The sequence below is a fragment of the Caulobacter sp. HMWF025 genome, from assembly GCF_003060965.1.
Taxonomy (GTDB): Bacteria; Pseudomonadota; Alphaproteobacteria; order Caulobacterales; family Caulobacteraceae; genus Caulobacter.
On sequence record NZ_QAII01000105.1, the window covers coordinates 1 to 49,588 of the forward strand.

37 protein-coding genes are annotated in these 49,588 nt (G+C 65.6%); 30 read left to right on the forward strand and 7 right to left on the reverse strand.

What is annotated here, in order from left to right; translation table 11 throughout:
• From DBR10_RS20405 to DBR10_RS11685, 3 genes are all read left to right on the forward strand, one after another.
• Nucleotides 1-2,095: S8 family peptidase (locus DBR10_RS20405; protein ID WP_108556357.1), on the forward strand; the 2,095-nt coding region annotated here is incomplete at its 5' end.
• Between the two features lie 70 nt (nt 2,096-2,165).
• A complete protein-coding gene (locus DBR10_RS11680; protein WP_108556358.1) occupies nt 2,166-3,314 on the forward strand; it encodes an acyl-CoA dehydrogenase family protein in 1,149 nt (382 codons plus the stop codon).
• A 155-nt stretch (nt 3,315-3,469) separates the two neighbouring features.
• Entirely contained in the window at nt 3,470-5,059 is a 1,590-nt protein-coding gene (locus tag DBR10_RS11685) for a globin-coupled sensor protein (RefSeq protein WP_108506108.1), read from the forward strand.
• A gap of 234 nt (nt 5,060-5,293) precedes the next feature.
• Here DBR10_RS11685 and DBR10_RS11690 read toward each other — a convergent pair whose 3' ends face one another.
• Complete coding sequence (locus DBR10_RS11690) at nt 5,294-5,605, reverse strand: hypothetical protein (protein ID WP_108490123.1); 312 nt, start codon at nt 5,603-5,605, stop codon at nt 5,294-5,296.
• Nucleotides 5,606-5,940: 335 nt separating this feature from the next.
• On the opposite strand from DBR10_RS11690, the gene DBR10_RS11695 reads away from it, so the two are divergent.
• The 12 genes from DBR10_RS11695 to DBR10_RS11750 are packed head-to-tail and all read left to right on the forward strand — an operon-like array spanning nt 5,941 to nt 15,694.
• On the forward strand, nt 5,941-7,905 hold the full coding sequence (locus DBR10_RS11695; RefSeq protein WP_442861115.1) for a methyl-accepting chemotaxis protein: 1,965 nt from the start codon (nt 5,941-5,943) through the stop codon (nt 7,903-7,905).
• On the forward strand, nt 7,905-8,189 hold the full coding sequence (locus DBR10_RS11700; protein WP_218278580.1) for an STAS domain-containing protein: 285 nt from the start codon (nt 7,905-7,907) through the stop codon (nt 8,187-8,189). The genes DBR10_RS11695 and DBR10_RS11700 overlap by 1 nt, the downstream gene beginning before the upstream one ends.
• Nucleotides 8,186-8,551, forward strand: a complete 366-nt coding sequence (locus DBR10_RS11705) for a response regulator (RefSeq protein WP_108490170.1) — start codon at nt 8,186-8,188, stop codon at nt 8,549-8,551. The genes DBR10_RS11700 and DBR10_RS11705 overlap by 4 nt, the downstream gene beginning before the upstream one ends.
• A gap of 44 nt (nt 8,552-8,595) precedes the next feature.
• Nucleotides 8,596-10,863 (forward strand): chemotaxis protein CheA, encoded by a 2,268-nt coding sequence (locus DBR10_RS11710; protein WP_108505112.1) that lies wholly within the window; start codon nt 8,596-8,598, stop codon nt 10,861-10,863.
• Between the two features lie 3 nt (nt 10,864-10,866).
• The gene (locus tag DBR10_RS11715) at nt 10,867-11,334 is read left to right on the forward strand and encodes a chemotaxis protein CheW (protein ID WP_108505113.1); all 468 of its coding nucleotides are present in this window, start codon (nt 10,867-10,869) and stop codon (nt 11,332-11,334) included.
• Nucleotides 11,334-12,212, forward strand: coding sequence for a CheR family methyltransferase (locus DBR10_RS11720; protein WP_108505114.1), 879 nt, complete (start codon nt 11,334-11,336; stop codon nt 12,210-12,212). The genes DBR10_RS11715 and DBR10_RS11720 overlap by 1 nt, the downstream gene beginning before the upstream one ends.
• Nucleotides 12,212-13,240 (forward strand): protein-glutamate methylesterase/protein-glutamine glutaminase, encoded by a 1,029-nt coding sequence (locus DBR10_RS11725; RefSeq protein WP_108505115.1) that lies wholly within the window; start codon nt 12,212-12,214, stop codon nt 13,238-13,240. The genes DBR10_RS11720 and DBR10_RS11725 overlap by 1 nt, the downstream gene beginning before the upstream one ends.
• Nucleotides 13,241-13,244: 4 nt before the next feature.
• Complete coding sequence (locus tag DBR10_RS11730) at nt 13,245-13,634, forward strand: response regulator (protein ID WP_108490194.1); 390 nt, start codon at nt 13,245-13,247, stop codon at nt 13,632-13,634.
• Entirely contained in the window at nt 13,631-14,197 is a 567-nt protein-coding gene (locus tag DBR10_RS11735; protein WP_108505116.1) for a chemotaxis protein CheD, read from the forward strand. The genes DBR10_RS11730 and DBR10_RS11735 overlap by 4 nt, the downstream gene beginning before the upstream one ends.
• Before the next feature lie 5 nt (nt 14,198-14,202).
• On the forward strand, nt 14,203-14,589 hold the full coding sequence (locus DBR10_RS11740; RefSeq protein ID WP_108505117.1) for a chemotaxis protein CheU: 387 nt from the start codon (nt 14,203-14,205) through the stop codon (nt 14,587-14,589).
• A 9-nt stretch (nt 14,590-14,598) separates the two neighbouring features.
• A complete protein-coding gene (locus tag DBR10_RS11745; protein ID WP_108556359.1) occupies nt 14,599-15,204 on the forward strand; it encodes a response regulator in 606 nt (201 codons plus the stop codon).
• A gap of 22 nt (nt 15,205-15,226) precedes the next feature.
• Nucleotides 15,227-15,694, forward strand: coding sequence for a chemotaxis protein CheE (locus DBR10_RS11750; RefSeq protein ID WP_108505118.1), 468 nt, complete (start codon nt 15,227-15,229; stop codon nt 15,692-15,694).
• Nucleotides 15,695-15,749: 55 nt separating this feature from the next.
• Here the strand turns inward: DBR10_RS11750 and nagA are convergent, their stop codons facing one another.
• Genes nagA through DBR10_RS11765 form a run of 3 tightly spaced genes read right to left on the reverse strand, consistent with a single transcriptional unit; the run spans nt 15,750 to nt 18,728 of the window.
• Nucleotides 15,750-16,892 carry an N-acetylglucosamine-6-phosphate deacetylase gene (nagA, locus tag DBR10_RS11755; protein WP_108505119.1) on the reverse strand — a complete coding sequence of 381 codons (1,143 nt, stop codon included), beginning with the start codon at nt 16,890-16,892 and terminating at the stop codon, nt 15,750-15,752.
• Nucleotides 16,892-17,971 (reverse strand): SIS domain-containing protein, encoded by a 1,080-nt coding sequence (locus DBR10_RS11760; RefSeq protein ID WP_108490227.1) that lies wholly within the window; start codon nt 17,969-17,971, stop codon nt 16,892-16,894. The genes nagA and DBR10_RS11760 overlap by 1 nt, the downstream gene beginning before the upstream one ends.
• Before the next feature lie 13 nt (nt 17,972-17,984).
• Nucleotides 17,985-18,728 (reverse strand): GntR family transcriptional regulator, encoded by a 744-nt coding sequence (locus DBR10_RS11765; protein WP_108505120.1) that lies wholly within the window; start codon nt 18,726-18,728, stop codon nt 17,985-17,987.
• Nucleotides 18,729-18,986: 258 nt separating this feature from the next.
• On the opposite strand from DBR10_RS11765, the gene DBR10_RS11770 reads away from it, so the two are divergent.
• From DBR10_RS11770 to DBR10_RS11790, 5 genes are all read left to right on the forward strand, one after another.
• Nucleotides 18,987-21,662 carry a TonB-dependent receptor gene (locus tag DBR10_RS11770; RefSeq protein WP_108556360.1) on the forward strand — a complete coding sequence of 892 codons (2,676 nt, stop codon included), beginning with the start codon at nt 18,987-18,989 and terminating at the stop codon, nt 21,660-21,662.
• Nucleotides 21,663-21,874: 212 nt separating this feature from the next.
• Complete coding sequence (locus DBR10_RS11775) at nt 21,875-24,163, forward strand: family 20 glycosylhydrolase (RefSeq protein ID WP_108505121.1); 2,289 nt, start codon at nt 21,875-21,877, stop codon at nt 24,161-24,163.
• Nucleotides 24,164-24,185: 22 nt separating this feature from the next.
• Nucleotides 24,186-26,714, forward strand: coding sequence for a phosphoenolpyruvate--protein phosphotransferase (ptsP, locus tag DBR10_RS11780; RefSeq protein WP_108505122.1), 2,529 nt, complete (start codon nt 24,186-24,188; stop codon nt 26,712-26,714).
• A gap of 3 nt (nt 26,715-26,717) precedes the next feature.
• A complete protein-coding gene (nagE, locus tag DBR10_RS11785; RefSeq protein ID WP_108505123.1) occupies nt 26,718-28,499 on the forward strand; it encodes an N-acetylglucosamine-specific PTS transporter subunit IIBC in 1,782 nt (593 codons plus the stop codon).
• Entirely contained in the window at nt 28,496-29,125 is a 630-nt protein-coding gene (locus DBR10_RS11790) for a DUF1349 domain-containing protein (RefSeq protein WP_108505124.1), read from the forward strand. The genes nagE and DBR10_RS11790 overlap by 4 nt, the downstream gene beginning before the upstream one ends.
• Here the strand turns inward: DBR10_RS11790 and DBR10_RS11795 are convergent.
• Complete coding sequence (locus DBR10_RS11795) at nt 29,113-30,780, reverse strand: tetratricopeptide repeat-containing sulfotransferase family protein (protein WP_158272213.1); 1,668 nt, start codon at nt 30,778-30,780, stop codon at nt 29,113-29,115. The genes DBR10_RS11790 and DBR10_RS11795 overlap by 13 nt on opposite strands.
• A gap of 212 nt (nt 30,781-30,992) precedes the next feature.
• Between DBR10_RS11795 and DBR10_RS11800 the strand changes: the two genes are divergently transcribed.
• The 3 genes from DBR10_RS11800 (at nt 30,993) to galA (ending at nt 37,776) form a co-directional block, all read left to right on the forward strand.
• Entirely contained in the window at nt 30,993-32,345 is a 1,353-nt protein-coding gene (locus DBR10_RS11800; protein ID WP_233243390.1) for a glycoside hydrolase family 53 protein, read from the forward strand.
• A 212-nt stretch (nt 32,346-32,557) separates the two neighbouring features.
• Nucleotides 32,558-35,188 (forward strand): TonB-dependent receptor, encoded by a 2,631-nt coding sequence (locus DBR10_RS11805; RefSeq protein ID WP_108505127.1) that lies wholly within the window; start codon nt 32,558-32,560, stop codon nt 35,186-35,188.
• A gap of 89 nt (nt 35,189-35,277) precedes the next feature.
• Nucleotides 35,278-37,776 (forward strand): beta-galactosidase GalA, encoded by a 2,499-nt coding sequence (gene galA / locus DBR10_RS11810; RefSeq protein ID WP_108505128.1) that lies wholly within the window; start codon nt 35,278-35,280, stop codon nt 37,774-37,776.
• Here galA and selD read toward each other — a convergent pair.
• A complete protein-coding gene (gene selD, locus DBR10_RS11815) occupies nt 37,773-38,819 on the reverse strand; it encodes a selenide, water dikinase SelD (RefSeq protein ID WP_108505130.1) in 1,047 nt (348 codons plus the stop codon). The genes galA and selD overlap by 4 nt on opposite strands.
• A gap of 132 nt (nt 38,820-38,951) precedes the next feature.
• Between selD and mnmH the strand changes: the two genes are divergently transcribed.
• Entirely contained in the window at nt 38,952-40,028 is a 1,077-nt protein-coding gene (gene mnmH, locus DBR10_RS11820; RefSeq protein ID WP_108490287.1) for a tRNA 2-selenouridine(34) synthase MnmH, read from the forward strand.
• A 108-nt stretch (nt 40,029-40,136) separates the two neighbouring features.
• On the forward strand, nt 40,137-41,138 hold the full coding sequence (locus tag DBR10_RS11825; RefSeq protein ID WP_108490288.1) for a LacI family DNA-binding transcriptional regulator: 1,002 nt from the start codon (nt 40,137-40,139) through the stop codon (nt 41,136-41,138).
• A 31-nt stretch (nt 41,139-41,169) separates the two neighbouring features.
• On the opposite strand, the gene DBR10_RS11830 is transcribed toward DBR10_RS11825, so the two are convergent.
• On the reverse strand, nt 41,170-42,153 hold the full coding sequence (locus tag DBR10_RS11830) for a YeiH family protein (RefSeq protein ID WP_108505129.1): 984 nt from the start codon (nt 42,151-42,153) through the stop codon (nt 41,170-41,172).
• A 474-nt stretch (nt 42,154-42,627) separates the two neighbouring features.
• On the opposite strand from DBR10_RS11830, the gene DBR10_RS11835 reads away from it, so the two are divergent.
• From DBR10_RS11835 to DBR10_RS11855, 5 genes are all read left to right on the forward strand, one after another.
• On the forward strand, nt 42,628-43,458 hold the full coding sequence (locus DBR10_RS11835; protein ID WP_108504591.1) for an aldo/keto reductase: 831 nt from the start codon (nt 42,628-42,630) through the stop codon (nt 43,456-43,458).
• The gene (locus DBR10_RS11840; protein WP_108504592.1) at nt 43,455-44,534 is read left to right on the forward strand and encodes an LLM class flavin-dependent oxidoreductase; all 1,080 of its coding nucleotides are present in this window, start codon (nt 43,455-43,457) and stop codon (nt 44,532-44,534) included. The genes DBR10_RS11835 and DBR10_RS11840 overlap by 4 nt, the downstream gene beginning before the upstream one ends.
• Before the next feature lie 10 nt (nt 44,535-44,544).
• On the forward strand, nt 44,545-45,141 hold the full coding sequence (locus DBR10_RS11845) for an NADPH-dependent FMN reductase (protein WP_108556361.1): 597 nt from the start codon (nt 44,545-44,547) through the stop codon (nt 45,139-45,141).
• 117 nt (nt 45,142-45,258) lie between these two features.
• Nucleotides 45,259-47,595, forward strand: a complete 2,337-nt coding sequence (locus tag DBR10_RS11850) for a TonB-dependent receptor (protein ID WP_108556362.1) — start codon at nt 45,259-45,261, stop codon at nt 47,593-47,595.
• Nucleotides 47,596-47,710: 115 nt separating this feature from the next.
• The coding region (locus DBR10_RS11855; protein ID WP_199225332.1) for an alpha-glucosidase at nt 47,711-49,588 on the forward strand (1,878 nt) is incomplete at its 3' end.

Consider the following 49,588-nt stretch of genomic DNA (forward strand, 5'->3'; position numbering starts at 1 on the left):
GCCCAGCGTCACCAGCAGCGAGTATCTGCGGAACTACGGGCTTGCCGCGATCCATGCCGACGTGGCCTACGCCCTGGGCGCGACCGGATCGGGGATCACCGTGGCGGTGATCGATACGGGCGTGAATCCTGCCCAGGCCGATCTCGTCGGCGCGGTCTCCTCAGCCTCCGTCGACATTCTCGGCAGCCGAAGCGCCCCTGCGGGGGTTGATCCGCACGGCGAGCGGGTGGCCGGTGTCATTGCGGCGCGCTTCAACGGCATGGGATCGATCGGGGTGGCATACCAGTCGACCATCCTGTCGATCCGGGCCGATGACACGGCCGGTGATGCCAAGTCCTGCGACGACAAGTGCAATTTCCGGTCTTCGGACCTGGCCCGGGCCGTCGACTATGCCGTCGCCAACGGGGCCCGCGTGATCAACCTGTCGCTCGGGGGTGACGGCCCCCTGAGCCCGACTTTCGAGGCAGCGCTCGGACGGGCGGCGGCGGCGGGCGTGGTGATCGCAGCCTCCTCGGGCAATGACGGGCTGGCGGACCCAGGCTGGCCCGGACGCTATGCGACGGACCCGCGCTTCCAGGGGGCGGTGCTGGCCGTCGGAGCGCTGTCCAAGGACGGTACCCTGGCCAGCTTCTCGAACCGGGCCGGGGTCAGCGCCAACGGCTACATTGCCGCGCCGGGCGAAGACGTGATCACCGGCTGCGAGCCCGGCAGTTGCTGGCGTGTGGCCGGCACCTCGTTTGCCGCGCCCCATGTGGCCGGGGCCCTGGCATTGCTGCTTCAGGCCTTCCCGAACATTTCGGGCCGCGATGCGGTCGATATCCTGCTGCGCACGGCCGAGGATCGCGGCGCCTCAGGAACCGACAGTCTGTACGGGCGCGGGGCGCTGGATTTAACCCGGGCCTTTGCGCCGGTCGGGACCAGCAGCCTGCCGCTCGCCAAGGGCGGCGCGACGCCGGTGTCCAGCGGTGGACCGGGCACCACGACCGGCGCAGCCTTCGGCAATGCCCTGGTGCGCACCGACGGTCTCCGCACAGTGATCCGCGATGACTACCAGCGGCTCTTCGCCATCAATCTGGCCGATACGCTTCCGGCCCGGATAGGCGGGGGTATGGCGAGGGTTCAGGCCCCGGTTCAGGACTCGACCCGGCTGGTGCTGGCCTCGCCCCAGGCTCCGGTGGCCATGGCCTTCCAGGTCGAGGCCCCGCTGTTCGAGGCTCCGCTGGGTGAGCGGCCGGTCGAGGCCCTGTCGGCACCCCGACCCATGCGCTCGGCCAGGGTGCGGGCAAACTTCGGCCGCTTCAGCCTGACCAGCTGGCGGGGTGAGGGCGATGCTCCGGCACCCGAGGGCCTGGCCGGGCGCGATGCGTTCCAGGCCCTGGCCCGACCCGACCGGATGGCCGAGGCGACCCTTGGCGTCGGACGATTGACCCTGGCGGCGGAGCAGGGGACAGCCACGGTGCGCGCCCCGCTGCAACTGACCGTTCTTGAGGCCTCACGCTATGCCTCGGCTTCGGCCGCCCTGATGCTGGGCCGGGCACGGCTGAGTGCCACAGGTGGGCTGCTGACCGAGCCACTCGGGCCGCTGGGCTCCTATGTCGCGCCCGGCTCCACTCTGGAAAGCTCGGCCCGGACCCGGTACGGCGCGGCGGCCCTGGACCTTCGGGTTTCGCCGCGGCTGGCCGTTCGGGCCGAGGCCGCCGTGGGGCGGACGCGCGCCGACGGAGCCGTCCTCGACCTGACGGAGGCCGTCAGCAGCAGCTGGAGTCTCGCCGCCACGCTGGACTGTGCGGGCCTGGGCTGGCTCTGTGACCAGGCCGGTCTGGAAATCGCCCAGCCCCTGCGCGTCGAGCGGGGCCGCTTCCAGGCCTATCTGGCCGACATTCCGGTGGCCTATGACGATCCCCAGACCTTCTCGCTCCGCCGGATCAGTGCGGCCCCCGACGGGCGGGAGATCGATCTGCATTTCAGTCTGCAAAGGACGGTCGGTCCCGGCGAATGGGTGGTCGTGCGCAGCGGTTTAGCCCTGCAGCCCGGCCATCGCGCCGATGCAGCCCCGGAACTTGGTGCCAGCGCGCTCTGGCGCAGGCGCTTCTAGGCCCTTCCATTCCTCGCCTTGATGGCTACAGTCCGCGTCAAAACAAGTGTTTGACGCTGGAAGGAAGTCCATGGCCCTCGACCTCGAAACCCGCGAGCAACTGCTCGACATGGTCGCCCGCTTCGTGGCTGGCCGGCTTCGTCCCATCGAAGCCAAGGTGTCGGAAGATGACGCCGTACCCCAGGACGTCATCGACGAGATGAAGAGCCTTGGCCTGTTCGGCCTGTCGATTCCGGAGGAGTTCGGCGGGCTCGGCCTGAACATGGAAGAGGAATGCCTGGTCGGGATCGAACTGGGCCGGACCTCGCCGGCCTTCCGCTCGGTGTTCGGCACCAATGTCGGGATCGGCAGCCAGGGGCTGGTGATGTTCGGCACCGACGAGCAGAAGGCCAAATGGCTCCCCGGAATCGCGTCGGGCGACATCATCACCAGCTTTGCCCTGACAGAACCAGAAGCCGGTTCCGACAGCGCCTCGGTGCAGACCCGGGCCATACGGGACGGCGACGACTACGTTCTGAACGGCTCCAAGCGCTACATTACCAATGCCGGCAAGGCCTCGCTGTTCACGGTCATGGCCCGCACCAATCCCGAGACCAAGGGCGGTTCCGGCGTGTCAGCCTTCCTGGTGCCGCGCGATCTGCCGGGCCTCTCGGTCAGCAAGCCCGAGAAGAAGATGGGCCAGCAGGGGGCTCACATCCACGATGTGACCTTCGAAAATGTCCGGGTTCCGGCCTGGAACCGGCTCGGTGAGGAAGGCGAAGGCTTCAAGGTCGCCATGCAGGTGCTGGACAGGGGCAGGCTGCACATCGCCGCCGTCTGTGTCGGCGTGGCCGAGCGCCTGATCCGCGACTGCGTGGCCTATGCCGGTGAGCGCAAGCAGTTCGGCCAGGCGATCGCCAACTTCCAGCTGATCCAGGCCATGCTGGCCGACAGCAAGACCGAGGCCCTGGCCGCCAAGGCCCTGGTCATGGAGACGGCCCGCAAGCGTGACGCCGGCCAGAACGTCACACTTGAGGCGGCCGCCAGCAAGCTCTTCGCGTCCGAGATGGTCGGGCGGGTGGCTGACCGGGCCGTGCAGATCTTCGGCGGCGCGGGCTATGTCGCCGACTATGGCATCGAGCGGCTCTATCGCGATGTCCGCATCTTCCGGATCTATGAGGGCACCAGCCAGATCCAGCAGGTGATCATCGCCCGGGAGACCATGAAGCAGGGCGGTTAGGCCTGCCACGGCAGGCCTTCCTGATTTGCAACCGATTTCCGCAATCGATTGGCGAGTGCGGCATCCTGACGCACCTCCAGCGGGAATATTTAAGCGGCCGTTAAGTATGAGGGCAGAGGTTCGTTCGCGCACCTCACCCCCGGAAAACCAGCGCCATGAGCCAAGATCACGCCGCCAGCGATAGAACCGCATTCATGGGGCTCGATGATCGGGCCAGGACCGCCCTGCGCGATCTTCGTCCGGTCATCCGCAAGGAGATCGGCCCGGCGCTGAAGGCCTTCTATGACCGGGTCAAGGCCACGCCCGAGACCCGCAAGTTCTTCAATGACGAGCGGCACATGGAAGCCGCCAGCAGCCGCCAGGCGGCGCACTGGGACGTCATTGCCCAGGGCGATTTCAGCAAGACCTATGTCGATGCCGTCCGCACCATCGGCCAGGTCCATGCCCGGATCGGACTGGAGCCGCGCTGGTACATCGGCGGTTATGCGATCGTCTCGGAGCACCTGATCCGCGCAACCCTCGAGTCGATGTGGCCGCGCGGCATGATGGCCAAGGGGGATTCCAGCAAGGCCGGGGAGGCGGTGACCGCGCTCGTCAAGGCCGTCATGCTGGACATGGACTTCGCCATCTCGATCTATCTGGAAACGATCGACGCCGAACGTCAGCGCCTCGACGAGATCCGGGTCGCCAATGAGCAGGCGCAGTCTGCCATGGTCTCGGTCCTCGGGGAGGCGCTGGACCGCCTGGCGCAAGGCGATCTGGTCGGTCGCCTGTCGGCCGAGGTGACACCGGAGTTCCAGAAGCTGAAGGACGATTTCAACAACGCCGTCGGGATCCTGGAGCAGACCATGGCCCGCGTGGCCGGCGTCACCGACGGCATCCGCGCCGGGACGGACGAGATCGGCGTCGCCGCCGATGATCTGTCGCGCCGGACCGAGCAGCAAGCCGCCAGTCTTGAGGAGACGGCAGCGGCGCTCGACGAAATCACCTCGACCGTGCGCCGTTCTGCCGCAGGGGCCAAACAGGCCTCCGAGGTGGTTGCCGGGGCCAAGGCCGAGGCTGAACGCTCCGGTGTGGTCGTCGACCAGGCCGTCGCTGCCATGGGCGAGATCGAAACCTCGTCGCGCGAGATCGGCAATATCATCGGTGTGATCGACGAGATCGCCTTCCAGACCAACCTTCTGGCCCTCAATGCCGGGGTCGAGGCCGCCCGGGCCGGTGAAGCCGGTCGCGGTTTCGCGGTCGTCGCCCAGGAGGTGCGGGCCCTGGCCCAGCGCTCGGCCGAAGCGGCCAAGGAGATCAAGACACTGATCAGTGCCTCGACCCGCCAGGTCGAGGCCGGGGTCGGACTGGTCGGCCAGACGGGGGAGGCCCTGCGCGGTATTGTCGCCAAGGTGGCCGATATCGACGGGCTGATCGTCCAGATCTCGTCGTCGTCACAGGAGCAGGCCACGGGGCTGAACGAGGTCAACACGGCCGTCAATCAGATGGACCAGGTCACCCAGCAGAACGCCGCCATGGTCGAGGAGACGACGGCGGCCACCCACTCGCTGAAGAATCAGACAGCCGAGCTGGTCAGCCTGATCTCGGCCTTCAGGGTCAGCGGCGCGCGCAGCGCTGGGGCCCAGCCGCCAGCCGCCGCCCGGCCGGCCCCCGCGGCCCGTCCAGGAAGCGCAGCCCGCCCCGGAGCGCGCGGCGGTACGGCATCAGCTGCCGCCGCCCGCCAGGAGTGGGAAGAGTTCTAGGGGGCAACGGCGAAAGCCCCGGTCGCACTTCAGGTGTCCTGGCCAGGGCTTTCGCAACCCCGTAGATCAATTCTGTTTCGGGATAGAAGTTCCTGGTGCCGAAGATGCACGGCCCCGAGTTCTGCCTTCAAACGCAAAACGCCTCTTCCGGCCCTGCCCCGGGTGAACCCTGCGGCACACCCGGCGACCAGCCAGAAGAGGCGTCTTGAGCGCTCTGGAGCGAGCGTGTCGGGCTTATGCGCCGCCCGGGAAGCGGAACGGGACCTTCACGGTGCCGGTTTTGGCACCCATGGGCAGCTTTTCAGCGATGCACATGGCGGCCTTGTCGAAGCCCTTTCCGGCCGCGCTGTTGTCGACGACCTTGCATTCGGAAAGCTTTCCGGCATCGGCCGTGCATTCCAGCATGACTTGGGCGGCGTCACGCGTATTGGCATATTGTTGCAGGCAACGGCTCATCTGGTCTTCAAAGCCACCGGCGGCCGAAGCGGCCTGAGCGACAAAAAAGCTGCCAGCGAGTCCCGCGGCAAAAGCGATCGGATATTTCATCCCGCTGCTCCTAGTAATGAATTCTCGTCACATGGACGACGCGCCAACCGGACGCAGACCCGTTTTCACATAATCGAGTTAAAATATTCTGATCGGGGCCGGAATACTAATCGTTTACTTCGCGATAACCTTACGGTGTCCTTAACCTTGTTCGTGTTTGTGCAAACCTGTCTCCAGGAGCCCCCTGCGACCAATTGTCTCGCCTTGCAGGGTGCCGAGCCATCAAATCCAGTTTCTCTTAACCAAGGTCAGAGTCTGTTAGGACTCTATGTTGATGATCAGTCCTGCACGTTGGCGGTCCATGGACTCGGACCGCCGGTAGGAGGGGCCTAGGAATGAAGCGGTTTCGACTCGTCGATCTGCCACTGATCATCAAGATCGGCTTTGCGCCGGCGATTGCACTGCTGATGCTGGCCCTGATGGCCGGTGGTGCTGTCGTGGTTCAGAACAGCCAGTCTGCGGCCCTTCGCCAGGTCGTCGAACAGGACATGCGCACCAACAGCGAGATCCAGTCCCTGTCACGCCGCATCACCGATGCGCACGGTACACTGTATATGATCCTGGCCTCCAAGGCTGACCCGATGGCTCCGGCCGCTGGTCCGCGCATCACCGAGCTGCTGACCGAGTTCGATACGCTGGGCAAGGACATGAAGGCGCTCTCAGCGCGCCTGCCCGCTTCGGAGCGCCCCAAGATCGATGCCCTGGTCAAGGCCCTGGCCGAGTGCCGCAGCGCCGTCGATACGGTCAGCGGTATGGTCGATGTCGACTCCGGCATGGCCATGAGCTTCGCCGGCAGCTTTGAAGATCAGTACGTGAAGATGGCCGCGCAGCTGCAGAAGGTCGTTGACGACGCCAAGGCCCGCGCGACCGAGAAGGCCGACAAGCACAAGGCCGAAGCCACGGCCGCCACCAGCCTCACCATCATCCTGTCGCTGATCACCCTCGGCGCTGTCGGGGCCATGGCCTTCCTGACGGTCATGAACGTCCGCAAGTCGATCGCCGACATCGCCGGGGCCACTGAGCGCCTGTCGAACGGCGACAACAGCATCGACCTGGAGCGCATGAACCGCCTGGACGAGCTGGGTGCCATCGTCCGCTCGCTGAAGGTGTTCCGCGACAACCAGCTGAACCTCGAACAGATGCGGGCCGAGCAGGAGCGCACGGCTGCGATGACGGCCGACGAGCGCCGCTCCAAGGAAGCCGCCGCCGCCGCGACCGCCCGTGAGGCCGCCCTGGTGGTCAGCAGCCTGGCCGAAGGCCTCGAAAAGCTGGCTTCCGGCGACCTGACGTTCCGCGTCACGGCCGACTTCCCGGGCGACTATCGCAAGCTTAAGGACGACTTCAACGGCGCGATCAACGCCCTGCAGGACACGATGAAGGTCATCGCCGCCTCGACGGACGGCCTGTCGACCGGTGCCGACGAAATCGCCCACGCCTCCGACGACCTGTCGCGCCGCACCGAACAGCAGGCCGCCAGCCTGGAAGAAACCGCCGCTGCGCTCGACGAGCTGACCGCCACGGTGCGACGCACCGCTTCGGGTGCCCGTCAGGCTTCGGACGTTGTCTCGACCACCCGTGGCGAAGCGACGCATTCCGGCCAGGTTGTGCATCAGGCAGTTTCGGCCATGGGCGAGATCGAGAATTCGTCCAAGCAGATCAGCCAGATCATCGGCGTGATCGACGAAATCGCCTTCCAGACCAACCTTCTGGCCCTGAACGCCGGCGTTGAAGCCGCCCGGGCCGGGGAAGCGGGACGCGGCTTCGCCGTCGTCGCCCAGGAAGTCCGGGCCCTGGCCCAACGCTCGGCCGAGGCCGCCAAGGAGATCAAGACCCTGATTTCCTCGTCGACCCAGCAGGTGAGCCAGGGTGTGAACCTTGTGGGCCAGACGGGCGAGGCGCTGCAGCGCATCGTCCAGAAGGTCGGCGAGATCGACGCCCTCGTGACCGAGATCGCGGCTTCGGCCGCCGAGCAGGCCACGGGTCTGAACGAAGTCAACACCGCCGTGAACCAGATGGACCAGGTCACCCAGCAGAACGCCGCCATGGTTGAGCAGTCGACCGCCGCGACGCACTCGCTGAAGGGTGAGACCGCCGAGCTGGTCCGGCTCATGGCCCGCTTCCGGGTGGGCAACAGCCAGGCCGGCTACAGCCGCCCGGCCGTGGCCGATCCGGCCCAGCACGCTCCGGCGCGCAATCCTGTGGCTGAGCAGCGTGCCAAGCTCGGCGCGTTTGCCAGGCCCTCACGCGGTGGCGCAGCCACGGCTTCGGCACCGGCTACCGACGGTTGGGAGGAATTCTGATGGCTGCGCTTCTGCTGCCTGAAACCCTGGACCTGAAGGCTGCCGGCCCTCTGAAGGCTTCCTTCCTGTCGCGTCGCGGTGAACCCGTCGACGTGGATGCCGGCCAGGTCCGCCGACTCGGCGGCCTGTGTCTCCAGATCCTGCTCGCGGCCCGCAAGGCCTGGGCGGAGGACGGAAAAGCCTTTTCGATCAACGGGCCTTCTGAGGCCTTCCTGGAAACAACCCGTCTCTTCGGCGCCGATGTGGCGCTTCTCTCGGCGGACATCAATGGAGTCAATTCGTGATGCGCACGATCCTCACGGTCGACGATTCGCGCACCATGAGAGACATGCTTCGCATGGCTCTCGCCGGTGCCGGATTTAACGTGGTCGAGGCGGTTGACGGCGAACATGGTCTCGAGGTGCTCTCGGCCCATCGCCCCGACGTGATTATCACGGACATCAACATGCCCAAGCTCGATGGCTTCGGCTTCATCGAGGCGGTTCGCGTCGATGATGACTATCGGGCCATCCCGATCCTCGTCCTGACGACGGAAAGCGACCCGAGCAAGAAGCAGCGGGCCCGCGAAGCCGGCGCGACAGGCTGGATCGTCAAGCCGTTCAATCCCGAGAAGCTCGTCGAGGCTATCCGCCGCGTTGCGGCCTGATCTCGAAGAACTGTCTTCGTCTGGAACTCTAAGGAACTACGGGAATGGACGAGCTAGAGGCCATTAAGGTCACCTTCTTTCAGGAATGCGAGGAACTGCTCGCCGACCTCGAAGGCGGGCTCCTGGCCATGCAGGAGGGCGTCGGTGACATCGAGACCGTCAATGCCGTCTTCCGGGCCGTGCATTCGATCAAGGGTGGCGCAGGTGCGTTCGGCCTCGAGCCGCTGGTCCGCTTCGCCCACGTCTTCGAGACCCTGCTGGATGCCGTCCGGTCGGGCGAGGTTCCCAATACCGTCGATCTGGCCGCGGTCATGCTGCGCGCCTCGGACGTTCTCGCCGACCATGTGAGCGCCGCGCGAGGCCTTGGTGACGTCGACATGGCTGCGTCTGCAGCGATGGCTGACGAGCTGAAGGCCTGGACCGATCCTTCGGCCGCGCCCCCGCCTGCGGCCGTGGCAGCAGAGACGGTCGACGCCCCGCCGCCGGCGCCTGTCGCTGCGGACCCCGACGCCCTGGATGATGATGACCTGGGCTTTGACTTCCAGCCCATGACGATCTCGATCGACGCCCAAGCGGCCGATGCCGAGCTGATCCCGACCAATGTCTGGACGGTTTCGATCCGTCCCAAGTCCGACCTCTATCGCAAGGCCAACGAAACGGCCCTGCTGCTGCGGGAGCTGAGCCGCCTGGGTCCGATCGTTGCGACGATGGACGACAGCGCCCTCCCGACCCTGGAGTTTCTCGACGCCGAAGCCGCCTATGTCACCTGGAGCGTCCGCGTCGAGACCGACGACGGCGAAGAGGCGATCCGTGAAGTCTTCGAATTTGTCGACGGTGACTGCGAGCTCGATATCGTTCGCGGTGAAGCGCCCGTAGAGGCTGCTCTCGCAAACCTGCTCAGCGCCATTGAACCGCCTGCCCCGCAAGCGGCCGTGCAGGCGGCGCCGGAACCGGTCGCCGAGCCGGCACCTGTCGCTTCTGCACCCGAGCCCGTCGCCGAGGCCCCGCCGCCGGTCGTAGCCGCGGCCCCGGCCGCCGTGGCGGCGGCACCGGCTGCGGCCGCGCCGGCCAAGGTCACCCAGGCCGATGTGCCCGGTCCCGGCCAGTCGGTGATCCGCGTCGATCCCGAACGTATTGACCGCCTGATCGATCTGGTCGGAGAGCTGGTCATCAACCAGGCCATGCTGGCGCAGCGCGTCGGTGAATACGGTATCGCCCCGTCCTCGAACCTGGCCATGGGTCTGGATGAGCTGGAACAGCTCACCCGCGAGATCCAGGACAGCGTGATGGCCATCCGCGCCCAGCCGGTGAAGTCGGTGTTCCAGCGGATGCCACGTCTGGTCCGCGAAGTCGCCAACATGACGGGCAAGCAGGCCCGCCTGGTGATGGACGGTGAAAACACCGAGGTCGACAAGACCGTCATCGAGCGTCTGTCCGACCCGATCACCCACATGCTGCGCAATGCAATCGACCACGGGCTGGAAAGCCCGGAGGAACGTCGCGCAGCGGGCAAGAATCCGGAAGGCGTCGTGCGCCTGGCCGCCCTGCACCGCAGCGGCCGGATCGTCATCGAGGTCCAGGACGACGGCAAGGGCATCAACCGCGAGCGCGTCTTCTCAATCGCAGTAAAGAAGGGCCTGATTTCTCCGGACGTTCAGCTGACCGACGAAGAAATCGACAACCTGATCTTCCTGCCGGGCTTCTCGACGGCCGACAAAATCTCGGACGTGTCGGGCCGTGGCGTCGGCATGGACGTGGTCAAGCGCAGCGTTCAGGCGCTCGGTGGCCGCATCTCGATCACCTCGCGTCCGGGCCTGGGCTCGACCTTCACGCTCAGCCTGCCCCTGACCCTGGCCGTCCTTGACGGCATGGTGGTCGACGTGGCCGGCGAGACCCTGGTCGTGCCGTTGGCCGCCATCGTCGAAAGCCTGCGCCCGAAGGCCGAAGAGGTTCGCCCCCTGGGGCCGGTGGGTTCGGTCCTGGCCGTACGCGACAGCTTCGTGCCGCTCATCGACGTGGGCCTGGCCCTGGGCTACCGCAACACCTCGCCGTCACCGACCGAGGGGGTCGTTCTCCTGGTCGAGGGCGAAGACGGCTCACGCGCCGCGCTGGTGGCCGATGCCATCCACGGCCAGCGTCAGGTCGTCATCAAGTCGCTGGAGCAGAACTATCAGCAGGTCGAGGGCGTTGCCGCGGCGACGATCCTGGGCGATGGCCGCGTGGCCCTCATCCTGGATGTCGATGCGGTCATCAACCTTCGCCGGCGCGAATCGCCCCGGCCGACCGAACCTTCGTTGATCGCGGCGGAGTAAGTCATGTCTGACCCAATCCACGTCGCCAGTACTGAACGCCGGGAGCTCATCTCGTTCCGTGTCGGCCAACAGGAGTACTGCGTGAACATCATGGCGGTTCGCGAAATCCGGGGCTGGAGCCCCGCGACCTCGCTGCCGCAATCGCCCGGCTACATGCGGGGCGTGATCAATCTGCGGGGCGCTGTGCTGCCGATCATGGACCTGGCCGCCCGGCTGGGCATGCCGATGGTCGAGCCCAATGTCCGTAGCGTCATTATCGTCGTTCAGGCCGGTGACCGCATGGTCGGCCTGCTCGTCGATGCCGTGTCCGACATCCTGTCGATCACCGATGATCTGGTTCAACCCACGCCCGACGTGGCCTGCGACTCCGTTCGCAGCTTCGTTCGGGGCATCATTTCAATTGAAGGCCGCATGATCAGCGAAGTTTCGCTCGACCGCATCCTCCCAGAACGAGAGGCCATGGCCGCCTGATGTCATCAGCAGCATTCTCAGAGCGCCGCGAGGCCCTGGTCGATGGCGAGTTCGCCTTCACGACCCAGGACTTCAAGAAGATTGCGCAACTCCTCTATGCCCAGGCGGGCATCAGCCTGCCTGACAGCAAGGCGACCCTGGTCTACTCGCGGCTGGCCAAACGTTTGCGCTCCCTCGGGATGAAGACGTTCACCGAGTACTGCAACTTTGTGGCCCTGGAGAGCAGCGTCGACGAGCAGCAGGAAATGTTGCGCGCCCTGACGACGAATGTGACGCGCTTCTTCCGCGAGCCCCACCATTTCGACGATCTACGCGCCAATATTCTGGAGCCGATGGCCGACAAGGTCCGCGCCGGCGGCCGCCTGCGCCTCTGGTCGGCCGCCAGTTCGTCCGGCCAGGAGCCCTATTCGATGGCCTTCACGGTCCTGTCGGTTTGGCCGAACGCCGCCGATCTGGACATTCGGATCCTGGGCACCGACATCGACACCAACGTGCTCGCGACCGGCCGCGCCGCCGTCTATGACGAAAGCCTTCTGGAAGGCATTCCGCCGGCGGCCCGCAACCAGTATTTCGAGCGTGACGCCAGTGACCGTCGGGCCTTCCGCGTCTGCGAAGCCGCCCGCAGCATGGTGGCCTTCCGCGAACTGAACCTGAACGGCCCCAGCTGGCCAATGAAGGGTCCGTTCGACGCGATCTTCTGCCGCAACGTCGTGATCTATTTCGACGAACCGACGCAGGAGCGGGTCTGGAACCGCTTTGCCCCGCTGATCGCGCCCGGCGGCCGCCTCTATGTCGGACACTCCGAGCGCGTAGGCAGCTCGATCACTGCGTTCGAAAGCGCCGGTCTTACAGCTTATCGCAAGGTGGGAGGACGCTAATGGCCAAGATTCGCGTTCTTGTCGTCGACGACTCGGCGACCATGCGTGGCCTGATCACGGCCGCGCTCAATCGTGACCCCGGTATCGAAGTCGTCGGTGCGGCGGGTGACCCGTTTGAAGCCCGGGGCATGATCAAGGCCCTGAACCCCGACGTCGTGACGCTCGACATCGAGATGCCGAACATGAACGGCATCGAGTTCCTCGAGAAGATCATGCGTCTGCGTCCGATGCCGGTGGTCATGGTCTCGACCCTGACCCAGGCCGGCGCGGAGATGACGCTTCGAGCCCTCGAGCTTGGTGCCATCGATTGTGTCGCCAAGCCTGCGGACGCGCTCGGCACCCAGGATGCCCTGGCCGAGATCGTGGCCAAGGTGAAGATCGCAGCTCGCGCCTCGGTCCGGACCAAGGCTGATGCTTCTCCTGTCCTGGCCCGCAAGGGCGGCTACATGCCGTCCGGCGATGTTGTCGCCATCGGGTCATCAACGGGCGGCGTCGAGGCGCTCCTCGCGATCCTGACAATGTTCCCGGAAACCTGCCCGCCGACCGTGATCACCCAGCACATGCCGGCGACCTTTACCGCCAGCTTTGCAGCAAGGCTCGACCGGGCCAGTGGTGCCAAGGTCCAGGAAGCCTCGGACGGGGCCCTTCTGGAGCCAGGCAAGATCTATGTCGCACCGGGCGGTGCCACGCACCTTGAAGTCGTTCGCTCGGCCGGACTGCGCTGCCGTCTGGTCACCGGCGACCCGGTGAGCGGCCATCGCCCGTCGGTGGACGTCCTTTTCGGCTCGGTGGCCCAGGCGGTCGGTGACAAGGCCGTTGGGGTGATCCTCACCGGGATGGGCCGTGACGGCGCCCAGGGCCTGCTGACGATGCGCAAGGCCGGAGCCAAGACCCTCGGCCAGGACGAGCAGAGCTGTGTCGTTTACGGCATGCCCCGTTCGGCTTTTGAAATCGGCGCGGTGGAGAAACAGGTTTCCCTGTCCTCCATGGGCCAGTCCATTCTCGATCTGGCCTCAGCGAGGCGATGAACCCATGCCCCAAGCAAGCTCAATCTCCGTTCTCGTCGTCGATGACCAGCTGACCATGCGGGCCTTGATCCGCAATGCTCTGCAGCAAATCGGCTTTAAGGATGTCCGCGAGGCGCCCGATGGCGAAGAGGCCCTGAAAAGCCTCCTGGCCAAGCCGGCGAACCTGGTGATCTCCGACTTCAACATGCCCAAGATGGATGGTCTGGCGCTGCTGCGCGCCGTGCGCTCCCATCCCCCGATCCGGCAGACAGCCTTCGTGATGCTCACGGGGCGGGCTGACCGTGAGCTCGTGCAGCGTGCGGTCCAGTTCGGCGTCAACAACTACTGCGTGAAGCCGTTCACCGTTCAGGGCCTCAAGGAAAAGATCGAACAGGTCTTTGGACAACTGACATGACGACAGGTCTTCCACACGACGACTTTGAACGCTCGGTCAAGGTTCACGTGACCCAGGGCGAGAGCCATGTCTCGGCCGATCCCAATGTGGTGATGACCACGGTCCTTGGGTCGTGCATCGCCGCCTGCCTGCGCGACCCCTCGACCGGGATCGGCGGCATGAACCACTTCCTGTTGCCGGACTCCGGCGACGGACGACGGGACGGCGACTCGGTTCGCTACGGCGCCTATGCCATGGAACTGCTGATCAACGGCCTTCTGAAGAAGGGCGCGCGCCGCGAACGCCTCGAAGCCAAGATCTTCGGCGGTGGCAAGCTGTTCGATGGTCTGTCGGACGTCGGGGCCAGCAATGCCGCTTTCGCCGAGCGGTTCCTGCGCGATGAAGGCATTCCGATCGTTTCGTCGAGCACCGGTGGTGTGTCGGCCCGGCGTGTCGAATTCTGGCCCGCCTCAGGGCGGGTTCGCCAGCGTCTTGTCGCGGTCGACAACGCACCGCAGGATGTCCGTCGTCCGACCCCCGCCCCGATGCCGGCCGCCAGCAGCGGCGACCTGGAGCTGTTCTGAACCGAATGACCGCGCAACCGCAAGCGAATGCCCTGACCGACCTGCCGGAGAATCTCCTCCCGGTTGGCGAGCTCTCGCGCCGGTTGGCGGCCGAACTGATGTCGGCTGCCGCAGTCTGCCGCGATTGCGAGCATATCGCGGGCGATCTGGCCAATGGCGGCGCGGCGCTCGAGAGCATCACCCGCCTTCAGGCGCTTGATGAGCTGAGCCAGCGACTGCATGGCCTGTCCGATGTTCTGCAGCGGATCGGACAACATGCGTCCGGCGAGTGGAGCCTGTCCATCGAACCCCTTCTCGAAGGTCTCGGCCTGGCGGATTTGGTGGTGCGCCTGCGCGCCGCCGAGGACGGCGCAGACTGGGATGTCGAGGCGGGCGAACTCGACTTCTTTTAGGGCGTAGCGATGGGCGACGTCCTCCAGCCTTCAACCCGGATCAATCTGGAGAAGGCCGTCGTGCTGGTGCTCGACGACAATGGTGCATCACTCGACATTCTGTCCCAGGTCGTCTCCGGCTTCGGCGTCAAGCAGCTGTATCGTGCCGAGTCCGTGAAGGACGCCCAGGCACTGGTGAAGACCAAAACCTTCGATCTGGTCATCAGCGACGTGCAGATGCCCGAGGTGGACGGTGTCGAGTTCATCCAGTGGCTGCGCCGCGAGGCGAGCGAACCCAACCGCTATATTCCGGTGATCCTGGTAACGGGCCATACCCGCAAACCGGACGTGCTCCGGATTCGCGACGCCGGAGCCAATTTCACGGTCGCCAAGCCGATCACACCCAAGGTGCTTCTCGAACGGATCTATTGGGTGGCTCGCGAAGAACGAGCCTTTATCGAATGCCCGACCTTTGTCGGCCCTGACCGGCGCTTCAAGCATGAAGGGCCGCCTCCGGGGACGGACGGCCGCCGACGCGACGACCTGCCCGCAGAGGTCGGCGATGCGCAGGAACCGAACATGTCGCAGGAAGAAATCAACAATCTCATGCGACCTGCGAAGGTGCAGGTCTCGTGATGCCCGTGAAGGTGAACTCCTGATGTCCGTCCGCAAGTTTCATCCGGCCAACCGTCTCGGGGCCATGATCAAGCAGAAGGGCGGTATGCTGGTTCAGAACGCCATCGCCGCCGCCGAGGCCGGCGTGGAGAGTTTGCGGGAGGCTTCCCTGAAGTCGCTCGATGACACCCTGACAGAAATGGAAGCGCGCTTCGGTCCCAAGGCCGATCGCTCTGACGCGGCCTTCGAGGATCTCTACGCGCTGTGCCTGCGGATCGTGGACGTTGCCGGCTTTGCGTCCGAGACCGGGGTCGACAAGGCAATCATGTCATTCTGCAATCTCGTCGACAATTGCGCCGAGGCCGGAACCTGGCGCTGGGACTCGGTCGACGTCCACCTCGATGCACTGCGGCTGCTGCGGTCCGTCGGGGCGCAGTTGCCGCCGGCCGACCGGGCAAACATGCTTGAAGGCCTCTACAGAGTCAGCGGGTTCCGGCCCGGCGAGTCCTGATAACTACTGGACTATCCGGTCGCGTCCGGGGTCCTTGCCCGGCCGCAGCCCCTGGCTAACGCCCGGACGAGACGCCGCCAATCCAGGTTTCCCGAACCTGCAGGTCCTCGTCGAGCAGAACGAGATCGGCCGCCTGACCGACACTGATCTGTCCCCGCTGATCTGTCAGACCCAGAAACGCAGCGGGCGCCGCCGAGGCCATTTGAACGGCGGCCGCCAGTGAAAGGCCAATCATGGCCATCGCATTGCGAACCGCACTGACCATGTCGAGGTCCGAGCCGGCGAGGGTGCCGTGCTGATCGACGCAGACCCCGTCGACAACGTGGATCTGTCGGCCCTGCAAGGTGAAGGTCTTTTCGGTCATGCCTACGGTCGGCATCGCGTCAGTGACCAGCATGAAGCGATCCTGGGGGCGGGTCCGCAGGGCGATCCTTAGCACGGCCGGATCCACGTGACGGCCGTCGACGATGAGGCCGCACCAGGCGTCCTGATCCTCAAGGGCTGCGCCCACGACCCCGGGAGCCCGGCTGGTCAGGGGCGACATGGCGTTGAACAGATGCGTAAAGCCGGTCAGGCCGGCGTCAAGCGCATCACGAACCGTCGGGTATGTCGCGTTTGTGTGGCCGGCAGCGATCCGCACACCGGCCTGGCTCAGTCGCCGGATCATCTCGGGTGTGGTGGTTTCTGGCGCGAGGGTGACCAGCGTGCAGCCGGTCCTCAGGGAGGCCAGCAGCTCGAAGGCGGCTTCATCGATGACCCTGAACTTGCCCGCGTCGTGGATGCCCTTGCGCTGGACATTCAGGAAGGGGCCTTCGATGTGCACACCCAGCACACCGGGAACGCCGGCAGCCATGGCCGCTTCGGTCGCCCGCATGGCCTGGTCGACAACCGACAGATCATCGCTGATCAGGGTCGGCAGGAAGCCGGTCGTGCCGAATGCCCGGTGGGCCCGGCCGATGGTGGCAATTGTCTCCACAGTCGGGGCGTCATTGAACAGAACACCGCCACCGCCATTGACCTGGGTGTCGATGAAGCCCGGCACCAGGGTGCCGCCCTCGAGGTCAACCAGCGCGGCACCCGAAGGGGCGTCTTGACGCTCCAGGATCGCTGCGATCCTCCCGCCCCTGATCACCAGACCCTTGCCGTCGAGGACGCCGTCCGCCGTCAGGATGCGGCCATTTACGAGTACAGCCTGCATCAGACGGTTTCTGTCACCTTGTTGAGGTGTGGGGGGCAGTCGGGATCATAGCCGCGCGCAACGGAAAGCGCATTGGCCATGCGATAAAAGCTCTGGATCATCAAGAGGGGCTCCAGAACGGGATGGGCCGCCAGGGCGGGCAGGGTCGAACCCGTAGTCTGGCCTGCCTGGACAAGCATGACATCCGCATCCCTGGCCGAGAGGCCGCTGGCCATGGCGTCGACGCTCTCGCGGCTCTCGTCGTTCTGGGCGAAGACCAGGACCGGAAAACCGGCCGTTACCAGGGCCATCGGACCGTGCAGGACTTCTGCAGCGCTGAAGGCCTCGGCATGGAGCCCGCAGGTCTCCTTGAATTTCAGGGCAGCCTCCTGGGCAACGCCAAAGCCCACGCCACGACCGAGCACATAGAGATTGTGTGCTGATTGGAGGCGTTCCACTGCCGGTGACCAGTCGAGCGACCAGGCGTCCGCAAGTCCGGAGGGCAGGGCGGTCAGGCCCGATCTCAGCTCTGCGTCCTCAGTCCAGGCTGCCACGAGGTGCACGATGGCCGAGAGCGCGGCGATATAGGACTTGGTCGCGGCCACGCTCAGTTCCGGCCCCGCATGCAGGGGCAGGACCTCGTCGGCGAGGTCCGCGAGAGGCGAAGTCGTGTCATTGACCAGGGCCACCGTGAAGGCCCCGGCCGCCTTGGCTGCCCGAACCGAAGCCAGCAGGTCGGGGCTTTTTCCCGACTGCGAGATGGCCAGATAGAGCACCCCGTCCATGGCCTGGGGCGCGGCATAGACCGAGCTGACAGACAGTCCGGCGGACGCGGTGAGCACACCGGTCCGGGTTTCGATCAGGTACTTGGCGAAGGTCGCGGCGTGGTCTGAGCTGCCGCGTGCACAGGTGACCACGGCGCGGGGCGGATGCGCCCGCAGACGGGCTCCGAGGGTCTCGGCCCGCTCGGCATTCAGGCCGAGTTGGGTGGCGACGACCGCCGAAGCCTGGCCCGCTTCCTGGAACATGCGGGTCGACTCTGGAGCCTTTGCGCCCGCGGCAGCGGGGGTCTTGGGTCGGGTCAAGGTGGTCGCCTCCAAAGTCCGGTTTCCTTCAGCTCAGGGCGTTCAGTTCGGCGACAAAGTCGTAGGCGTCGCCACGATAGTAGGACTGCGTCACTTCAACGGCCCGCCCATCCTTGAGAAAGCCGCGTCGCTCGATCAGCAGGCCGGCGTCCTTGACCGGTACCCCGAGAAGCTCGGCGTGCTCGGCGGTGAACAGGACTGCGCGCAGGCGCTGCAGGGCCCTAACGGGCCGGTGTCCTGTCGCTTCAAGGGCTTCATAGAGCGAGGTTCCGACCGCTTCGGACGAGGTCAGGGCGAAGGCCGCGACCGTAGTGTACTCCACCGCCATCGGTGCCCCGTCGGCGTAGCGAATGCGCGCGAAGCGATAGACCGGGGTGCCCGGCGAGAGGCCCAGGGTCAGGGATTCCTCGGGGGTCACCGAGCCTTCGTTTCGGCTGATCCATTCGCTGCGGGGTACGCGCCCTCGCGAGATCATGTCCTCGGTAAAGGACGACAGCTTGGAGAAACTCTTTTCGACCCGGGCGGCCACGAAGGTTCCGGCACCCTGGCGGCGGGTCAGCAGGCCTTCGCTGACCAGGCCGTCCAGGGCCTTGCGCACCGTGATCCGCGAAATGTTGAACTCCTCGGCCATGTCGCGCTCGGCGGGCAGGGCGTCGTCGGGAGCCAGAACCTTCTTCTGGATGGCTTCACGCAGGGCGCGCTGCAGCTGCTTGTACAGCGGTGCGTGCTCCGAGCCGCCGGCGTCGAGGCGCCCGATCCGTTCTGAAAACATCGTCAAGTCCGCCTCCCCATACAGACTGCCATCCCCGGTTGGATGCCTCGATAGCATAGGACCATTTTCATACCAATAAGAACGTGGTCTGCAATTGGTTTCTTTTTGGGCTTGTCATCAGATAAAATTTCGTCACAGTTAGGCTCCGAGGCCTGAGAAGTACCGCATTCTGCGGATGTCCGCAGAAAATTGGTACCAAATTGGGCTTGGGGTTCGGCTCCGGGCCCTTGGCCCGGCGAAATGGGGAGAAGCCGAGTTATGAAGCGCATTCAAAAATCCATCCTGACCGCGTCCGCCAGTGCGCTGGCCGTTCTGGTCGCCATGCCCGCCTTCGCGCAGGATACGCCCAATGCGGTCGACGAAATCGTCGTCACCGGCATCCGTGGCTCTCTGCAGGCGGCGCTGCAGCAGAAGCGGACCTCTGACCTGGTGTCGGAAGTCGTTACGGCTGAAGACATCGGCAAGTTCCCGGACAAGAACGTGGCTGACTCGCTGTCGCGCGTCTCGGGCGTCAATGTCGTGACGGGTTCGGCCGCCGCCGGCGGCTTTGGCGAAAATGAGCGCGTCAGCGTTCGTGGTACTGATCCGAACCTTAACCTGACCCTGCTGAACGGTCACAACATGGCCACCGGCGACTGGTTCGTTCTTGACCAGACCAGCGGCGGGCGCAGCTTCAACTACTCCATGCTGCCGTCGGAAGTTGTCGGTCGCATCGACATCATCAAGAGCTCGGCGGCCAACATTCCCGAGGGTGGCGTCGGCGGTACCGTCGACGTGCACACCCGCATGCCGCTGGACCTGCCCAGCATGACCGCCAATGCCTCGGTCCAGGGTCTCTATGCGACCCGCGCCGAGAAGTGGACGCCGCAGGTCTCCGGCATGCTCAGCTGGAAGAACCCCGAGAGCACCTTCGGGGTTCTGGTCGGCGCCTTCTACCAGGAGCGCGAATTCCGTCGCGATGGCCAGGAAATCCTCGGCTATTCGTCCTACGACAACTTCGCCGGCTCGGGTCAGACAGTTCTGGCTCCGAACCTGATCGGCAATGCCTTCTTCACCCAGACCCGTAAGCGCAAGGGCGTCAATTTCGTCTCCCAGTGGCAGCCGGACGAGAAGCTGGAACTGGCGTTCTCGGGCCTCTACACCAAGATGGAAGCCGACAATACCAACGTGAACCACATGGCCTGGGTCGGTAACCTGATCAGCGCCAACACCGGTCCGGCGGGTTCGGCCGGCAACGCCCTGACCAGCTACAAGATCAGCAACGGCGTTCTGACCGCAGCGACGTGGGCTGCTACCTCGCCGAACGGAACCAAGAGCCGCGGCCTGGTGCAGGATGACATCTTCCGCAGCGCGCACTCGACCTCGTGGGACCTGAACTTCGACGCCAAGTACCAGCTGTCGGAGAATGTGAAGCTGTCGGGCAACCTCGGCTACACCAAGGGCGAAGGGGCCACGGACGATACCGAGGCCTGGGAAACCTACTGGGAAACCGGCATGAGCTACGAGCTCGGCGCGCCGGTGACCAAGGTCAGCTATCCGGGTCTCGCCGCCGTGGGTTCGGCGGCCTATCTCAACAACTTCTACAGCTGGTCCTGGGGCGGCAAGGTCGATAGCCCGGATGAGGAGCTCTATGCCAAGGGCGACGTCGAATACACGGTCGACAACGGCTACCTGAAGACCCTGCTGTTCGGCGGTCGCTACACCGACCACACCCGCGAGGTGAACTACACTGCCTATGCCTGGTCCGGAAACGGCGTCAACAGCGGCACGTCCAATGTCGATCTGGGCTCGGTCGCCGGTGCAATGACCCCGTCGAACTACGGCGAGGACATCGGTCTGTCGGGCCAGGGCTATGTCACGGCCGACCGGGGCAAGGTCCTGTCGATCCTCAATGGCCAGAACGGCGGCCGTCAGTTTGCCTTCTATCCGCCGCTGAGCTTCTCGGTGCAGGAAAAGACCCAGGCTGTCTACGGCATGGCCAAGCTCGGCGGTGATCGCTGGCGCGGTAATGTGGGCGTTCGGGCCATCCATACCGAACAGGAAACCACCCAGTACTCGGCCAGCGTCCCGACCAAGACGGTCACCAACGTCTTCGGCAGCTGGGGTGAGCGCAAAGTCAGCCGCGACTACTGGGACATCCTGCCCAGCGCGACCCTGGTCGTGGACGCGGAAGACGATGTCGTGGTCCGTCTGTCGGCCGCCAAGGTCATGTCGCGTCCCGGCTACGCCCAACTGGCCGGTGCCTTCAGCCTGAACGACACGGCCGTCACCGGCTCGGCCGGCGGCAACCCTGAACTGGATCCCTTCCGGGCCTGGCAGTTCAACGCGGCCGCCGAGTGGTACTACAAGCCCGAGGCCCTGCTGTCGGTCGGCGTCTTCCTGCTGGACATCGAAAGCTACATCACCAGCACGACCTTCAAGGAGTACCATGTCACCCAGCAGACCCAGCAGCGTCTGGGTCAGGGCAAGGGCGACACCTTCACGATGACGGGTCCGATCAACGGGGAAGGCGGTACCAACCGCGGCTTCGAAGTGACGCTCCAGCAACCCATCGGTGGCGGTTTCGGATTCATCGGCAACTACACCTACTCGGACGCCAAGACCGACCTGGGCAAGCCGATCGATGGCAGCTCCAAGCACACCTATAACCTGACGGGTTACTTCGAGAACGATCTGGTCTCGGCCCGCCTGGCCTATAACTACCGGTCAAAGTTCAAGTCGGGCACCGACCGCGGCACCGACATGTTCCAGGACAACTTCTCGACCCTGGACGGCTCGGTCAGCGTCAATGTCAACGACACCGTCGCCCTGACCTTCGACGCCCAGAACCTGACCAATGAGAAGCTGAAGTACTTCGTGGGCACGCCCGACGTGCCCCGGGCGATCTATGACAACGGCCGGACCTTCTATGCCGGTGTCCGCCTGAAGTTCTAAAGCCCGTCGGGACGCCCGCCCCCTCTCCGGGCGTCCCGATCCTGCCGATCAAACGGCGATTGCATCGGCCGCGTCATGCTTCAGGATCACCTGATGTCGCTCTGGCCCTGCCTCGCCCGATCCATTTCTCCTGACCTGCAAGCATGGAGCTTGGGCGGGGCGCGTGTCGCTCCGCCCACTTTTTTGCCGGGTCGTTTCGTGAGAGCCCTCTGATGACCCTCGCCCGATCACTCATCGCCGTCCTGGTGTCCGCCGGAGCCCTTCTGGCCGCCGTCCCGGCCCTGGCCGCTCCCGTGGCGCTGACGCCCCTGCCGGTGAAGCTGACGACCGCCGAGGGGAGCTTTTCGCTATCTGCCCGCAGCCGGATCTTTGTCGCACGCGGCGATGTCGAGGCGCGGGGCGTTGCGACCCAGCTGGCCGATCTGCTCCGGCGCACGCGGGGTCTGAACCTCGCTGTCGTTGAGGGCGCGCCCCGGGCGGGTGAGGCCGGCATCGTCCTGGCCCGCGGCGGTCCCGCCGGAGAGGCCTACACCCTGCAGTCTGGCCCCTCGGGCGTTACCATCACGGCCGCCAGGCGGGCCGGACTGTTCTACGGTGCCATGACGCTCTGGCAGCTGGCCACCCAGGAGGCGGGCCGGGGTCCTGTGACCCTCCCCGCCGTGGCCATTGAAGACGCGCCGCGCTTTGGCTGGCGCGGCCTGATGATCGACAGCGCCCGCCACCTGCAGAGTGTGGAGACCCTGCGCGCAATCATCGACGCCATGGCAGCCCACAAGCTCAACACGCTGCACTGGCACCTGGTCGACGACCAGGGCTGGCGGCTGGAGATCAAGAAGTATCCGAAGCTGACCGAGGTCGGCGCCTGGCGCGTCCCGGCCGGTGCCGCGGGGCGCGATGCCCGCGGCAGGCCGGTACGCTACGGCGGCTATTACACCCAGGACCAGGTCCGGGACCTGGTGGCCTATGCCGCCGCCCGCAATGTGACCATCGTGCCCGAGATCGAGATGCCGGGCCATGCCCTGGCCCCGATCGTGGGCTATCCGGCGCTGGGGGTGAACCCGAACCCGCCGGCCATGGATCGCAACAACTGGGGCATCTTCCCCTGGCTCTACAATCTCGACGACTCGACCTTCAGCTTTCTGAATGACGTGCTGGACGAGGTCATGGACCTCTTTCCGAGCGACTACATCCATGTCGGCGGCGACGAGGCCGTGAAGGACCAGTGGAAGGCCAGTCCGAAGATCCAGGCCCAGATGAAGGCCCTGGGCCTGAAGGATGAACACGAAGCCCAGAGCTATTTCATCCAGAGGGTCGGCAAGCATCTCTCCGCGCGCGGACGCCGGCTGATCGGCTGGGACGAGATCCTTGAAGGCGGCCTGGCCCCCAATGCCACGGTCATGTCCTGGCGCGGCCTGGAGGGCGCGGTCGCGGCGGCTCGCCAGGGCCACGACACCGTCCTGTCGCCCTGGCCGCTGATGTATCTCGACAACCGCCAGAGCGCCTCGCCCGATGAGCCTCCGGGCCGCGGCCGGGTCGTCAGCCTGAAGGACGTCTATGACTTCGACCCCGCTCCGGCCGAGATGACGGTCGAGGAGCGAAAGCACGTGATCGGGCTGCAGGCCAACGCCTGGACCGAGCACATGCGGACCGACCGGCGGCTCGAGACCATGGTCTTCCCCCGGATGGTCGCCCTGGCCGAGCGCGGCTGGTCGCCGGCGACGACGACGGACTGGGCCGACTTCAATCGCCGTATGCCAGCGGAATTCGCGCGGCTGGACGCTCTGGGTGTGGCCTATGATGCCGTCCCCTTCGAGCCTCAGACGACCCTGTCGGCCGGTGCCGACGGCAAGGTTACGGTGGCCCTGGCCTCCAGCCTCGCCATCGGCGAGATCCGGTATGCCGTCGGTGGGTCTGAGCCGACCATGGCCTCGTCGCGCTACCAGCAGCCTCTGGTTCTGGCGGCCAATGACAAGCTCCGGGCCCGGACCTTCGTGGACGGACGGCCGCTGGGACGGATCCGTGACCTGTCCGTTCATCCCGATTCCCTGCTGACCCGGACCGGCCACCAGCTGAAGGCCTGCAGTGACAAGCTGACCCTGCTGCTGGAAGACGATGCTCCGACGACCGGCGACCGGGCGGTCTTCCACATCGACATCATGAACCCCTGCTGGATCTGGGAGGGGGCGGACCTGAGCAAGGGCGCGGTGCTCACGGCGCGCATCGGCCAGGTGCCCTTCAATTTCCAGATCGGTGCCGAGCGAGACCGTATTCCCCTGCGCGCTCCGGCCACGCCCGAGGGCGAGCTGGAGGTGCGGCTCGGCTGCGAGGGCGAGCGCATCGCCGCCCTCCCGCTGGGCAAGGCCGCACGCGAGCCGGCCCTCTCGACGATCGCCGGCAAGATCCCGGCCCGCGACGGCAGGCATGACCTGTGCCTGATGTTCACGTCGAAAAGCGTCGATCCCACCTTCGCTATCGACCGCGTCACGCTGAAGCCGAACTAGAGTTTTCGAGAGAGTAGATCCCGTGGCCAACCTCGTTCTCTCCGCGCCGCTCAAGGGCTGGATCGCCCCGCTCGACGAGACGCCCGATGCGGTGTTTGCCCAGCGCATGCTCGGCGATGGCCTGGCCATTGATCCGACGGGGTCGACCCTGCATGCGCCCTGCGATGCTGTGGTGATCTCGGTGCACCGTGCCCGTCATGCCGTAAGTCTTCGCGCCGCGAACGGGGCCGAGATCCTGATGCATCTGGGCCTGGAGACCGTTGCCCTGGACGGTGCGGGCTTTGAGGTGCTTGTGCGGGAGGGCGAGACGGTCACGACCGGACAGCCGCTGATCGCTTTTGATCTCGACTTCCTGGCCCAGAACGCCCGCAGCCTAATCACGCCGGTCCTGGTCACCAATCTGGAGGCCTTCCGGATCGTCACCCGGCATCAGGACCGCCCGACCGAGGTCGGTGAGGCGCTGATGGAACTCGTTTCACTCGAGGCCCGGCTCGCCGCTGCAGACACTCAGGATGGGGCGATCGAGGCGACGGTCGTCGTGCCGCTGAAGCATGGTCTGCATGCCCGCCCCGCAGCCCGCATTGCCGAGGCGCTACGGCCGTTCGCGGCCGAGCTCTCATTCATTCACGGCGACCGGCGCGCCAATGCCCGTAGCCCGATCGGCGTGATGGCGATGGCCATCCAGCACGGCGAGACGATCCGGGTCCTGGCCGGCGGGGCTGACGCCGAGGCGGCGCTTGCGGCGGTGGTCTCGCTGATCGAAAGCGGTATGGGCGAGGCCGGACCGGCACCCGCCAGGGCCGTGGCCGCCGTCTCTCCGGTGGTCGTGACCGAGATCGCCGCGATCCCGGCTGAGGGCGTGCTGAAGGGCGTCCGGGCGGCACCGGGCCTGGCCATTGGCAAGGCCGTCCGCCTGGCGCACAGCGAGATCGCGGTCCGCGAAGCGGGCGCCGGTATCGCCATCGAACAGGCCGCTCTGGCAGAGGCCATGGCCAGGGTCCGGGGACGGCTGACGGAGGCATCGAGCCATGGTGACCGGGCGCGTCAGGCGATCCTGGCCGCCCACCTGGCCATTCTCGATGACCCCGAACTCACAGCCCAGGCCCAGGCACTCATCGCGCAGGGCAAGAGCGCCGGCCATGCCTGGAAGCAGGCGATCGGCGGCTATGTTGAGGCGCTGAAGGGCCTGGGCGATGCCCGCATGGCCGAGCGGGTTGACGATCTGATTGACCTGCAGCGCCAGGTCCTGCGGGCCCTGGCCGGAGAGGACGAGCACGCCGCAAGCCTCGCGCCCGGCTCGATCCTGCTCGCCGACGAACTGATGCCCTCCCAGCTGATGGGACTGGAGGCCGGGGTGCTGGCCGGCTTCTGTACGGCGCGCGGCGGCCCGACCTCGCACGTCGCCATCCTCGCCGCCGCCATGGGCATTCCGGCCCTGGTCGCTGCCGGGGGCGCGGTCCTGACGATCGAGGACGGGGCGGCTCTCATCCTGGATGCCGATAGTGGCCAGCTCCGGGTTGCCCCCGATGCTCCCGCCCTGGAAGCCGCCCAGACCCGGCTGGCCCAGCAGCAGGAGCGCAAGGCCGCTGCACGCGCGACGGCCCACCAGACCAGTGTCACGCGCGACGGGGCTCGTATCGAAGTCTATGGCAATGTCGGATCGCTCGGCGATGCCGAAGCCGCCGCCGCCAACGGGGCCGAGGGCTGCGGTCTGCTGCGGACCGAGTTCCTGTTCCTCGAGCGGGAAACGCCGCCCGATGAAGACGAACAGGCGCGGCAGTATCAGGAGATCGCCACCGCGCTCGACGGCAAGCCCCTGATCGTCCGTACACTGGATGTCGGCGGCGACAAGGCCGCGCCCTATCTGCCGATCCCGGCCGAGGAGAATCCGGCGCTGGGCCTGCGCGGCGTGCGCGTCTCGCTCTGGCGGCCCCAGCTACTCAAGACCCAGCTCCGCGCGATCCTGCGGGTTCAGCCCGTCGGTCAGTGCCGGATCATGGTGCCCATGGTCGCCAGCCTGGACGAACTGCGCGCCGTCCGCGCGGTTCTGGACGAGGCGCGCCGCGAGCTGGGGGTCAGCGAGACGATCGAGCTCGGTGTCATGGTCGAGACCCCGGCGGCGGCGGTCACCGCCGACCTGCTTGCCGCCGAAGCCGACTTCCTGTCGATCGGTACCAATGACCTGACCCAGTATGTGCTGGCCATGGACCGCGGAAATCCGGAGGTCGCCGCGCGGATCGATGCCCTGCATCCGGCCGTTCTGCGGATGATCGCCCAGACCTGTGCGGGCGGGGCGCGGCATGGCCGCTGGGTCGGGGTCTGTGGCGGGGCCGCCTCCGATCTGGCCGCCGTGCCGATCCTGCTAGGGCTCGGCGTCACCGAGCTTTCGGCCACGGCCTCCAGCGTGCCCGAGGTCAAGGCTCTGGTCCGCCGTCTGGATCTCGAAGCGTGCCGGAGGCTTGCGGCTCAGGCCCTTGACCTGAGCTCGCCCGAGGCCGTCCGCGAACTTGCCGGGGGCTTTCTGGCCCAGTCTACCGAAGTGAAGGCCTAAGCGATGAAGTCACCGCTCGAAGTGCTGCAGCCCCTGGGCCGTGCCCTGATGCTGCCGATCGCCGTGCTGCCGGTGGCGGCCCTGCTGTTGAGGCTGGGCCAGGGCGACCTGCTGGGTGCACCGGCGCTGGCGGCGATGTCCGGGGGGCTGTCCTTGACCCTGGCCAGTGTCTTCGGCGCGGCAGGCGGAGCGATCTTCGGAAATCTCGGCCTGATCTTCGCCATCGGTGTGGCGGTGGGGCTCGCGCGCGAGAACCATGGCGCGGCGGGCCTGGCCGGCGTGGTCGCCTATCTCGTCGCCACCAAGGGGGCGGACGCTCTGATCGCGGTGCCGCCCGAGGTCGCTGCCAAGGCGGTTGAAGGAACCAGGGACCTTGTCGTCGCCGCCTGGAAGGCCAAGGAGATCGGCAAGCTCTCCATTCCGGTCGGGATCCTGTCCGGCCTGATCGCGGGCACGCTCTACAATCGCTACAGCACCATCAAGCTGCCGGAATACCTGGCTTTTTTCGGCGGGCGGCGGTTTGTGCCGATCGCGGCGGGCCTGGCCGGCGTGGGCCTGGCCCTCGTCTTCGGCTTCGGCTGGGGCTTTCTGGAAGCCGGCGTCGACGGGCTGAGCAGCCTCGTCGTCGCGTCTGGCGATGTCGGGCTCTTCATCTATGGCGTGCTCAACCGCCTGCTGATCGTGACCGGCCTGCACCACATCCTCAACAACGTGGTCTGGTTCATCCTCGGCGACTTCAACGGCGCAACCGGCGACCTCAACCGCTTTGCCGCCGGCGACCCGACCGCCGGGGCCTTCATGAGCGGCTTCTTCCCGGTGATGATGTTCGGCCTGCCGGCCGCCTGCCTTGCCATGCTGCACACGGCCCGGCCGGAGCGCCGCAAGGCGGTGGGCGGGATGCTGACCTCCCTGGCCCTGACCTCGTTCCTGACCGGCGTCACCGAGCCGATCGAGTTCAGCTTCATGTTTCTGGCCCCTCTGCTCTACGCCGTCCACGCGGTGCTGACGGGCCTGTCGATGGTCATCATGAACCTGCTGGACGTGAAGCTGGGTTTCGGCTTCTCCGCCGGCCTGTTTGACTATGTGCTGAACTTCAACAAGGCCACGCGGCCCCTGCTGCTGATCCCGGTGGGGCTGGCCTATGCGGGCGTCTATTACGTCGTGTTTCGCTGGGTGATCATCCGCTTCGATCTCAAGACGCCCGGCCGCGAGCCGGACGAGGCCATCACTATCGCGGTTAAGGCGGCGGCCGGCGGCCGGGGTGAGGACTTTCTGACCGCCCTGGGCGGGGCCGCCAATCTGGCCTCGGTTGATGCCTGCACCACCCGCCTGCGACTGATCGTGACCGGCGAGGGTCAGGTTGACGAGCCCCGCCTGAAAGCCCTGGGGGCCCGCGGGATTGTCCGCCCCTCGGAGCGCGCTCTGCAGGTGGTGCTGGGGCCGATCGCCGATCAGGTCGCCGGTGAAATCCGCGCCGCCATGGGAGGCGCAAGCGTGGCTCGTTCGGCGACTGTTCCGGAACCACAGCCGGCCGTCGAGGCCGGTGACCGGGTTATGGCGGAGCGTCTGGTGGCCGCCCTCGGCGGGTCGCGCAATATCGAGACCCTGGGCAGCTGCACCAGCCGCCTGCGTGTGGTGGTACTCGATCCCCTGGCCATCGATGAGGCCGCGCTCAAGACCCTGGGCGCACGCGGCGTGGCCCGGATCGGCGAGCGGACGATCCATGTGGTGATGGGGCCGCAGGCCGATGCCCTGGCCGAGGCGATCCGGCTGTTGCCCGCATGACTGTGACCCGTCGGGACGCGATGATGGGCGTCGTGGCCGGTCTTGCCCTGCCGGCCCGGGCCGGTGCCGGCGACGCGACCGCTTGGCTCAACCCGCCAACGATCTGGAAAGCCACCAGCACCGGCCTGACCATGCGGGCCGAGACCGGATCTGATTTCTGGCGCAAGACCCTGGTCAACGACGCGATCATCGACAGCGGCCACCTGTTCTATCGAAAGGTCGCCGGCGACTTCGTGAGTACCGTAACCGTAGACGCCGACTATGCCGGCGACGCCGACCAGACCGGCCTGATGGTTCGCGCCGATGCGGCGAACTGGATGAAGACCGGGGTGGAATGGCTGCATGGCCGGCTGAACTCGGCCACGGTCTTCACGCGCGACGGGTCTGACGGCTCGGTCAGCCCGCTGCCCGGCTGGACCGGGCCGATCCGGTTGCGGGTCAGCCGACGCGGTCCGATCCTGGCCTGTGCCTATGCCAGGCCGGGCGAGGCCTTTGTCGATGTGCGTCTCGGGCCTCTGGCCATGGGCGAGACGGTTCAACTGGGCTTGACGGCCTGCGCACCGTTCGGAAAGCCGTTCGAAGCGCGCTTTTCCGGCTGGACGGTCGAGACGCCTCAGGCCTCATAGCCGAGGTCCGCGATCACCTCGGCCAGAGCCCTGGCCTGCGGGGCCAGCGGCTCGCGATATTGCCGCCACCGCCCCATCGAGCGGTCATTTAGCGGCTCGCTGACCTGGGCATAGCTCGGCGTCGGCGCATAGCGACGGTTCTCGTGGAAGCGCAGGCAGGCCGGTTCGAACGGCAGGTCGAGATGGTCCAGGAGCCGCCGTGTCCAGGTCTCCTGATCCGCCACCAGATCCTCGTAGCGCACGGCCAGCGCCGCACAATCCATGGCCCTGGCATAGCGCCCGGTCAGGGCATGGACGGCCTGCATGTGTGTGGCGATGTCCTCGATCCGGTAGCCGCAAAACTCGCCGTGAGTCAGGTTGTGGGACAGCATGGAGACGGCGGTGTCGAGCGGATGGCGAACCATGCGGATCAGCTTCGCCTCGGGGAAGGCCGCCAGGATTACGGGGGTCCAGACCTCGCTCAGCGGCATCTTGTCCGTGAACAGGAGCGCCCCGGTATCTCTCAGGCCGAACCGATCTGCACGGTCCAGGTAGTGGTCCCGCAGAACCTCTCCGACGCCGGGCTGCCAGAGGGCGGCGAGGCCTCCGAACCGGGTTTCGAGCAATCCCACCAACTCGGAGACGAAAGGCAGTTCTCCCCCGGCCGCGATCGCCGGATGGCTGGTCAGGATCTGTTCGACCATGGTTGTGCCGGAACGGGGGAAGCCGAAGATGAAGACCGGCTGCGGGCCCCCGGCCCTGGCGGCAGCCGGCGGTTGCCCCCGGGTCTCGACGAGGCCGGCCAGGGTCTCATACTCCCGCGCCACGGCATCGGCGTCGTAGGCGAGGCCATCCCGTGCCGCGAGCCTGGCCTTGCCGGCCGTGAAATCAGCGAAGGCCTCGGCGGGGCGGCCCAGCTTCTCCTTCAGCCGTCCCCGTTCCAGCAGGGCATCCCCGCCGGGCTGGCCCGGTACCGCCTCGATCACGGCGAGGGCTTCGGCGTGTCGCCGTTCCCGGTCCAGCAGGATGGCACGGCGCAGGGTGACGTCGTGACCGGCCCGCTCGGCGCGATCCAGCAGGGTCCGGGCCGCAGCCAGGTCGCCTGCCAGTTCCCGCAGCCTTGACCAGTGAGCGAGGGTCTCGCCGTCATGGGGCTGGAGCTGGTCAGCCCGGACGAGCAGGGGCTCGGCCGCTTCCAGCTTGCCCTGTTCAATCAGGTTGGCGGCGAGGGCGACCTGGGTCGGTGGGTGGTCGCCGACCAGATCCAGGGCCCGGCGGTAGGCCTGTTCGCCGCCGGGCAGGTCGCGTCGCCGGGTCAGCAGGGATCCCAGCATGGCGTGGGCCTGGGCATTGCGGGCATTGCGGGCCAGGGCGGCATGGCAAGTGGCCTCGGCGTCATCAAACCGGCCCAGGCCGGCCAGCAGGATGGCGAGATCGTCGCGCGGCCAGTCGAGGCCGGGGGCGAGGCTGATGATCCGTTCCAGGATCGCAATGCCCTGTCCGGCCTGGCCCCGTTGCTGGAAGACCAGGGCCAGGATTTCCAGGGCGTCCACGTCGTCGGGGGCCTGGTTCAGCCGAAGCCGTGCCGTGGCCGCCGCCCGTTCGACCTGACCTGCATTGAGCAAGCCGCGCGCCTGTTCGATCAGGCCATGGGGCGGAAGACTGTTGTCGTCCACGGATCCCCCTGTGGCGGCGCCCGGGAGCGCAAAAAGGCTGCTGGGGCGCAATCTATCGCGCCACCGGGCAGGCGGACAACTGTTTCGACCCTGACTACGGACCAGGTCGTTCATCGACGCGACGTGCGACGGGGCTTGATTTATATTATCAATGGAATGATTTTGGGCGACATCGAATGGACCCCGAAAATGGGGGTGAACGAGGAAACACCGTGACTGCCAGGCGTCATCTCACGACCATCGGATTCGCAACCGCGCTGCTGCTGGCGGGTGTGGCCCGCGCTCAACCTGTTCCGACCTATCTGGGCGTCGACATTTCTTATGCCAACGAGATGGATGACTGCGGGGCGGTCTACACATCTGCGGGGCAGCGGGTTGAGCAGTATGCGTTCTTCAAGTCGGCCGGAGCCAATGTGGCCCGGATCCGCTTGTGGAATAACCCTGATTGGACGTCCTATTCCAATCTCGCCGACGTCAAGAAGAGCATCGCCCGGGCTCGCAAGGCGGGCCTGCAGGTGCTGCTGGACTTTCACTATTCTGATGACTGGGCCGATGGCGAAAAGCAGCTCGCGCCAAAGGCCTGGGCGAAGCTTTCGACGCCGGAGCAGGCCCGGGCGCTCTATGCCTATACGCGCGAGACCCTGGCAGAGCTCGACGCCGAGGGGCTGATGCCCGAGCTCGTCCAGGTCGGCAACGAGACCAATGGCGAGATCGTCTCGACGCTCGCCCGAGCCAAGGAGCCCATCAACTGGACCCGCAATGCCCTGCTGTTCAATGCCGGGATCAAGGCCGTGCGGGACGCTGGAGCGACCTCAAAGATCGAGCCGCGCGTGATGCTCCATATCGCCCAGCCGGAGAACGTCGAACCGTGGTTCGCCGCAGCGGCCAAGGCGGGAGTCACAGACTTCGACATGATCGGGATCAGCTACTACAGCAAGTGGTCCCGCAGCTCGATGGCGCAGCTGGGCCAAACCATCAACCGCCTCCGCTTCCGTTATGCCGCCGATATCCTGGTCGTCGAGACGGCCTATCCGTTCACGACGGAGGGGGCCGACAGTTCGCCCAATCTTCTCGGTGAGGATTCCCTGATCCCGGGGTATCCCGCCACACGCTCGGGTCAGAAGAAGTACCTGATCGACCTGACCCAGCTGGTCATCGCCAATGGCGGAGCCGGGGTCGTCTACTGGGAGCCTTCATGGGTCTCGACCCGCTGCAAGACGCGTTGGGGCGTCGGGTCCAACTGGGAGAACTCGGCTCTGTTCGACTTCAAGGGCGAGGCCCTGGAAGGCGTAAGCTGGCTGAGCACGCCCTATGCCCATCCTGTCGAGGTGACCTTCAGGGTCGCGGCGAAGGATGAGCCGGTCCGCTTTATCGACGGGGACTTTCTCGCCGGAGCCGGTCCCTTGCCGATGGTCAGGGACGGGCAGGACTGGACCCTTCGGACACGCCTGATGCCCGGGACCGAAATCACGGTCGCTACGGCTTTGACGGCCGATGCGGTGGCGGATGCGCCCGCTGTCTCGGGAGTTATCGGCAAAACGCCCTCCGAAGTTTCACTAAAATGACACCGGTGGCTTGTCATGTATCATTGATATGATAAATAGGCTTCAAGCGCGGGCATGGTCTCGACGCGGAAGCGCCCAAAGAGGTGCAAGCCAGCTTCGACGCGAACGCTCGCGTCTCACTGAACCAGCGGGTGTCGCGCTGGCCGCTCAGCAAAAATCACAACGTGGCTGCGCTCGCAGAGGTGTGGCGCGCCTGACCTATGGGGGAACACATGACTCGTCATTCCATCCTGCTCGCCGCCGCAAGCGGCTTTGCCCTGATCGCCGCGACGGGTGCTCACGCCCAGTCCGCCCCGGCCGGCGAAGCGGCCCAGGTTGAAGAAATCGTCGTCACCGGTGTGCGCAAGAGCCTCCGCGATGCGCTGGCCGTGAAGCAGGGCTCGGATAAGGTGGTCGAGGCCATTTCCGCCAAGGACATCGGTGTTCTGCCCGACGTCACCATCGCCGAATCCATCGCCCGCCTGCCGGGCGTAAACGCCACCCGCGACCGGGGCAATGACAGCCAGGCCGTCGTGCGCGGCCTGGGTGCCCGCCTGGTTTTGGGCACCGTCAATAGTCGTGAAGTGGCCTCGACGGAACCGGACCGCAATGTGCGCTGGGAGATCTACCCGTCGGAAGTCGTCTCGGGCGTGCAGGTCTACAAGTCGCAGTCGGCCGACCTGATCGCCGGTGGCGTGGCCGCCAGCATAAACATCGATACGATCGCTCCGCTCGACTACAAGGGGCCCAGCTTCGTGGGGCGTGCCGGTCCGGTCTATTATGACGGCGGCGAGGACATTCCGAACTATGACCGTACTGGCTATCGGGCCAGCGGCTCCTTCGTGCACAAGTTCAGCGACGATCTGGCGATCGTCCTGGGGCTGACCAGTCAGCAGCAGAAGAACGGCTATCCGTCGTTTACGGGCTGGGGCTACAACGACCATCTGGCCCGTCCGCCGGCCGGTGCCAGCGACTACAGCGGCGACCTGAACGGCGATGGCAAGCTGGATGCCACGCCCTGGGGCGCGCAACTGTCGGTCAGCCGCATCGACCAGAAGCGCAGCGGCGTTTCGACCGGCCTGCAGTGGAAGCCGTCCGACCGCTTCGAGCTGAAGGGCGACATGCTCTATTCGAAGATCAAGATTGACGAGCGGCAGGACCAGACCGTCTGGGGACGGAATAACTGGGGCAACTGGAACAACGGCAACTGGGGTGACTATCACGCGACGGGCGCGTCCTTCACCGTCCTGAACGGCTCCGTTGTGGCCGCGACCATCCCCTGGAGCTCGGTGACGACCGTGCTGTCGCACTACACCGAAGACAAGGAACTGCTGGTCGGTGGCCTGAACGGCAAATGGACCGCCGACCAGTGGGTCGTGACCGGCGATGTCTCGTACTCGAAGGCTGAGCGCAGCAATACTTGGAAGGCCGTTCGGGTCGAGGCCTATCCCAGCTCGACCAGCTTCGACACCCGCGCCGGCAAGACCCCTACCATCACCACCAGCCAGGCCTCGTCTGGCCTCGCCCAGTTTGCCAACCAGTGGGGCTCCAATGATGGTCCCGAGCATCTGAACGATGAACTGAAGGCTGCGGCCTTCGATGTGGGTCGCGACCTGGGTGAAGGCGCGCTCAAGAGCGTCAAGTTCGGTGGCCGGATCTCGGACCGCACCAAGGATCACAACCGCTTCAGCTTCTCGACCGCCCCGACGGGTGCCACCGTGCCCGGCAACCTGTTCACCAGCTACAAGGTCTCGAGCGTCAATGTCCCGGCCGTCCTGACCGGTGACTTCGACAAGATCGCCGCCATCGCCTACGGGGCCAACGCGTTCAAGCCGTCCAACGCCTCTGAAGAGCTGGCCCAGCGCTGGAGCGTCAACGAGAAGGTCGCTGAAGGCTACGCCATGGCCAACTTCGCCACCGATGGCGTCGCGGGTTCCTGGATGACCGGCAACTTCGGGGTTCGCGTCGTCCACACCAAGACAAGCAGCGACGGCTACCGGCAGGCCACGGGCTCCAGCCCGCTGGCGGCCGTGACGGTCGAACACGACTATACGGACGTCCTGCCGAGCGCGAACGTGAAGTTCGACTTCGACGAAGGCCGGATCGTGCGCCTGGGCCTCGCCCAGGTGGTGGCCCGTCCGCCGCTGGACGAGCTGCGCGCCAGCCGCACCCTGACCAGCTGGGCCCCCTATACGGGCAGCGCCGGCAACCCGAAGCTCGATCCATTCAAGGCCCTGCAGTTTGACGCCTCGGCCGAATGGTACTTCCGTCCCGAAGCCCTGCTGGCGGCGTCCTACTACTACAAGAACGTCGACTCCTACATCGGCTGGAAGCAGAGCCCGGTCACCTATGCCGGCACCACCTACGCCGTCTCCAGCCCGACCAATGGCGGTTCGGGCTATATCCAGGGCGTCGAACTGGCCTTCCAGACGCCGTTCTTCTTTGCGCCGGGCATCCTCAGCAAGTTCGGGATCTATTCGAACTATGCCTATGTCGACTCGGACCTGAAGGAGTTCTCGCCGGCCAACAATCCACTCGACATGACCGGTCTGGCCAAGCACACGGCGACGGTCGACCTCTGGTACGCCGATGGTCCGGTCGAGGCCCGCCTTGGCTACAAGTACCACAGCCCGATGACCGTGATTTACGGGTGGAGCGGCGCGGACCTGCAGACCCTGGAGAGCGAGAAGACCCTCGACTTCAGCTCGTCCTGGCAGATCAACAAGACCCTCGGCCTGCGCTTCCAGGTCAACAACCTGACCAACGAGGCGCTGCGGATGTATCGTGACAACAAGCCCGACCGGATCGGCCGCTACGACGTCTACGGCCGTCGCTATCTGATGGATGTGACGGTGAAGTTCTAGGCCGTCATTCCTTCCCGACGATCCCTGTGCCGGGGAGGGGGCCCGCATGGTCTCCTCCCCCTTTTTTTGATTTCGTGAGAGGCTCGCCCATGGTCCAGATCAATCGCCGTCAGGCTCTGGCTGCAACGGCCGGCGTCGCCACCCTGGCCCACGCGCCGTCAGGCCTGGCTCAGACTGCATCGGTCTCTACGGTCGATCTGGCGCCGCGCGAGCGCCTCTCTCTGGACTTCGACTGGCGCTTCGCCCTGGGCCATGCCCGGGACCCGGCCCGTGACTTCGGGTTCGGGGCCAACCAGCGCACGTTTGCCAAGGCCGGCGCCACGGCCGCCAACTGGCGGGTTGCCGACGCCGCCCAGGCCGATTTCGACGACAGCGCCTGGGCACCGGTCACCCTGCCGCACGACTGGGCCGTCACACTGCCCTTTGTGAACAACCCGGACTACAGGCCCAGCGGCAAGCCCGACGACGAGGATCTGCGCGCTGCCCACGGCTACAAGCCGCTGGGTCGAGAGTTTCCCGACACCAGCGTCGGCTGGTATCGCAAGACCTTTGCCCTGCCCGCCACAGACGCCGGCCGGCGCCTCTCCATCGAGTTTGACGGGGCCTTCCGCGACACGACGGTGATCGTCAACGGCTATGTCCTCGAGCGTGAGGACAGCGGCTACAGCCCCTTCCGTGTGGACATCACCGACATCGCCAATGTCGGCGGCGACAACATCCTGACGGTTCGCGTCGATGCCAGTCTCGGCGAGGGCTGGTTCTATGAAGGGGCCGGACTCTACCGCCACGTCTGGCTGGTCAAGACCGCGCCGGTCCATGTGCCCCAGTGGGGCGTTTTTGTTCGCGCCCGGACCGATGGCACGGTCGAGATCGACACTGATCTGGTCAATGAGAGTGCCGTCCCGGCTGCGTTTGACCTGAGCCACGCCGTGCTGGAGGCGTCTGGCAAGGCTGTGCTGGCCGTGGCACCGGCCACGGGGCGTCTGCCGGCCTGGCAGCGCCAGAGCCTGTCCCAGACCGTGACCCTGGTCGCGCCGGATCTCTGGTCGCTGGAAAATCCGCACCTCTACAGCCTCGTCACCGAAGTGAAGGTCGGCGGGGCGGTGGTCGACCGGTTCGTCACCCGGTTTGGCGTGCGGGCGGTACGGTTCGACCCGGACCTGGGCTTCTTCCTCAATGACAGGCCGGTGAAGCTGAAGGGTAGCTGCAATCACCAGGATCACGCCGGGGTCGGCGCGGCCCTTCCCGATGCCCTGCAGGTCTGGCGGCTGGAACAGCTGAAGAGCATGGGCTGCAACGCCTATCGCACCTCGCACAATCCGCCGACGCCCGAGCTACTGGATGCCTGTGACCGGCTGGGACTGCTGGTCATTGACGAGACCCGCCGGATGTCCAGCGATCCGACCTCCATGGACGAGCTGGAACGGCTGGTGCGCCGCGACCGCAACCACCCCTCGGTGGTCCTGTGGTCGATCGGCAATGAGGAGCCCCAGCAGGGCACGGCGCGCGGGGCCCGGGTGGCCCGAACGATGAAGCGACTGGTCAATCGCCTGGACCCTACGCGCGGGGTCACCGCCGCCCTCGACTCCGGCTTCGGCGAAGGCATTACCGAGGCGCTGGACGTCATCGGCTTCAACTATCGCCACGAGAAGATGGACGAGTTTCACACCCGTTTCCCCACGCTGCCGATCATCGGCAGTGAGAGCGGCAGCGTGGTGACCACGCGCGGCGAATATGCCCGCGACGAGGCCAGGAGCTATGTTCCGGCCTATGACACCGACCACCCCTGGTGGGCGACCACAGCCGAAAAGTGGTGGAGCCATGCGGCGGACCGCCCGTGGATGGCCGGTGGCTTCATCTGGACCGGCTTCGATTATCGCGGTGAGCCGACGCCGTTCAACCGCTGGCCCAGCATCAGCTCGCACTTCGGCGCGCTCGACACCTGCGGCTTCCCGAAGGACAACTATTTCTACTACCGCGCCTGGTGGCGGTCAGAGCCGCTGCTTCATCTGCTGCCGCACTGGAACTGGGAAGGCCGCGAGGGCCAGCCGGTCGCGGTCTGGGCGCACAGCAACTGCGACAAGGTCGAGCTCTTCCTGAACGGCAAGAGCCAGGGGGTTCGGGCGGTGGTACCAAACCACCATGTCGAGTGGTTGGTGCCCTACGCACCGGGTGTGCTTGAGGCCCATGGCTACAGGAACGGCAAGCTGATCCTGCGGGCCCGACGCGAGACGGCCGGTCCTGCAGCGGCCCTGCGCCTGACCGCTGACCGCGTGCGCCTGAAAGCTGACGGCCAGGATGTTGCGATCCTAAAGGTCGAGGTGCTGGACGCGAAGGGGCGACCGGTGCCGAAGGCCGATGACCTGGTGGCCTTTGACGTGGCCGGGCCTGGTCAGGTGATCGGCGTCGGCAACGGCAATCCGACCAGCCACGAGCCCGACGTGGCCAGTCAGCGCAAGGCGTTTAACGGCCTGGCCCAGGCCATCGTCCGCACCCGTCGCGGCGAGCCGGGCGCCCTACGGATCACGGCCTCGGCGGCGGGGATCAAGTCCTCGACGGTGATCCTCGCGGCCGAAGCCGGCCTTTAGACGCGGACGTTTACCTCGGCCGGGCCGTCGGACATCCGGCCGATGACTCGCGCTGATGTGAAGCCGGCCCCAGTGACCGCAGCGAGGACGGCTTCGACATCCTGAGGCGCGACGGCGATGAGCAGGCCGCCGCTGGTCTGGGGATCGGCCAGAAGGTCTCGTCGCCAGTCTGGCGTGCCGGGTGGCAAGTGAACCGACAGACCATAGCTCGCCCAGTTGCGGACCGCGGCACCCGTCCGGACACCGGCCTGGGCCAGATCGGCGACGTCGGGCAGCAGGTCAGGGGCATTGCCGTCGAGCTGCGCAGAAAGTCCGGCACCGCGGCACATTTCGAGCAAATGCCCGAGCAGTCCAAAGCCCGTTACGTCGGTCACGGCATGGACCCCCTCGATCTGGCCGAGGGTTGCGCCGACGCTGTTCAACTGGGTCGTTGTCGCGATCAGCGCGGCATAGCCTTCGGGGGAAAGGCGCTGCTGCTTGAAGGCTGCGCTGAGGACGCCCACCCCGAGGGCCTTGGTCAGGATCAGCACATCCCCGTTACGCGCGCCGCGATTGGACAGCACGCGGTCTGGATGGACGAGACCCAGGGCGACCAGGCCATAGATGGGCTCGACGCTGTCGATCGAGTGGCCGCCGGCGATCGGTATGCCTGCGGCCGCGCAGACGGACGCCCCGCCGGCCAGGATCGCGCCGATGGTTTCGACCGGCAGCCGGTCGATCGGCATGCCGACGATGGCCAAGGCGAAGATCGGTGTCGCGCCCATGGCATAGACGTCCGAGAGGGCGTTGGTGGCGGCGATGCGCCCAAAGTCATGGGGATCGTCGACGACCGGCATGAAGAAGTCCGTCGTCGCCACCAGGGCCTGGCTGTCGTTCAGCCGCCAGACGGCCGCATCGTCCGAGGTTTCGGTGCCGACCATAAGGTTGGGGAACAGGCCGGCGGCAGGCGACTGGGCCAGGATGTCCCGCAGCACGGCGGGCGAGAGCTTGCAGCCGCAGCCGCCGCCATGGGCCAGGGAAGTCAGTCGGACGGGATCTGGCACAGCGGTCGTCTCCGAAGCGGTCATGTCGGTCGGACCTTACGATTCCCGGAGAGCCTGCGCATAGTCTCGACAGACTGATCGCGATGGACTGTACCGAATGACTTGTTTCTGCCTGCGGACCGCCCCCTGCCCATGAAGCCCGTTCAGGTCCTTAACGCCGCCGACCCGGCCTCGCTGGCGGCCTTTGACGAGATCATCGATGTGCGCAGTCCTGGCGAGTTCGCGCTCGACCATCTGCCCGGAGCCATAAACCTGCCGGTCCTCGACGATGCCCAGAGGGCCGAGGTCGGAACGATCTATGTCCAGGAGTCGCGGCTGAGGGCGAACCGGATCGGGGCGGCGCATGTGGCCCGAAACATAGCCCGCCACCTTGAGACGGCGCTTGCCGATCGGCCCGAAGGCTACCGGCCGCTGGTCTATTGCTGGAGGGGCGGCCAGCGTTCGAATGCCATGGCCACCATCCTGTCGCGGATCGGCTGGCGTACGACCGTCCTCGACGGCGGCTACCGCACCTATCGCCGCTGGGTGCAGGCGCGGCTCTATGAGGACGCCTGTGCCCTGTCGCTGATCCTGCTGGACGGCAATACCGGTTCGGCCAAGACGGCGATTCTAGAGCGCTTGCCGGCGCTGGGCGTGCAGATCCTGGATCTTGAAGCCCTGGCCTGCCATCGCGGCTCTCTGTTCGGGGCCGTGCCGGGTCAGCCCCAGCCGGACCAGAAGGCGTTCGAAAGCCGGTTGCTGGCGGCCCTCCAGGCCCTCGATCCTGCGCGCCCCGTCGTCGTCGAGGCCGAGTCGAGCAAGATCGGCAATCGCGTCGTGCCCCCTATGCTTTGGGAGGCGATGTGTCAGGCCTCGCGGATCGAGGTGACGGTCCCAAGGCCGGAGCGCGCACGTTATCTGGTCCAGGCCTATGGCGACATAGGCGCGCACCGGGAGGTGCTACTGGCCATTCTCGAAAAGCTGCCGGTGCATCCCAGCCAGAGGTGCCTGGGGGTCTGGCGCGAGATGGTTGAGCGAGGCGAACTGACCGACCTGGCCGAAGCCCTGATGGCCGCCCACTATGATCTGGCCTATGCCAGCGGACGCCGGAAGTCCGGGCAGGAGACTCTGAAAACGATCGGCCTGGAGCGGCTTGACGCTGCTGGCCTCGACGCCGCTGCGCGGGACCTAGCGACCTTTGTATCAGCGTGGAGGCCGCCCGGGACCTAGGCCCCGATCTGGGGCGGTGTCTCCGCGAGCTTGCGCACTGAAGGCGATGTGCGCCGGGCAACGATATGGCATAGGGTCTCGGCTCAGAGTCGAGGATGAGCCTGCCGGATGCGCGCGACGATCAAGGATGTGTCTGCCCTTGCCGGCGTCTCGACCAAAACTGTGTCGCGGGTTCTCAATCGGGAAAAATACGTTTCTGAAGACCTGCGGCAGCGGGTCGAGGGCGCGATGGCCCAGCTCAACTTTCAACCCAGCGCGGCAGCCCGCATGCTGGCGGGCAAGCGGAGTCACCAGATCGCCCTGGTCTACGGAAGCCAGAGCCCCCACTACATCCATCAGATCCAGACCGGCATCTGGGCGCGTTGCGTCGAGGAGGGGGTCCGGCTGTTGGCCCAGCCAAGTGACGCAGACTCACCCGACCTTGCCCTTGAGGTCGGCAGCCTGATCGACCAGACCCAGGTCGATGGCGTCATCCTCTCCGCGCCGGTCACAGATTCTGAGGCTGCGCTCGACGAGCTCGACCGCCGGCGCATGCCCTATGTTCGCATCTCGCCGGGTACGGATCATGGTCGTAGCTCGTCGGTGTCAATGGATGACGTCCAGGCCGCCGATGACATGACGAGTCACCTGATCGCGCTGGGGCACAAGCGCATTGGCTTCATCATCGGCCACACCAATCATGCGGCCAGCGACCTGCGACTGTTCGGCTATCGCCGGGCCCTGGATCGGGCGGGCCTTGCCTATGAGCCCAGATATGTCCGGCAGGGCTATTTCGACTTCGCTTCGGGCGAGGCGGCGGCAGAGATGTTGCTGGATCTGCCCAATGCCCCGACCGCCATATTCGCCAGCAATGACGACATGGCCGCCGGCGTCCTGGCCGTCGCCCACCGCCGGGGCCTGGCCCTGCCGGAGCAACTCTCGGTCGCCGGTTTCGATGACATCGCCCTGGCCGGCCAGATCTGGCCGCCGCTCACAACGGTAAGGCAGCCGACGCGGGAGATGGCCTATGCCGCAGCCGCGCTATTGTTCGAAGGGGTCGAGGGTCCGGTCCATCGCCGCATTGCCCACGAACTGGTGCTGCGGGCCTCGACTGCAGCACCGGGCGCCTGACAGAAAGTCGGGCTTTGAGGGCAGGGCGACCCTAGCCCGGTATCAGGACCTTCGCTGCCACGATGCTCAGGCCCAGGGCGATGAGCGTAGCGATGACGATCACCAGCAGCGGCTTCAGGCCATTCTGGGTCAGGGACTTCATGTTGGAGCGGATGCCGGTCGCCGTGACCGCACAGGCGAGCAGGGCGGCAGCCGTCTTGCTGGCCCCCTCGCCGAGGACCGGGGGAATGAAGCCGAAGGAGTTCACGGCGGCCAGTCCGAAAAACCCGATCACGAACCAGGGCAGGATCGGGCTGGTCACCTTCGAATCTGGATCCTTGGGCAGAAAAATCGCCACGACCATCATCGCGGGGGCGAGGAGAGCGACCCGTGTCAGCTTGACGATCGCCGCATTTTCTCCGGCGACCTGTGAGAAGGAATAGCCGGCCCCCAGGGCCTGGGCGACATCGTGGATTGACGCGCCGAGCAGGAAGCCGGCCTGTACGTCGCTGAGGTGCAGGTGGTGCGCCAGGACGGGGTAGACCGTCATGGCCAGAGCGCTCATGGCCGAGATGCCGACCAGGACCAGGGTCAACTGCGCCTGCGATGTGCGCCGCTCGCCGAGAAGGCTGGAGAAAGCCATTGCGGCGGATGCCCCGCAGATCGCGACTGCGCCACCACACAGGGCCCCGAAGGCTGCTGTGAAGCCGAAGCGGCGGGCGAGAAACACGCCGCTGGTCAGTGTGATCGCAACGATCGCCATGACGGCCAGGAGCGCAGCAGGACCCAGTTGAAGGATCTGGCTGAAGGTAATCCTCGTGGCGACCAGCACGATCCCCCAGCGGAGCAGGGTCCGTGAAGCAATGGTGAGGCCAGGCTCCAGCCGCTTGTCGTCAGCCAGAAAACTCATCGACAGTCCGAACAACAGACACATCAGGGTGAGGGGCGCGCCGTAGTGGTCGGAGACATAGGCTGCGGCCAGGGTTGCGAGGATCGCAACGGCGAGGCCTGGGGCATAAATGCTGCCCTTCTGCATGCTTTCCTCCGCAACCAACCGGAAAATACCGCCTGATGCTCCGGTCTAGCGCCAGATCGCGGTCTGACACCGTTATCATATTGCAGGCATGAGGCAACTGCGTGGGCCGATTTCCGTTCGGGGATGAGGCTTACCTTGTCCGATATCTGAAAGAGATTTGCTGTAAAAGAATATTTTAAAAATATACTTAAAATACAACTGTCCGTGAAGATTTTTTGTAGCTAATTTATATTTTAGTCATTATGCATTGTGGGTTTGCATATGAATAATACGGTCCATATCTGGGATAAATCGTGCAATTTCCGGGTATTCAATTAGTTCGGATCGATTCCTGGCACGGAAAATTTGGTGCGCTGCAGCGTTGCCAAGGCGCGCTGTCTCGGTAGTATGACAGCGATGACATACCTCAGCGCACCTTCCCGATCGCGGCCGCTCCATGATGGCGGGCCTGAAGTTTCGTCCCTCGCATGGGGCATGTGGCGGTTCCGCGGGGACGACGTCGCTGCCGCCAGATCGCTGGTTCTGGCAGCCCTCGACGCGGGTGTGACGCTTTTCGACACGGCGGACATCTACGGGCCGGACAATGGCGAAGGCTTCGGGGCGTCCGAGGCCCTCCTGGGCCGCGTCCTCGCTGAGACGCCAGGGCTGGCCAGCCGGATGGTCATCGCCACAAAGGGCGGGATTGTCATCGGCACGCCCTATAACTCCAGCGCGACCTACCTCGCATCAGCCATCGATGCGTCACTGACCCGACTGGGCGTCGAGCACGTCGCGCTGTGGCAGATTCACCGACCCGACATTCTGACCCACCCGGCGGAGGTGGCGCGTGCCCTTGAAGCGGCTCACGCGGCGGGCAAGATCGGGGCGGTCGGGGTGTCGAACTACACGCCCGCGCAGGTCGAAGCCCTGGCGGCTCACCTCGCGCTCCCGGTCGTGTCTTGCCAGCCGGAGTTTTCGCCCCTGGCCATCGGGCCGCTCACGGATGGTGTTCTGGATCAGGCCCTGACCCGCAACCTGACGGTGCTCGCCTGGTCGCCGCTTGGTGGCGGGCGTCTCGCGGCCCCGACCGACGCGCGTGGACGCGCTGTTTGCGCTGTGCTCGACGAGATCGCAGAGACCTACGATGTCTCCCGTTCGGCAGCGGCCTACAGCTGGATCATGGCGCATCCAGCCCGACCCATTCCCATCGTCGGCACCCAGACGCTGGCCCGAATTGCTGAAATCCCCGACGCCTACAAGCCGCGCTGGACGCGTACCGACTGGTACCGCGTCCTCGTCGCCTCCATGGGAGCTCCCTTGCCATGAGCCTTTCGTCTTCCACGCGCCCCCCTTGCGAGATCAGCTGGTTCTCCGCGCTCTGCGATGATGACTACGAGTTTTTGGGCGTTCCGGACCCCAAGCTGAAGTCGAGCTGGGAGCATTGCCGCGACATCGTCCTGCAGGCCGAGTCCGGTGGGTTCGACAACATTTTGCTGCCGTCAGGCTATGAGCTCGGCATCGATACAACGGCCTTTGCTGCGGGGATTGCCCCCATGCTTCGTCGCATGCGCCTGCTCATGGCCGTGCGGATCGGCGAGATGTGGCCGCCGCAACTGGTCCGTCAGATCGCCACCATTGACCGGATGCTGGGCGGTCGCCTGGCCATCAACATCATCTCTTCCGACATGCCCGGCGAAAAGCTGGCCTCGGGCCCGCGCTATGCCCGGACGGTCGAGGCGATGAGCATCCTCAAGACCATGCTGAACGGCGAGCCGCTGGATCACCAGGGTGAGTTCTGGAACCTGAAGCTGGACCCGCCCCGGGTGACGACGGTCTCGGGCAAGGCTCCCTCGCTGTACTTCGGCGGCCTGTCGGAAGACGCCCGCGAGGCCGCCGCCAAAGGCTGCGATGTCTTCCTGATGTGGCCGGACAAGAAGGAGGTGGTCGCCGCGATCATCGCCGACATGACCGAACGTGCGGCCCGCCATGGCCGGACCCTCCGCTTCGGCTATCGCGCCCACGTCGTCGTGCGTGACAGTGAAGCCGAGGCCCGTACGGCCGCCGATCGTCTGCTGAGCAAGCTGGATGAGGGCACAGGCGCAGCCATTCGCGCCAAGTCCCTGGATTCGACCTCGGTCGGGGTTCAGGCCCAGGCCGCCCTGCGCGAGAGCGCCAGTGATGACGGCTATGCCGAGGCCAATCTCTGGACCGGTGTGGGGCGTGCCCGTTCGGGTTGCGGTGCGGCGATCGTGGGGGACCCCGATCAGGTGCTGGCAAAGCTCAACGACTACCGCGAAATGGGGATCGAGGCCTTCATCCTCTCCGGCTATCCCCATGCGGCCGAGGCAGACCTCTTCGCCCGCCATGTCCTGCCGCACATCGACCACGGGCCCCTAGCCTAGTGCGCCGCTGATGCTCGTCTCGCAAAATGATCAGGCCGGCCGACGGCCGTTCGTCGTCGGTATCGGTGGCACGGCGGGCGGGCCCTCGTCGACCGAGCGGGCCCTGTCCATCGCCATGTCGGCGGTCGCCGCGCGCGGGGTGGGCACCCTGATCTTCGGCGGTGAATTTCTCGGACGTCTGCCGATCTTTGTGCCGAAGGCGCAGCGGACCCCCGAGGAACGCGAGCTTGTCGATGCGGTCCGACGCGCTGACGGCCTTCTGATCGCTTCGCCGGGTTACCACGGGTGCGTCTCGGGCATGGTCAAGAATGCCCTCGACCTGCTTGAGGAGACGGCCAAGGACAGCCGGGTCTATCTCAGCGGCATGCCGGTTGGACTGATCGTGACGGCCTATGGCTGGCAGGCCACCGGCGGCACGCTGTCGGCCCTTCGTTCGGTTGTGCACGCCCTGAGGGGCTGGCCGACACCGATGGCGGCCGCGATCAACAGCTCGATGTCGCGGTTCCGCGAAGACGGCACCTGCGAAGACCCTGCCGCGACCGGGCAACTCGGCCTGGTCGGCGACCAGGTTGCGGACTTTCTTCTAACACCCCGGAAGTCGGCATGACGGCGCTGGGACGGTCCTGCAAGGCCGCCCAGTTTTTCTAGAGAGACCAACGCCTCATCAAGAGGCGAGAACACCTACCCAAGAGGTAGGAATTAAGCAGTGGGAGGGACTAGAGAGATGAAGAATCAAACCCAACGGACGCGCATGCTGGTCGGCACTGCGCTCTCAAGCCTGGTTCTGGCAGGAGTCCTGGCGACGCCGGCGCTGGCCCAGACCGGCGATGATGCACCGGTTGTCGCCGAGGTCATCGTCACGGCGCAGAAGCGTTCGGAAAATCTCCAGAAGGTGCCGATCTCCATCAGCGTCGTCAGCGGCGAGGCGATGGAACGGGCCAATGTCAATTCGGCTGAACAGCTGATCCAGATGGCGCCGTCCCTGAGCTTCCGGAAGGGCAATTCCAACAAGGACTCGGCCCTGACCGTGCGTGGCGTAGGAACGATCTCCTTCGCATCCGGTGTCGAGCCGTCGGTTTCGACCGTCGTTGACGGCGTGGTCTATGCCCGCAGCGGCCAGGCCACGGCAGACTTCCTCGACCTCGAGCGCGTTGAAATCCTGCGCGGCCCCCAGGGAACCCTGTTCGGTAAAAACGCCTCTGCCGGCGTGATCAGCATGATCACCCGTGCGCCCAAGCATGAGCTGGACGGCTATGTCGACGCTTCCTACTATCAGGGTAATGAGTATCGGGTGCGCGGAGCGATCTCCGGCCCCCTAAGCGACACGGTCGCCGGCTCACTGGCGGCGTTCTTCAGCCACTATGACGGCAACGGCAAGAACGTCTTCAACGGCGACGACATCAACGGCTACGAGCACAATGGCCTGCGCGGCCGCCTGCGCTGGGAGCCCACTGAAGACCTGACGGTCGACTTCATCGCCGACTATTCGCACAACGTCGACAATGGCTATGCCGACAGCATCGGCACCGTTTTCTCAAGCGCCTTCAACGATGCGGTCTTCTCGCCGTCGCTCAGGCCGCTGACGCCGGGTGCCGGCAACAAGGACATCGACAACGACCAGTCGCCGTTGACCAAGGATATCAACAGCGGCTTCTCGACCCAGGTGAACTGGTCGATCGGCGACTATACCGTCACCTCGATCACCGCCTATCGCAACTGGAAGAACCAGCAGACGCGGGATGGCGACTTCCGCTCGGATTCCCCGACCTATGTCTCGACCGGGGCCCTGGCGGGTGACATCCGTTCTCATGACTATGGCCGGCTGAACTTTGACCAATTTACCCAGGAACTGCGGCTTGCCTCGCCGACCGGCCAGTTCCTCGAATACGTGGCCGGTCTCTATTACTACCACACCTGGGAGAGCAACTATTTCAACCGCACGGTCACCAAGTGCCTGAGCTCGACCCTCGCGCCTGTGACCCTGGGCGCTCTGGGTGCCGCTACCCCCTGTACCAAGGCCGCTTCGGTCTATGAGACCAATGCCGGTATCGGTGAATTCGCGACCACGCTGAAGAACTACGCAGCGTTCGGTCAGGGCACGCTGAACTTCTCGCCTAACCTGCGCGGTATCTTCGGTGCCCGCTGGACCCAGGACGAGATCGATTTCGTGCATCGCCGCCTCCGCACCTCGGGTGCCGCAGCCCTGAGCGGCGTCAACCCGACCTTCGCCGCCACCGGCGGGACAAAGGCTGACGGCTGGTCCGGCAAGCTGGGCGTCCAATACGACGTCGTGCCGACGATGATGGCCTACGGCAGCTATACCCGGGGCTACAAGGGCCCGGCGATGAACGTGTTCTTCAACATGCAGGCCAACGACAACTTCGGCATCGCGCCGGAAACGTCGGATGCCTATGAGGTGGGTCTGAAGTCGCGTCTGCTGGACGGTCGCCTTGTCCTGAACGTCTCGGCTTTCGACACGACCTACGACAACTTCCAGGCCAATAACCAGGACATGATCGGCACCACGGTCATTACCCGCCTGACCAACGCTGGATCCGTCAAAACCCAGGGCTTTGAAGCCGACTTCACCCTGGAGCCGGTGCGCAACCTGCGGATCAATGGCGGCTATGCCTATATCGACGCCAAGATCGACAAGTTCAAATGCCCGACCACGGGCACCTGCGCCGCGCTGGCCATCAACGGCAAGCCGCTGCCCTATTCATCCAAGCACAAGCTCTCGATGAACGGCAGCTACTTCATGCCGCTGGAAGGCCAGGCGTTCGATCTCGATTTCAATGTCGGCGCGCAATACCAGAGCAAGATGGGTTTCGACATCAACCAGAACCCGAATGCCGTCCAGAAAGGCTACGCCACGGCTGACGCCAGCGTCGCCTTTGTGGGCAAGAACAACCGCGTCCGACTGGCCCTCATCGCCAAGAACCTGACGGACGAAAACTTCGTCATCAACCGTATCCCCAACGGCACGTCCTTCCTTCGGCAGATCACGCCCCGGGATGCCGAGCGCTATTTCGGCGCGACGCTCCGTTACAACCTCTTCTAGATCTGTCCTGCAACTCGGGCCCGGCACCGCCTTCTCCCCTGCCGGGCCCGTCTTTTTCAGACTGAAACGCCCATCGCTCCGCCAGTCGCAGCGAGCCTTCGTCCGGAGTTCAGACGTGCTCAAGGTCATCGCCCTCGCGGATGGTTTCGAGATCCAGGCCGGCGGTCGCACGGTACTCCGTCATGCATCCGCAGAACCCTGCCTGTTCATCGGCCGGGGCGAAGCTGACGTTCAGATGCAACGCGGTAACTTCGCGATCTCCGACTATGTCAGTGAACGGATTCCACTTCGTTCAGCGACGCTGTCGCAGGACGACGACGGTTTAAAGGTCCGGTTCGCCGCATCAGAAGCTGGCCCGGCTGAACTGCTGATGGCCATTGGCGAGGAAGGCCACCTGAAGTTTCAGGGCGTGTCCGAGGCGATCAACCGGCTTTGGCTGAGAGTTCCGGCCACCAAGGACGAACATGTCTGGGGTGGTGGCGAACAGATGTCCTATTTCGACATGCGCGGCCGGCATTTCCCCTTGTGGACCTCCGAGCCGGGCGTGGGGCGAGACAAGTCGACCCAGCTGACCTGGATGGCGGACCAGGCCGGTGCCGGCGGCGACTACTTCCATACCAACTATCCGCAGCCGACCTTTGTTTCCTCCCGGCGCTATGCGCTGCACGTCGAGACGACGGCCTATTCAGCCTTTGATTTCCGGCATGCCGACTTCCATGAGATCGAGGTCTGGGCTGTTCCGGACGCTATCGAGCTCTTTGCGGGCGATACCTTCGTCGATCTGGTTGGAGTCCTTTCGGACCGGTTCGGACGCCAGCCGCCGTTGCCGGACTGGGTTCTGAACGGAGCCATTGTCGGGCTCAAGCAAGGCGCGGAAAGCTTTGATCGTCTTCAAGCCTATGTCGCCTCCGGAGCCGCCATCTCGGGGCTCTGGTGCGAGGACTGGGTCGGTCTGAGGATCACCTCGTTTGGCAAGCGCCTCTTCTGGGACTGGAAGTGGAATGCCGAGCGCTATCCCGGCCTGGATCATAAGATCACCGAACTCGCCGGGCAGGGCATCCGCTTCCTGGGTTACGTCAATCCCTATCTCTGCGTGGACGGGTCGCTGTTTCCGGTCGCGGAAAAGGCCGGCTACCTGGCCAGGCGCCTGGACAGTGACGCGACCTACCTCGTTGATTTCGGCGAGTTCGATTGCGGCGTCGTCGACTTCACCAATCCTGAAGCGGCCGACTGGTTCGCCGACACCATAATCGGCGGCGAAATGCTGGACTTCGGCCTGTCCGGATGGATGGCGGACTTTGGCGAGTATCTTCCCACCGATGTACGCCTCGCCAATGGCGTCGACGGCATGCTGATGCACAATGCCTGGCCGACCATCTGGGCCAAGGTCAATGCGGACGCGGTCGCCCGCCGGGGTAAGACAGGCGAGGCCCTGTTCTTCATGCGGGCCGGCTACACCGGCGTGCAGCGCTACTGCCCGCTGCTCTGGGCCGGGGATCAGTCCGTGGACTTCACCCGCCATGACGGCATTGGAACTGTCGTTTGCGCGGCCCTGTCATCAGGGCTTCTGGGCAACGCCTATCACCACAGTGACATCGGCGGCTACACCAGCCTGTTCGGCAATGTTCGTACGGCCGAGCTCCTGATGCGCTGGAGCGAGATGGCGGCCTTCACGGCCGTGATGCGCTCGCATGAGGGTAATCGGCCGGACCAGAACCTGCAGCTGGACCAGGATCCCGAAGTTCTCGCGCACTTTGCCCGGATGACCCGGATCTACCGGCACCTGGCACCCTACATCCGCTTCCTCGGCAACGAGGCATCGGAGGCGGGGCTGCCCCTGCAGCGGCCTCTCTTCCTGCACCATGAGGACGACGCACGGACCTATGCCGAGCAGACCCAGTACCTGTTCGGTCGCGACCTTCTGGTCGCCCCGGTTCTTGAGGCGGGCGTCCGCTCGCGCTCCGTCTACCTGCCTGCCGGGACCCAATGGATC

Bases quoted from the DNA above. Each gene is read 5' to 3' on its own strand.
- DBR10_RS11680 (WP_108556358.1), top strand. From the start codon at position 2,166: ATGGCCCTCGACCTCGAAACCCGCGAGCAACTGCTCGACATGGTCGCC.
- DBR10_RS11685 (WP_108506108.1), top strand. From the start codon at position 3,470: ATGAGCCAAGATCACGCCGCCAGCGATAGAACCGCATTCATGGGGCTC.
- DBR10_RS11690 (WP_108490123.1), bottom strand. From the start codon at position 5,605: ATGAAATATCCGATCGCTTTTGCCGCGGGACTCGCTGGCAGCTTTTTT.
- DBR10_RS11695 (WP_442861115.1), top strand. From the start codon at position 5,941: ATGAAGCGGTTTCGACTCGTCGATCTGCCACTGATCATCAAGATCGGC.
- DBR10_RS11700 (WP_218278580.1), top strand. From the start codon at position 7,905: ATGGCTGCGCTTCTGCTGCCTGAAACCCTGGACCTGAAGGCTGCCGGC.
- DBR10_RS11710 (WP_108505112.1), top strand. From the start codon at position 8,596: ATGGACGAGCTAGAGGCCATTAAGGTCACCTTCTTTCAGGAATGCGAG.
- DBR10_RS11715 (WP_108505113.1), top strand. From the start codon at position 10,867: ATGTCTGACCCAATCCACGTCGCCAGTACTGAACGCCGGGAGCTCATC.
- DBR10_RS11720 (WP_108505114.1), top strand. From the start codon at position 11,334: ATGTCATCAGCAGCATTCTCAGAGCGCCGCGAGGCCCTGGTCGATGGC.
- DBR10_RS11725 (WP_108505115.1), top strand. From the start codon at position 12,212: ATGGCCAAGATTCGCGTTCTTGTCGTCGACGACTCGGCGACCATGCGT.
- DBR10_RS11730 (WP_108490194.1), top strand. From the start codon at position 13,245: ATGCCCCAAGCAAGCTCAATCTCCGTTCTCGTCGTCGATGACCAGCTG.
- DBR10_RS11735 (WP_108505116.1), top strand. From the start codon at position 13,631: ATGACGACAGGTCTTCCACACGACGACTTTGAACGCTCGGTCAAGGTT.
- DBR10_RS11740 (WP_108505117.1), top strand. From the start codon at position 14,203: ATGACCGCGCAACCGCAAGCGAATGCCCTGACCGACCTGCCGGAGAAT.
- DBR10_RS11745 (WP_108556359.1), top strand. From the start codon at position 14,599: ATGGGCGACGTCCTCCAGCCTTCAACCCGGATCAATCTGGAGAAGGCC.
- DBR10_RS11750 (WP_108505118.1), top strand. From the start codon at position 15,227: ATGTCCGTCCGCAAGTTTCATCCGGCCAACCGTCTCGGGGCCATGATC.
- nagA (WP_108505119.1), bottom strand. From the start codon at position 16,892: ATGCAGGCTGTACTCGTAAATGGCCGCATCCTGACGGCGGACGGCGTC.
- DBR10_RS11765 (WP_108505120.1), bottom strand. From the start codon at position 18,728: ATGTTTTCAGAACGGATCGGGCGCCTCGACGCCGGCGGCTCGGAGCAC.
- DBR10_RS11770 (WP_108556360.1), top strand. From the start codon at position 18,987: ATGAAGCGCATTCAAAAATCCATCCTGACCGCGTCCGCCAGTGCGCTG.
- DBR10_RS11775 (WP_108505121.1), top strand. From the start codon at position 21,875: ATGACCCTCGCCCGATCACTCATCGCCGTCCTGGTGTCCGCCGGAGCC.
- nagE (WP_108505123.1), top strand. From the start codon at position 26,718: ATGAAGTCACCGCTCGAAGTGCTGCAGCCCCTGGGCCGTGCCCTGATG.
- DBR10_RS11790 (WP_108505124.1), top strand. From the start codon at position 28,496: ATGACTGTGACCCGTCGGGACGCGATGATGGGCGTCGTGGCCGGTCTT.
- DBR10_RS11805 (WP_108505127.1), top strand. From the start codon at position 32,558: ATGACTCGTCATTCCATCCTGCTCGCCGCCGCAAGCGGCTTTGCCCTG.
- galA (WP_108505128.1), top strand. From the start codon at position 35,278: ATGGTCCAGATCAATCGCCGTCAGGCTCTGGCTGCAACGGCCGGCGTC.
- mnmH (WP_108490287.1), top strand. From the start codon at position 38,952: ATGAAGCCCGTTCAGGTCCTTAACGCCGCCGACCCGGCCTCGCTGGCG.
- DBR10_RS11825 (WP_108490288.1), top strand. From the start codon at position 40,137: ATGCGCGCGACGATCAAGGATGTGTCTGCCCTTGCCGGCGTCTCGACC.
- DBR10_RS11830 (WP_108505129.1), bottom strand. From the start codon at position 42,153: ATGCAGAAGGGCAGCATTTATGCCCCAGGCCTCGCCGTTGCGATCCTC.
- DBR10_RS11835 (WP_108504591.1), top strand. From the start codon at position 42,628: ATGTGGCGGTTCCGCGGGGACGACGTCGCTGCCGCCAGATCGCTGGTT.
- DBR10_RS11840 (WP_108504592.1), top strand. From the start codon at position 43,455: ATGAGCCTTTCGTCTTCCACGCGCCCCCCTTGCGAGATCAGCTGGTTC.
- DBR10_RS11845 (WP_108556361.1), top strand. From the start codon at position 44,545: ATGCTCGTCTCGCAAAATGATCAGGCCGGCCGACGGCCGTTCGTCGTC.
- DBR10_RS11850 (WP_108556362.1), top strand. From the start codon at position 45,259: ATGAAGAATCAAACCCAACGGACGCGCATGCTGGTCGGCACTGCGCTC.